This is a genomic window from Pseudomonas sp. PNPG3, assembly GCF_023093815.1.
Lineage (GTDB): Bacteria > Pseudomonadota > Gammaproteobacteria > Pseudomonadales > Pseudomonadaceae > Aquipseudomonas > Aquipseudomonas asiatica.
This window is the reverse complement of sequence record NZ_JALLKV010000053.1, coordinates 1-40,435: the sequence shown is the minus strand read 5'-3', so window position 1 is coordinate 40,435 and position 40,435 is coordinate 1. Positions and strand designations below refer to the sequence as shown.

The 40,435-nt window shown below is 63.8% G+C and carries 30 protein-coding genes and 1 pseudogene; 10 read left to right on the top strand and 21 right to left on the bottom strand.

What is annotated here, in order from left to right; translation table 11 throughout:
* Positions 1-34: 34 nt before the first annotated feature.
* Positions 35-872 (bottom strand): annotated as a pseudogene (gene icmH / locus MJ643_RS24785) (type IVB secretion system protein IcmH/DotU).
* 400 nt (positions 873-1,272) lie between these two features.
* On the opposite strand from icmH (MJ643_RS24785), the gene MJ643_RS24780 reads away from it, so the two are divergent.
* The 8 genes from MJ643_RS24780 to MJ643_RS24745 all read left to right on the top strand — a co-directional run bounded on the left by MJ643_RS24780 (position 1,273) and on the right by MJ643_RS24745 (position 10,473).
* Positions 1,273-2,013, top strand: a complete 741-nt coding sequence (locus tag MJ643_RS24780; RefSeq protein ID WP_024087189.1) for a gluconate 2-dehydrogenase subunit 3 family protein — start codon at positions 1,273-1,275, stop codon at positions 2,011-2,013.
* Positions 2,014-2,016: 3 nt separating this feature from the next.
* Positions 2,017-3,801, top strand: a complete 1,785-nt coding sequence (locus tag MJ643_RS24775) for a GMC family oxidoreductase (protein ID WP_015270510.1) — start codon at positions 2,017-2,019, stop codon at positions 3,799-3,801.
* Between the two features lie 12 nt (positions 3,802-3,813).
* Entirely contained in the window at positions 3,814-5,058 is a 1,245-nt protein-coding gene (locus MJ643_RS24770) for a cytochrome c (protein WP_208209560.1), read from the top strand.
* Positions 5,059-5,330: 272 nt separating this feature from the next.
* Positions 5,331-6,350, top strand: a complete 1,020-nt coding sequence (gene ptxS, locus MJ643_RS24765; protein ID WP_013972769.1) for a transcriptional regulator PtxS — start codon at positions 5,331-5,333, stop codon at positions 6,348-6,350.
* A 67-nt stretch (positions 6,351-6,417) separates the two neighbouring features.
* Entirely contained in the window at positions 6,418-7,206 is a 789-nt protein-coding gene (locus MJ643_RS24760; protein WP_208209559.1) for an AP endonuclease, read from the top strand.
* Positions 7,199-8,149 (top strand): sugar kinase, encoded by a 951-nt coding sequence (locus MJ643_RS24755; protein WP_123085299.1) that lies wholly within the window; start codon positions 7,199-7,201, stop codon positions 8,147-8,149. Before MJ643_RS24760 ends, MJ643_RS24755 begins: the two co-directional genes overlap by 8 nt.
* 57 nt (positions 8,150-8,206) lie before the next feature.
* Positions 8,207-9,499 carry an MFS transporter gene (locus tag MJ643_RS24750; RefSeq protein WP_208209558.1) on the top strand — a complete coding sequence of 431 codons (1,293 nt, stop codon included), beginning with the start codon at positions 8,207-8,209 and terminating at the stop codon, positions 9,497-9,499.
* Positions 9,500-9,510: 11 nt separating this feature from the next.
* A complete protein-coding gene (locus MJ643_RS24745; protein ID WP_013972765.1) occupies positions 9,511-10,473 on the top strand; it encodes a D-glycerate dehydrogenase in 963 nt (320 codons plus the stop codon).
* Between the two features lie 107 nt (positions 10,474-10,580).
* Here MJ643_RS24745 and MJ643_RS24740 read toward each other — a convergent pair whose 3' ends face one another.
* Positions 10,581-11,885, bottom strand: a complete 1,305-nt coding sequence (locus MJ643_RS24740) for an MFS transporter (protein ID WP_023663517.1) — start codon at positions 11,883-11,885, stop codon at positions 10,581-10,583.
* 324 nt (positions 11,886-12,209) lie between these two features.
* Here MJ643_RS24740 and MJ643_RS24735 point away from each other — a divergent pair, with 324 nt between their 5' ends.
* On the top strand, positions 12,210-13,085 hold the full coding sequence (locus MJ643_RS24735; protein ID WP_247727030.1) for an AEC family transporter: 876 nt from the start codon (positions 12,210-12,212) through the stop codon (positions 13,083-13,085).
* Between the two features lie 117 nt (positions 13,086-13,202).
* On the opposite strand, the gene MJ643_RS24730 is transcribed toward MJ643_RS24735, so the two are convergent.
* The 17 genes from MJ643_RS24730 to MJ643_RS24650 all read right to left on the bottom strand — a co-directional run bounded on the left by MJ643_RS24730 (position 13,203) and on the right by MJ643_RS24650 (position 37,348).
* Positions 13,203-13,796: a hypothetical protein gene (locus MJ643_RS24730; RefSeq protein ID WP_208209556.1), complete on the bottom strand. Its 594-nt coding sequence runs from the start codon at positions 13,794-13,796 to the stop codon at positions 13,203-13,205.
* Positions 13,797-13,963: 167 nt separating this feature from the next.
* Positions 13,964-16,480, bottom strand: a complete 2,517-nt coding sequence (uvrA, locus tag MJ643_RS24725) for an excinuclease ABC subunit UvrA (protein WP_208209555.1) — start codon at positions 16,478-16,480, stop codon at positions 13,964-13,966.
* A 154-nt stretch (positions 16,481-16,634) separates the two neighbouring features.
* Positions 16,635-17,732, bottom strand: a complete 1,098-nt coding sequence (gene tssA, locus MJ643_RS24720) for a type VI secretion system protein TssA (protein WP_013972760.1) — start codon at positions 17,730-17,732, stop codon at positions 16,635-16,637.
* Between the two features lie 95 nt (positions 17,733-17,827).
* Positions 17,828-18,346 carry a type VI secretion system tube protein Hcp gene (locus MJ643_RS24715; protein ID WP_013972759.1) on the bottom strand — a complete coding sequence of 173 codons (519 nt, stop codon included), beginning with the start codon at positions 18,344-18,346 and terminating at the stop codon, positions 17,828-17,830.
* Positions 18,347-18,489: 143 nt separating this feature from the next.
* Entirely contained in the window at positions 18,490-20,985 is a 2,496-nt protein-coding gene (gene tssM, locus MJ643_RS24710; protein ID WP_013972758.1) for a type VI secretion system membrane subunit TssM, read from the bottom strand.
* Positions 20,982-21,890, bottom strand: a complete 909-nt coding sequence (gene tagF, locus MJ643_RS24705) for a type VI secretion system-associated protein TagF (protein WP_208209554.1) — start codon at positions 21,888-21,890, stop codon at positions 20,982-20,984. Before tagF ends, tssM begins: the two co-directional genes overlap by 4 nt.
* Positions 21,887-25,690, bottom strand: a complete 3,804-nt coding sequence (locus tag MJ643_RS24700; RefSeq protein WP_208209553.1) for a type VI secretion protein IcmF/TssM N-terminal domain-containing protein — start codon at positions 25,688-25,690, stop codon at positions 21,887-21,889. Before MJ643_RS24700 ends, tagF begins: the two co-directional genes overlap by 4 nt.
* A 30-nt stretch (positions 25,691-25,720) precedes the next feature.
* Positions 25,721-26,437, bottom strand: a complete 717-nt coding sequence (gene icmH / locus MJ643_RS24695; protein ID WP_023661181.1) for a type IVB secretion system protein IcmH/DotU — start codon at positions 26,435-26,437, stop codon at positions 25,721-25,723.
* The gene (gene tssK / locus MJ643_RS24690) at positions 26,434-27,777 is read right to left on the bottom strand and encodes a type VI secretion system baseplate subunit TssK (RefSeq protein WP_013972754.1); all 1,344 of its coding nucleotides are present in this window, start codon (positions 27,775-27,777) and stop codon (positions 26,434-26,436) included. Before tssK ends, icmH (MJ643_RS24695) begins: the two co-directional genes overlap by 4 nt.
* Positions 27,774-28,496, bottom strand: a complete 723-nt coding sequence (tssJ, locus tag MJ643_RS24685; protein ID WP_013972753.1) for a type VI secretion system lipoprotein TssJ — start codon at positions 28,494-28,496, stop codon at positions 27,774-27,776. The genes tssK and tssJ overlap by 4 nt, the downstream gene beginning before the upstream one ends.
* A gap of 24 nt (positions 28,497-28,520) precedes the next feature.
* Positions 28,521-31,118, bottom strand: coding sequence for a type VI secretion system ATPase TssH (tssH, locus tag MJ643_RS24680; protein WP_015270494.1), 2,598 nt, complete (start codon positions 31,116-31,118; stop codon positions 28,521-28,523).
* Positions 31,115-32,185: a type VI secretion system baseplate subunit TssG gene (gene tssG / locus MJ643_RS24675; RefSeq protein ID WP_023661182.1), complete on the bottom strand. Its 1,071-nt coding sequence runs from the start codon at positions 32,183-32,185 to the stop codon at positions 31,115-31,117. The genes tssH and tssG overlap by 4 nt, the downstream gene beginning before the upstream one ends.
* Complete coding sequence (gene tssF / locus MJ643_RS24670; protein WP_208209552.1) at positions 32,149-33,969, bottom strand: type VI secretion system baseplate subunit TssF; 1,821 nt, start codon at positions 33,967-33,969, stop codon at positions 32,149-32,151. The genes tssG and tssF overlap by 37 nt, the downstream gene beginning before the upstream one ends.
* Positions 33,969-34,451 (bottom strand): type VI secretion system baseplate subunit TssE, encoded by a 483-nt coding sequence (gene tssE / locus MJ643_RS24665; RefSeq protein ID WP_013972749.1) that lies wholly within the window; start codon positions 34,449-34,451, stop codon positions 33,969-33,971. The genes tssF and tssE overlap by 1 nt, the downstream gene beginning before the upstream one ends.
* 26 nt (positions 34,452-34,477) lie before the next feature.
* Positions 34,478-35,980: a type VI secretion system contractile sheath large subunit gene (gene tssC / locus MJ643_RS24660; protein WP_013972748.1), complete on the bottom strand. Its 1,503-nt coding sequence runs from the start codon at positions 35,978-35,980 to the stop codon at positions 34,478-34,480.
* Between the two features lie 14 nt (positions 35,981-35,994).
* The gene (tssB, locus tag MJ643_RS24655; RefSeq protein ID WP_024087179.1) at positions 35,995-36,534 is read right to left on the bottom strand and encodes a type VI secretion system contractile sheath small subunit; all 540 of its coding nucleotides are present in this window, start codon (positions 36,532-36,534) and stop codon (positions 35,995-35,997) included.
* Between the two features lie 64 nt (positions 36,535-36,598).
* The gene (locus MJ643_RS24650; protein ID WP_024087178.1) at positions 36,599-37,348 is read right to left on the bottom strand and encodes a hypothetical protein; all 750 of its coding nucleotides are present in this window, start codon (positions 37,346-37,348) and stop codon (positions 36,599-36,601) included.
* Between the two features lie 789 nt (positions 37,349-38,137).
* On the opposite strand from MJ643_RS24650, the gene tri1 reads away from it, so the two are divergent.
* Complete coding sequence (tri1, locus tag MJ643_RS24645) at positions 38,138-39,253, top strand: ADP-ribosylarginine hydrolase Tri1 (protein ID WP_024087177.1); 1,116 nt, start codon at positions 38,138-38,140, stop codon at positions 39,251-39,253.
* A gap of 12 nt (positions 39,254-39,265) precedes the next feature.
* Here tri1 and MJ643_RS24640 read toward each other — a convergent pair whose 3' ends face one another.
* Positions 39,266-39,421: a hypothetical protein gene (locus tag MJ643_RS24640; RefSeq protein ID WP_158491230.1), complete on the bottom strand. Its 156-nt coding sequence runs from the start codon at positions 39,419-39,421 to the stop codon at positions 39,266-39,268.
* Between the two features lie 140 nt (positions 39,422-39,561).
* Positions 39,562-40,071, bottom strand: coding sequence for a hypothetical protein (locus tag MJ643_RS24635; RefSeq protein ID WP_013972745.1), 510 nt, complete (start codon positions 40,069-40,071; stop codon positions 39,562-39,564).
* Positions 40,072-40,435 lie beyond the last annotated feature (364 nt).

The window sequence follows — 40,435 nt, the reverse complement described above, 5'->3', positions numbered from 1 at the left end:
AAGTCGGATTGGCTAGGCATGCGGATCCCCTTTGCTACTGCTGCAAAATGCCGTTAAGCGACTCCAGCACCTCGGCGGTGATCAAGGCTGTAGTAGCAGTAGGCGCAGACCATGGCGATGGCGGAGATCACCAACGGGCTCCACCAGGGCCATTCCCGACGCCGCATACGGTGGGGGCGATGGACCACGTTGGTATAGGGATCGCCCGGGAATTCCGGCGTGGGGCCGCGCAGTTCACGAATGACCTTGTGCATCCGCGAAATCAGGGCGTTGATGATTTCATCGCACTTCGGGTCCAGGGCGTACTTGCCCTTCAGGCCCAGGCAAAAGCAGAAGTACAGGAACTCCAGCACATCCTGGAACTCCTCCGGAGACTGCATCAACCGCTCCAGCAACACGAAGATCTTCTCGCCACCCTGGGTTTCGCCATGGAAGATGCTGAGCAGCGGTTCGTGACTCCAGCACGAATTGTTCCCCCAGGGCCGACTCATCACGGCCTCGTCCAGGTAAAGGCACAAGGCATAGGAATAGGCTTCGAGGTGCACAGAGGAATAACCGTGCTGCTGTATTTCCTCGCGGATTGTGCTGACCTGAATCTGCAGGGTCTTGTGCACCTGTTCGATGTTGGGCAGGTCATCCAGCGTACGCAGGCGTATGACCAGGCCGAACAGCGGGTTGGCCGCGTCGAGCATCAGGTTGGCGAAGCCGCCGCGTAGCTGGAAGTCCGGGTCGGCTGAGTAGCCAGGAAGATCCATGGCTTGCCCGGATTCGGTGCTGGAGCGAGGTAGCGGGTTCCCTTGGATATCCTCCAGCAGGACCGGCTTTTTCTTCCTGTGTAGTGTTTTCACAGTGACATCGGGCTCATCGGACATCCTTAATCCTCGTTTGTCGGCGCGCCATCGCTGCATGGTGGCATGGAGTATCCACGCGGCTAGTCGCAGGCATTTGGCTGAAGCCCGAACGTAAACCAGGAATCAATCTATCGGGAATCCCGAAACGTCCGATGCGATCGTAGGAAGATTCTTCTTTTGTGCATTTCAGAATCTGAAGATGCAGCTCAAAGCGTCCTTAGTGTGAAAAATACCCTTGGCTGGATGCATAGGCTTAGGAGCATCTTTTATGGCAGGCAAGCACGGCATGAAACCGGTTTCAAAACATTTCTGAACGCGCTAGATTATCCGGCTGTTTTCTTGATGGCCTATCAAGACCACCCCCCATATTGAAAATCAGATGGCGCTTTTCAAGGCCGCACACAGCCGATGAGGATTCGCAATGCCTGAGCATGCCCCCGACAATCCGCGCAGGGACTTTCTGCGCAAGACCTTGACCTTGATCCCTGTGGTCACAGTGGCCAGCACGGGGCTTGGCGTGGGTGCCAGTCAGCTGCTTGCGGCCCCGCAACACGAGCCCAAAGTGCCGGCCACGCCGCCTGTGGGCAACTACCAGCCGACTTTCTTCACTGCCGAGGAGTGGGCCTTCGTGCAGGCTGCCGTCTCGCGCATCATCCCGGCCGACGAACTTGGCCCTGGCGCACTTGAAGCCGGCGCTGCCGAATTCATCGACCGGCAGATGAACACCCCCTACGCAACTGGCGCGCAGTGGTACATGCAAGGCCCTTTCAAGGCCGACGCCGCGCCCGAACTGGGGTACCAGCTGCAACTCAGCCCGCAACAGATCTACCGCCTGGGCATCGCCGCCGTGGATGGCTGGTGCAAGGCCAATTCCGGGCAAGTTTTTGCTGCGCAAGATAGCGCTACCCGAGACCGCATTCTCAGCAAGATCGAGGCTGGAGAGCTGGTTTTCGACGCCGTGCCAGCCAAGGTGTTCTTCAGCCTGCTGGTGCAGAACACCCGTGAAGGGTTCTTCTGCGACCCGATCCATGGCGGCAACAAAGGCATGGTCGGCTGGACCCAGATCGGCTTCCCCGGCGCCCGTGCCGATTTCATGGATTGGGTCGAGCGCAACGAGCCTTACCCGTTCCCCGCTGTTTCGATCCGTGGCGAGAGGGCCTGAGGCATGACGACCGTGATGAAGAAAGTGGACGCGGTGATCGTGGGCTTCGGCTGGGCCGGCGCGATCATGGCCAAGGAACTGACCGAGGCGGGGCTGCAAGTGCTGGCCCTGGAGCGGGGGCCGATGCAGGACACCTACCCGGAAGGCAGCTACCCGCAGGTGATCGACGAGCTGACCTACAGCGTGCGCAAGAAGCTGTTCGTCGATGTGTCCAAAGAGACCGTCACCATCCGCCACGGCATGAACGACGTGGCGCTGCCCAATCGCCAGCTCGGTGCCTTCCTGCCGGGCAAAGGTGTAGGTGGCGCAGGCCTGCACTGGTCGGGCGTGCACTTCCGGGTAGACCCGATGGAGCTGCGCATGCGCAGCCACTACGAAGAACGCTACGGGCGCAAGTTCATCCCCGAAGACATGACTATCCAGGACTTCGGGGTCAGCTACGAAGAACTGGAACCGCACTTCGACTTCGCCGAGAAGGTGTTCGGTACCTCTGGCCAGGCCTGGACCGTCAACGGCCAGGTCGTTGGCGAAGGGAAGGGCGGCAACCCCTATGCGCCAGACCGTTCCAGCCCGTTCCCGCTGCCTTCGCAGAAAAACGTGGTGTCGGCCAGGCTGTTCGAAAAGGCGGCGGCCAGCCTGGGCTACAAGCCCTACAACCTGCCCTCGGCCAACACCTCCGGCTCGTACACCAACCCGTACGGGGCGCAGATGGGGCCATGCAACTTCTGCGGTTTCTGCAGCGGCTACGTGTGCTACATGTACTCCAAGGCCTCGCCCAACGTGAACATCCTGCCGGCGCTGCGTCAGGTGCCGAACTTCGAATTGCGGCCCAACGCTCATGTGCTGCGGGTGAACCTGGACGACAGCAAGCGCAAGGCCACCGGCGTCACCTACATCGACGCCCAGGGGCGGGAAGTGGAGCAGCCGGCGGACCTGGTGATCCTGGCGGCGTTCCAGTTCAACAACGTACGCCTGATGCTGCTGTCCGGCATCGGCAAACCGTACGACCCCATCAGGAACGAAGGCGTGGTCGGGCGTAACTTCGCCTACCAGAACATGGGCACGGTCAAGGCGTTCTTCGACAAGGACACCTACACCAACAACTTCATCGGCGCCGGTGGCAACGGCATCGCCATCGATGACTTCAACGCCGACAACTTCGACCATGGCCCGCACGGCTTCGTCGGTGGCTCGCCGATGTGGGTGAACCAGGCCGGCACACGGCCGATTGCCGGCGGCGCCACCCCGCCTGGCACACCGGCCTGGGGCAGCGCCTGGAAGAAGGCCACCGCCGATTACTACACCCACCAGGTGTCGATGGACGCGCATGGTGCCCATCAGTCCTACCGTGGCAACTACCTGGACCTCGACCCGACCTACCGCGACGCCTATGGCCAGCCGCTGCTGCGCATGACCTTCGACTGGCAGGAAAACGACATCAGGATGAACCAGTTCATGGTCGACAAGCTGAGCAAGATCGCCCAGGCGATGAACCCCAAGACCATTGCCGTGCTGGGCAAGAAGGTCAAGGACCACTTCAACACCGCCAGCTACCAGACCACCCACCTGAACGGTGGCGCGATCATGGGCACCGACCCGAAGACCAGTGCGTTGAACCGCTATCTGCAAAGCTGGGACGTGCACAACGTGTTCGTTCCGGGGGCTTCGGCGTTCCCCCAAGGGCTGGGCTACAACCCGACCGGGCTGGTGGCTGCGCTGACCTACTGGTCGGCCCGCGCCATCCGCGAGCAGTACCTGAAAAACCCTGGCCCGCTGGTTCAGGCTTGAGGAGCGATGCGCATGAAGACAATGTTGATCGCAACCCTGCTGGGTGCCAGCGCGGCTGCTCAGGCTGCGCCGAATGACGATGCGCAGGTGCGCCAGGGCGAGTACCTGGCCCGCGCCGGCGACTGCGTCGCCTGCCATACCGCCAAGGGCGGCAAGCCGTTCGCCGGTGGGCTGCCGATGGAAACACCGATCGGCACGGTGTACTCCACCAACATCACCCCGGCGGCCAGTGGTATCGGCCAGTACAGCTTCGAAGACTTCGACCAGGCGGTGCGCAAGGGCATCGGCAAGGATGGCAGCACCCTGTATCCCGCCATGCCATACCCGTCCTATGCGCGCGTCAGCGAGCAGGACATGCAGGCGCTGTATGCCTACTTCATGAAGGGCGTGGAACCGGTCGAGCAGACGAACAAGGCCACCGATATCCCTTGGCCGCTGAGCATGCGCTGGCCGCTGGCGGTCTGGCGCGGGTTGTTCGCGCCAGAGGCCAAGCCCTGGCAGGCATCGGCGGCAGCCGACCCGGTGGTCAACCGCGGTGCCTACCTGGTCGAGGGCCTGGGGCACTGTGGCGCGTGCCATACGCCGCGGGCACTGACCATGCAGGAAAAGGCACTGAGCCCACAGGAGGGCGAGCAGTTCCTGGCTGGCAGTGCACCGCTGGAAGGCTGGATTGCCAAGAACCTGCGTGGCGACCACAAGGACGGCCTGGGTAGCTGGAGCGAAGAGCAGCTGGTGCAGTTTCTCAAGACTGGCCGTAGCGACCGCAGCGCCGTGTTCGGTGGCATGAGCGACGTGGTCGAGCACAGCATGCAACACATGAGCGACGCCGACCTGACCGCTATCGCCCGCTACCTGAAGACGTTGCCGCCAAGCAACCCTGACGACCAGCCGCACGTGTACGACAAACAGGTGGCGGATGCGCTATGGAAGGGTGACGACAGCAAGCCCGGGGCGGCGGTGTACATCGACAATTGCGCGGCCTGCCACCGTACCGATGGCCAGGGCTATACCCGCGTGTTCCCGGCCCTGGCCGGCAACCCGGTGGTGCAGACGGCGGATGCCACATCGCTGATCCACGTAGTATTGGCGGGGGGCACGGTGCCGGCGACGCACGCGGCACCGTCGAACTTCACCATGCCGGCGTTCGGCTGGCGCCTGAGTGACCAGGAGGTTGCCGAGGTGGTGAACTTCATTCGCACCAGTTGGGGTAACCAGGGCAGTGCCGTCACTGCCAGTGACGTGAAATCCCTCCGTTAACTGCATCCCTCTGTCTGCACCCCCAATCCACTGTAGGAGCGGGTTTACCCGCGAATGCGTCGGCACATTCAAAATCGCATTCGCGGGTGAACCCGCTCCCACAGGGTTTTGCATTTACTTTTCTTTATTTATCAGTTAGTTAAATAGAATTCTTATTGCATTTACTACGCATGGATATCGCACTCCCGACCAACGGCATGTTGACGAACGCGTGCGATTTTGCTGTATTGAAACCGGTTTCATCGCTATCACAACAATCATAAGGACAGCCCATGACCGACGCGCCTGCCCATGCCCGCGAACGGGTCACCATCAGCGAAGTAGCGCGTGTCGCTGGCGTTTCCAAGGCCACCGTCTCCCGTTACATCGGCGGTGACCGCCAGTTGCTCGCCGAAGCCACCGCCAAGCGCCTGGAAGAGGTCATCGAGCGCCTCGGTTACCGCCCCAACCAGATGGCCCGTGGCCTGAAGCGCGGCCAGACGCGCCTGATCGGCATGCTGGTGGCCGATATCCTCAACCCCTATTCAGTGGCCGTGATGCATGGCGTGGAAACAGCCTGCCGCCAGCATGGCTACAGCCTGGTGGTGTGCAACACCAACCGCGACGACGAGCAGGAGCGTCACCATCTGGTGGCCCTGCAGTCCTACAACGTCGAAGGGCTGATCGTGAACACGCTTGGCCATCACCCCGGCGAATTGCTCAACCTGCAGCGCGACATCCCCATGGTGCTGGTCGACCGCCAGTTGCCCGAACTGAATGTCGACCTGGTGGGCCTGGACAATGCCGATGCGGTCGAGCAGGCCCTCGACCACCTGCAAGCTCAAGGCTACCGCGACATCCTGGCGGTAACCGAACCCCTCGATGGCACCAGCTCGCGCCTGGAGCGAGTACAGGCGTTCGGATCCTCGGTCAGCCGTCGGCCCGGCATGCGCCAACAGGTGCTGGAGACCGGCACCGGGCTTGATGAGCAGTTGGCTGCGTTCCTCGCCGGCAACGGCCATGGCCCGCAGGCCATCTTTACCTTCAACGGTGTCGCCACCCTGGCCGTGACCCGGGCCCTGCACGAAGCAGGGCGCAATCTGTTCGTGGACGTCGGGCTGATCGCCCTCGACGACCTCGACTGGTACCCCTTGGTCGGCAGCGGCATCACTGCACTGGCCCAGCCCACCGAGCGAATCGGCGTGGCGGCATTCGAGAGCCTGCTTGGCCGCCTACGCGGCGACAGCGGGGCAGCCCGGCGCATCGACTTCAAGGCCGAGCTGATCATCCGAGGTTCAACCCAGCCACAGTAATCACAGGCAGGCACCTGCGCGCCTGCTGTCATCAAAAAATGAAACCGGTTTCATAAGGACAAAAACAATGCACTCGAACCCCGTTTCCATCAGCCTCTCCAGCTACGGTGCCGACTTTGTCCGGCAACGTGGCCAGGAGCAGTTCCTTGACCTGCTGGCTGCCGCCGGCGTTACCCGCGTGGAGCTGCGCGAAGAACTGTTCACTTGTGCGCCGGACACTGCAGCGCTGGCTGCAGCCATTGCCGCGCTGCGCCTGGAGTGCCTGTATTCCACGCCCCTGGAACTGTGGACAGCACAAGGCGTGCCTGACCCGCAATTGGCGCAGAAGCTTGAAACTGCCCGCGCCCTTGGCGCGGTCGCGCTCAAGGTTTCCCTGGGCCACTACCATGCGGGCTGTGACGTCGCGGCCTTGGCGACGCTGTTGCCGGCGCATGGGCCATTGCTGCTGGTGGAGAACGACCAGACCGCGCAAGGTGGACGGATCGAACCCCTGCAGCAGTTTTTCCAGCGCGCCGACGAGCTTGGGCTGACCCTGGGCATGACCTTCGACATCGGTAACTGGCAGTGGCAGGGCGAGCCTGCCCGGCATGCCGCACGCCAGCTGGGCCGCTGGGTGCGCTATGTGCACTGCAAGGCCGTGCAGTGCCGGGCCGATGGGCGCCTGGTTGCCGTACCGCCAGAGGCATCGGACCTGCAGGAGTGGGCCGAGCTGATGGCCGAGTTCACCCCTGGCGTGGTACGCGCTGTCGAGTACCCGCTGGTGAGCGACGATCTGCTGGCGCTGACCCGTGCCCAGGTGCGCGACCTGGCGGCGCTGGGGCAGGGCGTATCGAGTGAGGAGCTGAGCCATGCATGAGCATGACGTGTTGTGTTTCGGCGAGACCATGGCCATGTTCGTCGCCGAGCAGGCCGGCGACCTGGCCAGTGTCGGCCAGTTCGGCAAGCGCATTGCCGGCGCCGACAGCAACGTGGCCATCGGCCTGGCGCGGCTGGGCTTCAAGGTCCGCTGGCTGAGCCGGGTGGGCGACGATTCGCTGGGCCGTTTCGTGCTCGACAGCCTGCGCCGCGAAGGGCTGGACTGCTCCGGCGTCGAGGTGGATGCCAGCTACCCCACCGGCTTCCAGCTCAAGGCCCGCTGCGATGACGGCAGCGACCCGGCGGTGGAGTACTTCCGCCGTGGTTCGGCAGCCAGCCGGCTGTCACCGGCGCTGCTGCGCCCGGGTTCTCTGCAGGCCCGCCACTTGCACGCCACCGGCATCCCGCCGGCGCTGTCGGACGGCTGCCGGGCGCTGTCGCATGCGTTGATGGACGCCATGCGTGCCGCCGGGCGCAGCATCTCGTTCGACCCCAACCTGCGCCCCTCGCTGTGGCCTGACCAGAGCAGCATGGTGCGCGAAGTCAATGCCCTGGCGGCCAAGGCCGACTGGGTTCTGCCAGGCCTGGAAGAGGGCCGCCTGCTGACCGGGCAGCACACCCCGGCAGACATCGCCGCTTTCTACCTCGACCAAGGGGTGGAACTGGTGGTGATCAAGCTGGGCGACGCCGGTGCCTACTTCCGCAGCGCCAAGGGCGAAGGCCAAGTGGCGCCAGTGCCGGTCAGCCAGGTGGTAGACACTGTTGGCGCCGGCGATGCCTTTGCCGTCGGCGTGCTCAGTGCGCTGCTGGAGGGCCACCCGGTAGCCGAGGCAGTGGCGCGTGGCAACTGGTGCGGCAGCCGCGCCGTGCAGTCGCGTGGCGACATGGAAGGGCTGCCGCTGCGCCATGAGCTGCAAGCCCACGACTTGCGCAGAAGCGCCTGAACACTTGACCCGAAACACCTGTTGCAACAAAAACAACAAGCTCAGGAGAAACGAACCATGCAAAGCCAAAGCCTGGCACCTCGCCGCTGGTGGTACATCATCCCGATCGTGTTCTTCACCTATAGCCTGGCGTACCTGGACCGCGCCAACTACGGGTTCGCCGCCGCTTCCGGCATGGCTGAAGACCTGCATATCACCCCCGCACTGTCTTCGCTGCTGGGGGCACTGTTCTTCCTTGGTTACTTCTTCTTCCAGGTGCCCGGTGCCATCTATGCCGAAAAGCGCAGTGTGAAGAAGCTGATCTTTGTCTGCCTGATACTCTGGGGCGGCCTTGCCACGCTCACCGGTGTGGTCAGCAACGTCTACATGCTGATCGCCATCCGCTTCCTGCTCGGGGTGGTGGAGGCGGCGGTGATGCCGGCCATGCTGGTGTACCTGTGCCACTGGTTCACCCGCGCCGAGCGTTCGCGCGCCAATACCTTCCTGATCCTCGGCAACCCGGTGACCATCCTGTGGATGTCGGTGGTGTCGGGCTACCTGGTCAAGCATTACGACTGGCGCTGGATGTTCATCATCGAAGGCCTGCCCGCCGTCATCTGGGCGTTCTTCTGGTGGCGCCTGGTGGATGACCGCCCGGCCCAGGTGAACTGGCTGAGCGTGCAGGAAAAGGCCGCCCTTGAGCAGGCGCTGGCTGCCGAGCAGCAAGGTATCAAGCCGGTGAAGAACTACCGCGAGGCGTTCCGCTCGCCGCAGGTGATCATCCTTTCGCTGCAGTACTTCTGCTGGAGCATCGGTGTGTATGGCTTCGTGCTGTGGTTGCCGTCGATCCTCAAGCAGGCGGCCAACCTCGACATCGTGCAGGCCGGCTGGTTGTCGTCGGTACCTTACCTGGCGGCGGTGCTGGGCATGGTCGGTGTGTCGTGGGCGTCCGACCGCCTGCAGAAGCGCAAGCGTTTCGTCTGGCCGCCACTGCTGATCGCCGCCGTCGCGTTCTATGGCTCCTACGCCCTGGGCAGCGAGCACTTCTGGCTGTCGTACGCGTTGCTGGTGGTCGCCGGCGCCTGCATGTACGCACCCTATGGCCCGTTCTTCGCGATCGTGCCCGAGATCCTGCCGGCCAACGTCGCCGGTGGTGCCATGGCACTGATCAACAGCATGGGCGCGCTGGGCTCGTTCGGTGGCTCGTGGCTGGTGGGTTACCTCAATGGCGTCACCGGCGGGCCTGGTGCCTCCTACCTGTTCATGTGCGGTGCGCTGCTGGCCGCAGTGGCGCTTACCGCCGCACTCAATACTTCCCAGACATCCGGCCGGGCCAAGCGCGGCAACTCGCGTCTGGCCATGAACCATTAGGAACCTGTGCAATGAAGAAGCGAATCGTCCTGTACAAACGCCTGTCCGACGACTTGATGGCACGCCTGCAAGAGCGCGTCGAGGTGACCTGGGTGGATACCTCCCAGCCCGATGGCCTGGCCCGTCTGCGCGATGCCTTGCCGGGGGCGCACGGGCTGCTGGGGGCCAGCCTGCGCCTGGATGCCAGCCTGCTCGACCTGGCGCCACAGCTTGAAGTGGTGTCCAGCGTTTCGGTCGGTGTCGACAACTACGACATCGCCGAACTCAGCCGGCGTGGCGTGATGTTGACCAACACTCCCGACGTGCTGACCGAAACCACCGCCGACACGGGCTTCGCCTTGATCCTGGCCACCGCCAGGCGGGTGGTGGAGCTGGCGAACTGGGTGCGAGACGGGAGCTGGCAGGCCAACCTCGGCCCGGCGCATTTCGGCAGTGATGTGCACGGTAAGACGCTGGGCATCGTCGGCATGGGCCGCATCGGCGAGGCCCTGGCCCGGCGCGCCGCGGCCGGCTTTGGCATGCGTGTGCTGTATCACAGTCAGCGTGCAAAGCCAGAGGTGGAGGCGCGCCATGCTGCGCGTCAATGCAGCCTGGACGAGCTGTTGCAGCAGGCGGATTTCGTTTGCCTGACCGTGCCGCTGAGTGCCAGCACCGAAGGCCTGATCGGCGCGCGGGAGCTGGCGCTGATGAAGCCCCAGGCAATTCTGGTGAACATTTCCCGCGGGCGCGTGGTGGATGAGCCAGCGCTTATCGAAGCGTTGCGTGCCCGGCGCATACGCGGCGCCGGCCTGGATGTGTTCGTGCAGGAGCCGTTGCCGGCGCAGTCGCCGTTGTTGCAGCTGGACAACGTGGTGGCGACCCCGCATATCGGCTCGGCGACCGAGGAAACCCGCCAGGCCATGGCGCGCTGTGCGGTGGACAACCTGCTCAGTGCCCTGGCTGGTGAGCGCCCGGCCAACCTGGTGAATGGCTAAGTTCGCGGGCGCGCCCGCTCCCACAGGTATGGCGCATTCCTTCAGCGGGTGGGCATCCTGTGGGAGCGGCCTTGTGTCGCGAAAGGGCTGCAGGGCAGCCCCCGGAGTCAATGCGATTCTGAACGCTGCGCCTGCGCTGGCGCAGCACTCTCCACCGGCTCCAGCGGTGGGTGCTCCTGCGCCGCGTGCATCAGGTCTTCGGTCACCCGCAGCTCGGCACCGGTCGGCGAGAAGGTGGTCGAAGCGGTGAACGGAGCCGGGTGTTCTGCCGCCGGGCGCTTGCCTCGGCGCCACATGAAGAAGCACACCATGGCCAGGTTGACCACGGCAAAGGCCCAGAACAACCCGGCCTCGCCAAACTCGGTCATCATCGGCGAAATCGCCACCGGCGCCATGGCCGAACCCAGCGAGTTGATCAGCAGCAGGCCTTGGATCATCGGCACCAGTGCATCCGATGGCGCGCGGTCGGCCGCATGGCTGACCGCCACCGGGTAAAGGGTGAACACGCCACCGCCCAGCAAGAACAGCATGGCCGGAAGCAGGATCGAGTCAGACGGCAGGAACACCGTGACCAGCGACAGCAGCACGCACAGCCCGGCCAGGGCGATCAGCACATCCTGGCGGTCCTTGCGGTCAGACCAGCGCCCGACCGGGTATTGCAGCAGCATGGCACCCAGAATTACCCAGGCCATCATGTTGCCGACCTCGCCCACATCCAGGCCGATGCGCTGCAGGTACAGCGGCAGCAGGGCATAGATGCCGGCAATGGCCACACCCGAACCGAAGCAGCCGACCAGGCCCGACGGCGCAACGCCCAGCAACTGGCGCGGCTTGAGCGGTTCGACCTGGTCCAGCAGTGGCGACACCCGCGGCAGGATCACGATGGGCAGTACCGACAGGGCGGCGAGCACGCCGGCCAGCATGAACGGTGCGGTGTCACCCATCTGGGTGATTTCGCCAAGGCCGGCCTGGGCGATGACCCCGGCGCCGTAGAAGGCGATCATGTACAGCGCCAGCAAGCGGCCGCGGATCTTGGCGTCACCGGCCAGCAGCAGCCAGCTTTCGATCACCAGGAACACGCCCACTGCCGCCCAGCCGTTGATCAGGCGCAGCACCGACCACCAGGTGACGTCGTAGAACAGGCCTTGCAGCAGGATGGTCACGGCGATCAGCGAGGCAAAGCTGGTGTAGGCGCGGATATGGCCGATGCGCAGGATCAGCCGGTCGTTGAAGATGGCACCCAGGGTCAGGCCGATGAAGTAGGTCGAGGAGACCACACCGATGGTGGTGGCTGATTCGCCGGCAGCGCCCAGGCGCAGGGTGGTGAGGGAAGACATGAAGCCGTTGCCCAGGGCAATGATGAACAGCCCGAGCAGGGGCGCCAGCGCCATGGCCAGCAAACGCGGAGACATAGGTACCTCTAGTTGGATGAGCGGAATGAGCGCCTTTTCGGACGCGCACACCGGCTCGACCCGAACGGGGCCGAGTGGCTGCACGGATGTGCCTGGGCTGGATGCGACGTTGCCGGTTGCCACCGTTCAAGGCGACGGGCGAAAAGGAAGCGCGATTCTACGGGCTTGCGCGGTTTTGCCCAAGGGGCTTGGGTGTGCGACGAGACGCCGCAGTCTGTGGGCGACACGAATGCGTCTTGGGCGGACATCCCGGGGCCGCAAAGCAGCCCCGGCAATACCGAAGACTGCGGCATAATGCGGGGCCTACCCCCAAGGAAGGCCCCCATGTTCGCTTCGCTGTTCGCCGTCCTGGCCCCGGTTTTCATCGTCGCCGGCATCGGCTATGCCTGGGCCCGCAAGGGCCTGGACTACCCCACCGAATTCATCGCCCGGGTGGTGATGACCGTCGGCACCCCGTCGCTGGTGCTGTCCACGCTCAGCCGCACCGAGCTGGACCCGAACGCTTTCACCAGCATGGCCATGGCCTGCCTGCTGTGCACCTTGGGCATGGCCCTGGCCGGCTTGCTGGTGTGCCGCGCTTCGGGCATGCACTGGCGTGTGCTGTTGCCGGCGTTCATGTTCCCCAACACCGGCAACATGGGCCTGCCGATCAGCCTTTATGCCTTTGGCGAACACGGGCTGGCCCTGGCCGTGGCGTTCTTCCTGACACTGTCGATCGTCCAGTTCACCCTCGGCATGGCCATTTCCGGTACTGCGGCTTCGTTCAAGGCACTGCTGCGCAACCCTATCGTGATCAGCCTGTCCGGCGCCATGCCGATCATCTTTCTCGATTTCGAGTTGCCGCGCTGGCTGGCCAATACCGCGGACCTGCTGGGCGGCATGACCATCCCGCTGATGTTGCTGACACTGGGCGTGTCGCTGGCCAGCATTCGCCTGCACCATGTGGGCAGCGGCATGCTGCTGGGCGGCTTGCGCATTGGCCTGGGGGCTGCCGTAGGCTGGGCGGTAGGTGCGGCGCTGGGCATGGGCAACCTGGAGCGTGCGGTGCTGGTGGTGCAGTCGGCGATGCCGGTGGCGGTGTTCAATTACCTGATGGCGGTGCGCGCCAACCGCGAGCCGGAGCAGGTGGCGAACCTGGTGATGTGTTCCACGGTGTTGTCGTTTGCCTGGTTGCCGGTGGTGCTGGCCTGGTGGATGTAAGTCTGTACCGGCCCTTTCGCGGGTAAACCCGCTCCCACAGGTACTGCGCAGGTCTAAAGGCCTGTGATGGACCTGTGGGAGCGGGTTTCCCCGCGAAGAGGCCGGCACGGCAGACGGCTATTTCTCCTGCAACCGCCACCCCTGGCTGGTCAGCACCATCGCCCGGGTTTCCTTGAGCGGTGCGTCATTGCTGGCCACCGCCTTGCCCAGTTCGGCAATGCTGGCCTTGACCCCGTCATCCCGGGCCCAAGCCGGTAACCCGGTGATCTTGTAGGCATAGGTCACATTCGACATCTTCTGCCCGGTCACCTCGCTCGGCTCACTGAACTGCTCGATCGCGGTGACCTGAGCCTTGCCGAAGCACAGCCCGTTATTTGCCTTGTAATACTTGCGGCCTTCGTCGGTGAGGTCATAGGCGTAGTAGATGTCCGTGCGTGCCGCTTGCCACAGGCGGGCGGGCACCTCGGTGCGCGAGATCTCCTTTTCGCTGACCACACCTACCTGGGCCAGGGCATGCAACGCCTTGTTGGTGCCATGGACGTCGAAGTCCTGGGTTCTGGTGGGGAATGAACTGATGACGAAACAGTGTGGGTACTGGGTATCGAGGTAGGCCTGGGCGGCCTTCTGGAAACTGGCCTCGCTGGTTTCCTCGCTGTTCGAGCAACCGGCCAGGGTTGCCAACAGCGCCAGCGGCACGATCTTCCTGTACATGGTGACACTTCCTTGGGTGACAAAGGCAAACGGGTCGTGCGCGATTAGAACCTACGGGCTAGAGCGGCGCAATCATGGCAAGACGGCATCTCTGTTCACCACAGATCTTGCAAGCTGTGTAAGTACCTGTAGGAGCGGGTTTACCCGCGAAGAGGCCGGTGCAGGCGCTACAAGGCCTTGGCCAGAAACGCCGCAGTGCGGCTTTCAGCACACCCGGCCACCACCTGTGGCGTGCCGCTGACCACCACCTGGCCCCCGGCATCCCCGGCCCCAGGGCCGATGTCGATCACCCAGTCGCTCTGCGCGACCACCCGCATGTCATGCTCGACAACCACCACGCTGTGCCCGCCATCGACCAGGCGGTTGAGCTGCACCAGCAGCCGGTCGATGTCTTGCGGATGCAAGCCGTTGGTAGGTTCGTCCAGTACATACAGCGTCGCCCCGCGGGCCATGCGCTGCAGCTCGGTGGCCAGCTTGATGCGCTGCGCCTCGCCGCCGGACAGTTCGGTGGCCGGCTGCCCCAGGCGCAAATAGCCCAGGCCGATGTCCTGCAGCACCTGCAGGCAGCGGCGCGCCGCTGGCTGCTCGGCGAACACTTGCAGGGCCTGGTCGACGGTCAATTGCAGCACCTGCGCGATGTTCATGCCTTGCCAGCTCACCGCCAGGGTTTCCGGGTTGTAGCGAGCGCCATGGCAGGTCGGGCAGGGCGCATAGACGCTGGGCATGAACAGCAACTCGACACTGACGAAGCCTTCGCCCTCGCAGTTCTCGCAGCGCCCCTTGGCAACGTTGAAGGAGAAACGCCCGGCATCGAAGCCTTGTGCCTTGGCCTGTTCGGTGGCAGCGAACAGCTTGCGTACATGGTCGAACAGGCCGGTGTAGGTGGCCAGGTTGGAACGAGGCGTGCGGCCGATCGGTTTCTGGTCGACCTGCACCAGGCGCTTGATGCTGCCAAGGCCGGCGCTGACAAACCCGCCGCTGGCCTGTTCGGGTTCATCTTCCAGGCTCTGCTCCTCAGGCTCGCTGCGCAGGTCTGCATGGCCCAGGTGCGCCCCCACCAGCTCGAGCAGAGCCTGGCTGATCAGGCTCGACTTGCCCGAGCCGGAAATACCGGTGACGGCGGTAAAGCAACCCAGCGGGAATGCGGCACTGAGGTCGTGCAGATTGTTGCGGCTGATGCCTTCGAGCTTCAGCCAGTCGCGGGCCTGGCGTGGTGTGCGCGTGGCCTGGGCCAATGTACTGAACAGGTAGGCCCGGGTGCATGACTCCTCGACCCGGGCCAGGCCGGCGGGCGGCCCGCTGTAGAGAATGGTGCCGCCATGCTCGCCAGCGGCAGGCCCTACATCCACCAGCCAGTCGGCGCGACGCATGGTATCCAGGTCGTGCTCCACCACATACACCGAATTGCCTGCCTGCTTCAGGCGCTGCAGCGCTTCGAACAGGGCTTCGCTGTCGGCCGGGTGCAAGCCGGCCGACGGCTCGTCCAGCACGTAGATCACGCCGAACAATTGCGAGTTCAGCTGGGTGGCCAGGCGCAGGCGTTGCAGCTCCCCAGAGGACAGGGTAGGGGTGCTGCGCTCCAGGGCCAGGTAGCCCAGGCCCAGGTCGAGCAGGGGACCGATGCGTTCGAGCAGTTCGTTGGCGATGCGTTGCGCGGCGAGGCGTTTTTCCAGGGTCAGGTTGCCGTCGTGCTGCTCCAGATAGCCTGGCGCAGCAACCTGACGGAACACCTCGGCCAGCGCCTGTAACGACAACCGCGACAGCTCGCCTATGTCGCAGCCGGCGAAGGTTACGTCCAGCGCCTCACGTTTGAGGCGCTTGCCCTGGCACTGCGGGCATGGGCTGGGGCGCATGTACTGCGACACACGCTTGCGCATCTGCGCGCTCTGCGAGTGCATGAAGGTGTGCAGCACGTAGCGCCGGGCACCGCTGAAGGTGCCCTGGTAACTCGGCTCGAGCTTGCGCTTGAGCGCAGCGCGGGTCTGCGCCGGGGTCAGGCCGGCATACACCGGCACCGTGGGTGTTTCTTCGGTGTAGAGAATCCAGTCGCGTTGCTGCTGGGGCAGGTCGCGCCAGGGGGTATCGACGTCATAGCCCAGGGTCACCAGAATGTCCCGCAGGTTCTGCCCCTGCCAGGCCATCGGCCAGGCCGCTACGGCCCGTTCGCGGATGGTCAGCGACGGGTCGGGGACCATGGTCGCTTCACTCACTTCATAGACCCGCCCCAGCCCATGGCACTCCGGGCAGGCACCTTGCGGGGTGTTGGGCGAGAAGTCCTCGGCATGCAACATCGGTTGCCCGGCCGGGTAGCTGCCGGCGCGGGAGTAGAGCATGCGGATCGAACTGGACAGGGTAGTCACGCTGCCCACCGAGGAACGTGCACTCGGCGTGCCGCGTTGCTGCTGCAGGGCCACGGCCGGCGGCAGGCCTTCGATGGCGTCGACGTCCGGCACGCCGACCTGATCGATCAGGCGCCGGGCATAGGGCGCCACCGATTCGAAGTAGCGGCGCTGGGCTTCGGCGTAGAGGGTGGAGAAGGCCAGCGAGGACTTGCCCGAGCCGGACACCCCCGTGAATACCACCAGCGCGTCGCGAGGGATATCCACATCGATGTTCTTCAGGTTGTGCTCGCGGGCGCCACGAACGCGAATGAAGCCGGTGGGGGCGGGTGAACGTGGCGGCATCTGAGCGGTCCTTGGCGGTTGAGAGCACTCACGTTAGCAGTATTTGTGGTGCCTGTACCGGCCTCTTCGCGGGTAAACCCGCTCCCACAGGGACCGCGTACAACCTGGGCGGAGCGGGTTTACCCGTGAACAGGCCGGTGTAGCCGATACAGCATCAGGATCTTGGCTCGCGGGTGCCCAGCACGTCGCGAATGTTGTCCACCACGTTGCTGTCCTTGATCACATCGCTCAGCCAGCCTTCCAGCGGCATGTTGCCCCACTTGATGGCGCGTTCGATCAGGTAAGGCACCGGGCTTTGCGGTTCGCTCTGCTTGAAGAACTGGGCGATACCCGCAAGCATGGTGAAGGCTTCGTCGCGGGTCAGTGGCGTCGTGCGCATCGGCGCAGGCGTGGTGGCCTGGACGGGTGTGTTCATCGGTTCACCTGCTTCGCTGGTGGGGGCAACAGTGGCTTCGGGCTCTGCCGCTGCCGCAGTGGCGGGGTGCAGTTCGACGCCGCGGTCCTTGAGCAGTTTTTCAGCCAGCTGGCTGGCGCGCGACAGCATGTCGGCAAGGCTGGCAAAGCTGGGCGCCTCATGGCCGAACAGGCGGTCGGCACTGGCTTGCAGGGCTTTGCAGGCCTCCAGGCTGGCGGCGATCTGCAGGGCCTTGGTGCGCAGGTGTTCGGTGTCGCTGAGCGCCACCGAGCGCTGGAAGATTTCGGCGTTGATCTTGCCTTCGTTCAGCGCGGTCTGCATTGCCTTGGGGTTCTGCAAGGCAAGGTTTTCTACGTAGCGTGATTCGTCATAGCGCAACACGCCAAAATTCTGCCCTTGGGTAATGGGCAAGCCACCGGCAATGTCGGTGAGCGTGGTCTTCAGCCAGGACAGCCGCGCAGCGCGTTCGTCCAGGCCATCTTCGAGTGTTGGGTACAGCGTGTCCCAGAATGCTTCCAGTACCTGTTCGGTCAGCCGAAGGCCAAAGGTGATGCCTTCGAAATGTTCACGCTGGGCCAACCCTTCGCTGAGCCAGGCTACCAGCATCAGGTCCTTGCTTTGCTGCGCCAGCCCTTGGGCCGACAGGTTGACCACCTGCTCCCAGTCGGCGGTCTTCAGGTCGGTTTGCCAGTCGCCCTGGGTCAGGTAGTCAGGGTCTGCCCGGCGTGCCTCCTTGATCTGGTCGAACAAGGCAGAGAAGCTCAAGTCTTCGCCACTGCCACCCTCGATGGGTGCGGTCAGCGTTGCCAGCGAAAGGTCATTGAGGATTTCAGGCATAAAACACTCTGGTCATGGCAGATGAACAGCGTGCCAGGTCACCTGGCACGCTGTGGGATGTGGGCCGCCGTAGCGGCCCCCGGGTACGCAGGTTATCAGGCAAACACTTTGTTCGCGGTGCGGTCCCAGCCGCCGACGATGTTGCCGCCAGCCTGGCCGTCGGTGCGGTTCTGCTGGGTGTAGGTGGTCTTGATGCGGGCGAAGTTGAAGCTGATTTCTTCGACCGGCAGGTCGCTCACAGCCTTGTCTTCACCGTTCTGGTTGCCACCGGCGATGAAGCGCACCGAGGACACCACGACTTCTTCCATGTCGATGGTCAGGTAGGTGACCTTGTCACCACCGGCGCGGTTCACGTTCAGCTTCAGCTTGGCGATGTGCTTGCCGGTGCAGCAGTGTTCGAACAGCTTGGCCGAAGCCTTGTCGACCGCCTTGCGGATCTTGAAGTCGCTCAGGGCAACACGCTCGGACGACGCACCGCCCGAGGAGCTGGCGGTAGCCGAGGTGGCCTGGGTGGCGCCGTACTCGTAGCCCAGCACTTCGATCCAGTCCTTGTGCTTTGCATCCAGTACTTCGCCCGGGATGCCGTCGATTTGGATATACGCGTCAAATGCCATTGTGAAACTCTCCATTAACAACATTTAAAGGGTTGCTCATGCGCCCCTTGGTTTTGACCTCGCCGAACCTGTCGGCAGAGGTAGCTTTCCGCCACCCGGGCCTCCTCCTGTGAGGCCCGGGTAGCCGGTTCTTGCAGCGGGCTTCAGTTGAGCCCGCGTACTTCGATTTCCACCCGGCGGTTGGGCTCCAGGCACTTGATCAGTTGCGCTCGCGGTTGCTGCAGGTCGCAGTTGACCAGCGGCTTGCGGCTGCCTTCGCCCTGGGCGACCACCAGTTCGGCAGGTACGCCCTTGCCGACCAGGTAGGTGCGAATGGTCTGCGCCCGCTGTTTCGAAACCTGCAGGTTGCCTTGGCTGTCGCCGAGCTGGTCGGCGTGGCCGGAAATGATGATCTTGCCGATGTCGGGCGTGTTCAGCAGTTTGCTGGCGATCGCGCTCAGCTGGCGCTGGCCCTCGCTCTTCAGGCTCTGGAAGTCGGCCCGGCCGAAAGCGAACAGGGTGTCGGACTCCAGCGTGATGGTCTCGATCGAACGCAGCGACTGGGCGCGCAGGCTGTCGATGTAATTGCGCGAACTGGACATCAGGAAGGCGTTGTCGAGGATACGCGGCACATCCGGCTCACGAATCTGGTCGCTGTAGAAGGTGATCTGGCGGCTGGCGTACAGATAGTTCTGGTTGCCGCCAGCCTCGCTGGCGGCCGCGGCCATGCTCTTGCCGGTATGGCGAGCGATGGCCGGGTACCAGTAGTCGGGCAGGTGCGCCTTGAGAAACGCCGGGTCGGCGTTTTCGCGTCGGGCCGGCGAGAGCATCACGTAGGTATCCAGCGCCGCCTTGCCGAAGTCGGCGATCGACTGCGCGCGGTTGTCATGTGGCAGCGCCTCGGCCTCGACGCTGTCCACGCCGCTCACAGGCTGCAGTTCGCGGGTGTTGCGCTGGTACACCTTGATCGTGGTCAGCAGGTACAGGGTGCGGGTCAGGTTGTCTGCCGTGGGCTTGAGCATCACGTTCTGCAGCGTGGCGAAGTAACGGCTGCGCAGCAGCGGCTCGACCTCATGGCCCTGGTACAGGCCCAGGCGCATGCCCAGCGGCACGCCCTGTTCGCGGTGCTGCCGATAGTAGTGCTCGGCCCAGAAGCGCAAGCGATCAAGGCTATGCCAGGCGGCGTACTGGCCGCGGGCAGCCTGGTCGTCGGCCTTGGCCTGGGCCAGTTCGCCGGCGATGTTGGCCAGGATGGCGCGGTTGTTCAGGTACGACCAGCCCCACAGGCTGCACAGCACCAGGGCTGCCAGGCCGGTGGCGGCAACCCAGCCCGCCTTGCGCCGGCGCTCCCGCGTGTTGCTGGTGTACAGCGCCACCAGGTGCTGGTCGGGGATGATCACCTTGCGGAACAGGCTGTTGATGAACAGCGGCGCCGGCTGGCTGACGGCAGTGGCGGTGCCTTCAGCATGTTCGAGGGCGAAGCGTTCGGCCACATGCTGGCCGTGGCTGCCCCACAGGGCTTCGTCTGCCTGCAGTGCGGCAGTGAAATAGAAACCGCGCAGCATTTCGGCGTTCTGGTACGGGTTGGCGCGCAGCAGGCTGTCGACGAATTGTTGCAGGCGCGGCTTGAGTGCGGCCAGCTCCAGCGGGAAGCGATAGGCCGCATTGTTCTGCCGGGTTACCTGAATATCTTGCTGCACCAGTTGCTGGTTCGCCACCTGCTGCCAGTAACCGGTCAGCTCGTCCATCGCCTTGCCGAAACGCTGGCCCCAGTCGGCCTGTTCGTAACCCTTGTGCGAGAAGGTCTTGCCCATCACCTCGCCACGCGCGGCGTCGTCAAGCTGGCGATAGAACGGGGTGAAGCCGGGAATCAGGTCGCACTTGGTGAACACCAGGTAGATCGGCAGGCGCACTTCCAGCAGCGCGCAGCTTTCCTGGATCCGTTCACGCAGGCGCTTGGCCACGCGGTCCTGGTCCTCGGCCGAGCCATGCAGGATGTCGGCGATGCTGACGCTGACGATCAAGCCGTTGAGAGGGCGGCGTTGGCGATGCTGGCGCAACAGCTGCAGGAAGCCGCGCCACTTGCCGGCTTCTTCGGGGCTGTTCATGTAGCGCCCGGCGGTATCCAGCAGCACGGCTTCGGAGCTGAAGAACCAGTCGCAGTTGCGCGTGCCGCCAAGCCCCGCAACCCGTGCGCCTTCGCGTTCGGCATAGGGGAAGTTCAGGCCCGACTGCAGGATCATCGTGCTCTTGCCGGCGGCCGGCTGACCGATCACCAGGTACCAGGGCAGGGCGTACAGCGCGTCCTTGGCCGAGGTGCCGCGAGGTGTGTTGCTGCGCAGGCGCTCGATGCTCTGCAGCAGGCGTTCGCGCAGCAGGCTTACTTCTTCGCGGTCGGCGGGGGTGGCGTTGAGTACCGCCTGGTCGGCATCGTCGCGCAGTAACCCTTCGAGGTTGTGGTGCTGGCCGGCGCCGCGATAAAGCAGCAGTACATAGCCTGCCGACAGCAGCAGAAACACGCCGATACCGGCCAGCAGGCTATGCAGCGAGGCGAAGCCCAGGGCGCAGCCGATGGCCCAGACCAGGAAGATCGCCAGGAAGAACGCCACTCCCAGCAGGTAGGGTTGGTAGCGCAGGCAGTAGTACTTGATCTTGTTCATACAGGCGTCGCATCCAGCGCATCGACGAATTGGCCGATGACATGTTCAAGAGATCGGTCGTAATCGTGCAGCCGTGGCGCTACCGTCAGCAGGTCGAGCGGCTCCAGATGCTGACCTGCTTCGGCGCAACCACTGAGCAGGCGGTAGGCACAGTTGGCGTGGCGCGACGGCAGGCAGTACAGCCGTGGCTTCATGAAATCGTCGGCCAGCAGGCTCACCGCCGGCACGCCGGGCTGCCGGCTCATGCGGGTCAGCCAGGTCAGCCAGAGGTCGGCGGTAGGGTTTTTCAGGCCGCGTTCGGCCGGCAAGGGCAGCTCGATGCCACCGGCGAAATCGTTGTGCAGCACGGCTCGGCTTGCCTGCAGCAGCGCAAGCGCCTTGTCACTTTTGAAGTCCGGCCAGGAGCGCAGCAGGGCGCGGGCGACATCGGCCAAGCTGAAATCCTTGAGGAATTTGGCGTGCACCTGGCGGAACAGGTCGAGGTCCTGGGCCTGCAGCGGCCGCAGGGCCTTGATGCGTTCGAACAGGCTGGCGCAGTCAGCGCCCTGCACCGCCTGGTGCAGCATCGGCTTGATCTGCGCGCTGAACAGCTCGCCGAGGGTGAACGGGTTCACCAGCATCGTGGCTCCCTCGCCCTTGAGCAACTGGAAGATGAAGAACGGGTAGCGTCGCTGGCTGGCATCCCGCGAGCTGAGCAGGCCACCCAGCAGCCAGTTGCCGTTGCTCGCGCGGTAATTGAAGAAGCACATCGGCAGTGCGTCGAACAATGCCTGCCAGTCTTCGCGGTGGCGCATGGCCGCCAGCGCAGACTGCAGCCAGGCGTCGAACTCGCAGACTTCTTCCGCCGCGCCATGCAGGCTGACGAAGTCTGCGCTCGACGGCAGCTTGCCGAAGCAACCGATCATTGGGCGCCCCTGTCGTTGAGGGCGCTCAGCGCCTTGACATCACCCAGGTCGGTCAGTTTCACCCCACCGAAGTTACGCACTACAAGGCTCACGCGGCCGCTGGCGGTGTTCCAGCTGAAGCGTTGCTGAATGCCGTCCAGGTCCTCGACCCGGGCGCTTTCGTTCATGCGCAGCAGGCCCCAGCGCCCGGGGAAGTCGAACACGGTGACCCGCGCGCCACTGAGGGTGACCACATCCAGGCGGGCACCCGGAGCGTTGCTGGTGCCCGGCCAGGCGAAGCGGTTCCAGCTACTGCGGCCGTTGCGGTAGTGCTGTTCCTGGCCATCGAGGGTGAACACGATGTCGGTGAAGTTGGCAGAAGGTTCCAGCATGATTTCGAAGCCGTTGTCACGGTCCGACAGGCTGGCGATCACCTGGCCCACGGAGCTGGCCTTGTCGATGCTGTTGAGCATGCCTGGGTTGACCAGCGCCGGTGCCTTGCCGTCGCCCACACCCAGGCCTTCACCCCCGGCCAGGTTGCCGATTTCGTTGCGCTTGAAGGCCGGCAGCAGGCCGCTGTCGGGGTCGACGAAGCGCTGCAGGTCCTTTACCGACGCCTCGTTGCGGCTGCTGCCGGCAATCGGGTAGCGGTGCGCCATGACCTGTTCCCAAGGCTTGGCGATCTGCTGCGCCCAGGCCTTGGCGATCTGCTGGCCGGCCGGGTCGCGCAGGGTCGCCCAGGCATACTGGATAGGCAGGCTGAACAGCCCCTGCAGCGAGCGCGACAGGCCGTCCTGGCTGGTGTCGACGCTGCTTTCCACATAGTTGCGTACGGTGGTGACTTCGCTCGGCTGGCCTTCCAGGGTCTCGCTGATCAGCTGCTTGCTGCTCTTGCCCACATCCTGCGAACGCTGGATGTTGTTCATGCGCACCTTGAGCTTGCGCAAGGCGGCCAGGTAGCGGTCCATGATGGTGCTGTCGGCGCCTTCGGCGTTGTTTTCGGCAAATACTCGCGCCACCGGTTCGAAGCGCTTGGCCAGGCTGCCGTCGTCCACCGCCGGCAGGGCCGGGGCGACGTTGGCGGGCAGGGCGTCCTTGTCGTCGAACAGGCCGGAGACCTTGCTCCAGAAGCCGTCTTCGCGGGTACTACCGAGGGCCGGGATAGCGTGCTTGGCCGGCAGGTCCCATTGGGTGTTGTCATTGACCGCAGCCAGCAGGTTCTTTACCGGCGAGTTCTGCACATCGCTGAGCAGCCCCAGCTGCTGGGTGGCCGAGGCCAGGTCGGCGAAGTGGCGTACCCCCACGCTGCTGACCATCTTGTACCAGGCCTGGGTGTAGTCGCGTTTGTAGCGGGTCATGAACTCGCGCACGAAGTTGGCCTTTTGCACGATGGCATCGCCACCTTCACCGTCCAGCACCCAGTCCGACTCGTTGCGCAGGTTGCCCGACACCAGCTTGATCAGTTCCGGCTTGACGAAGGTATCCCAGCCCTGGCGGGTATAGATTGCCGGTACGCCAGCAGAGCCATACAGCAACGCGCGGCCCGGTTGCGGCACCAGGTCGTTCAGGCTCAGGGCCGGGAACTGGCGGCTCGACTCGAGTTGCAGGCGCAGGTACTCGCGATCGACCAGCGAGCTGGAGATCATGAACGACTTGAGGTTTTGCCGGGTTTCGTTGATCAGCTGTTCGTTACGCGGCAACGACGGCGCCTGGCCTTGTTCCAGCAACTGTACGTACAGCGGGGCATTTTCTGCGATCACGGCTGCGTCGGCCGGAGTGCCTTCGGTGGCGGCGTTGGTCCAGGCCTGGGGCAGGTTGGCAGCGACGAAGGCCGGGTCCGGATGGCCTTGGGGCTCGGTCAGCAACAGGTACAGCTTGAGGGTGTTGTAGGCATCGATGATCGAGGCCACCTGCTGTTCGTCGAGGCGCCCGAGCATTTCTTCGGACAGTGACAGGCCACCGGTGGTGGCAGACAGCTCGGCGGCATCGCTGGCGGTGGCCAGGTTGACCTTGGCGGCATAGGCACCGGCGCGGCTGTTGCCCAGCGCAGCCTGGGCCTTGGCTGCAATGGCCGGGGCCAGCGGCTTGCCATTGCGTTTTTTCGGTGTCGGGGCCGGGGTGAATTCCAGCTCCTGGTTGATACCGTTGGCGAAGGTGTTGAAGGCCCGCATCTGCACTTGCAGGCTGCGTGCGATCGGCTCCAGCGCCTGGCTGCGCAGTTGCGCCAGGTAGGCGGTGCGAGTCACCTGGTGGATGGCTTCGCCATGGTACAGGCCACCCCCCAACTGCAGTGGTACACCCTGCAGGCGATGGTTTTCGACGCGGGCCATCTGTTCGCGCAGCACTTCCAGGCCCTTGCCAGCGGCCAGCTGCTGCTCGCGGTCTTCTGCCTGCTCGATCTGCGCCAGCTGCCCGCGCAGGCTGTCCAGCCATTGGCGGTTATTGGTGAACGACAGTGCCTGCCAACCGATGAACAGCAACCCGGTCGCGGCGGCCAGGCCCAGCAGCAGCGGGCTGAACGCAGCCTGGCGGCCCAGGCGCGACTGGTACAGGGTCAGGTCGCGATCGGGGAAGATCACCTGGCGGAAGGTGTCGGTGATGAAGTAGCTGCGGTTGCCCGCGGCCTTGCCGACGTTCTCGGCGTGCTCATCGTAGGCGGCTTGCAGGGCGAATTCGTCGGCGATGACGTCTTCGTATACCTGGCCCAGCTGCTGCCCGGTCTGCAGGGCGCTGGTGAAGTACAGGCCGCGCAGCAGCAGCGGGGCACCGCCGCGATGGCCGCGGGTGAAGTGCTCCAGGAACTGCTCGAGGACACCGCTGAGTGCGGCGAAGTATTGCGGGAAGTTCAGCAGGGTGCTGTCGGCTTCGGCACCGAGGGCGATCACCTGCGCATCGACATGCTGGCGAATGTGATTCTGCAGGTTGCCCAGGCGCGTCTGCAGCACGGCGTGCAGGCCGTTGTTGCGGATTTCCGACAGGCCGAAGGTCATGCCCAGCGGTTGCTGGCGTTCATGCAGGTCGAGGCCGTCGAACGCCTGGCTGAAGCCCGGCAACTGGTCGGTCTTGCTCAGCATCAGGTAGATCGGCGGGTTGGCGTCAAGGCACTCGGCGTACTCTTCCACCCGCGCCACCAGCTGGGCCGCCAGGGCATTGCGTTCGTCGCTGTTGGCCGCCAGCAGCTCGGGCAGGCTGACCACCATGACCAGGCCATTGATCGCCGCCTTGCCGCGCTGCTTGCGCAGCATGCGCAGGAAGGCCGAGAACTCGCTGGCCGACTGGTCATCACGCAAATAGCGGCCGGCGGTGTCGATCATTACCGCGTCGGGGCTGAAGTACCAGTCGCAGTGCTGGGTGCCGCTTTCGCTGTCGTTGGCCGTGGCAATGCTGGCCGACAGGCCGGAATGGGTCAGCAGCGAGGTCTTGCCGGCTGCCGACATGCCAACCACCAGGTACCAGGGCAAATCGGACAGTGCCGCCTTGCCACCGCCTCCAGCGGAGCGGTCGGTGCGCAACATGGCAATGGCATGCTTGAGGCGTTCGCGCAGCACCTGCTGGTCACGGAACTCGCCAGTGGCATTCCACGAGCGATCAACCTCGATCTGCAGCAGGTTCTCCAGGTTGTGCTCGGCGCGAATGCGCTGGTATTGGCGCAGCACGATCACCAGCAGGAAGCAGGCGCTGATGATTGCCAGTGCTTCGGGCAGGTGCTGTTGCAGCCATGGCAGCAACGGGGCGACCAACCAGCAGGTCAACAGGCTCGCCAGCCACAGCAGCAGCAGGAGAAACCAGAAATTCTTCAAAAGGCGCAATAATGTTTTCATGTCTTCCTGACTCGGCTACCTGACGTTTGCTCAGGCACTGAACAGCTGGCGGATTTGTTCGGAAAGGGCGGCGACGTCCTTGTCCAGCAACCAGTCCAGCGTCAGGTACACGGCGACGCAGACCAGCGCGATCAGCGCCAGGTAAACCCACAGCGGCACCTCGTGGCGCAGCATCTGCGACACCTGGTCGGGCAGTGCCCAGTCCGGTGACAGTGCTTTGGGCGCCTTGCGGTAGCGGGCAATATCCTGGCCCAGGGTATTGGCCAGGTAGCGCAGCTGGTCTTTCTGGCCGAGGCTGAACTTGCCCTCGAAGCCCAAGGCCAGGCACAGGTGGTAGACCTCGAGTACATCGATGTTCTGCTTGACGTCGGCACGCAGCGCATCGACCTTCTCGAAGAAGCCTTCACCCGCCAGGTGCACGCCGAAGTAGCGGAACTGCAGCGGCTGCAGCTCGAAGTGCTGGCGCAGCTGGTTGTCGCTCGCGCGCAGCACGCTCTCGTCGAGGAAGGCACACAGCGCGTACTGGGTGTCCTTGACCTGTTCGGCGCTGTAGTTGGCTGCGCGGGCGTCGCGTTCCAGGTTGGCGAAGAAGCGTTCCACGCTGGCTTCGAAGGCCGGCACCGAGGTGACCTGACGACCACGTCGCACGATCAGGGCCATGCTGATGAAGTCCTGGACCAGGTCCTTGAGCGTCGGTTTGTCGTTGGCGGCCGCGACGGCGCCCTGTTGCAATACGGCTTCGGTCATTTGAGCACCGCCATCAGTTCAAGCTTGAGGTTGGTAAAGGCGCTGGGCGCGTAGAAGCAGATGGTCTGGGCATTCATCATTCGCTCGTAGACATGGCCATGCGGCTCGATGGCGAAGTACTGGTTGTCCAGGCGCACCGGAATTGCGTTGGGCAGCCGTGCGGCATGGTTGAGCGTGACGCCGGGCATCGCGCTGTTGACCACCACCTCGATGTCTTCCGGCGAGCCGACCTTGAATGCCCGCGGTACCAGCTCCAGCAGGCTGGCACCAGGCATGTCGGCATGGACCGAGATATAGAAGTCGGCCTCGGTCAGGCGTGGATCGTGCAACTGGCCCTGCCAGTACGACGGCTTGGTCTGGTTGAGGTTGATGACGATGCACTGGTTGGGCACCACGTTGTCGAGCATCACCCGGATCATCTCGTCGAGCTTGACCAGCGACGCGGCCGGGTCGTGATGGTCGTATTCGGGGATGTCGCTGAGCTGGGTGTCCAGGGTGAACGTCAGCAGGCCACCCGCCAGGTCGGCAAGGAACAGGTACAGGCGCTCGGGGTGCAGGCGCGGGTGCGCCAGCAGATGGGCCAGCTGCGGGTGGGCGCGGTTGACGGTGTTCAGCAGCCAGAACAGGGTTACGTCGCTGGAGCCGAACTCGGCGATCTGGTCGGCGCGTTCGCGGCGTCGGCCGGACAGGGCCTTGCTCTTGGCCTGCAGGGCGCCGAGCAGGCGCTTGCCGATGCCGGCCAGGGTCTCGTGGCTGCCCAGATGCAGAGTGGGGTGGACGAAATGCGGGTCGAGATTGAAACCGCCCATGCTGTTGCGGGTCAGCCTGGCCAGCGGGCAGTGGCTGTAGCCGTCCAGGCTGTCACCGTCCACCAGCAGCACCACGTTCAGGCGCAGGCTGGTGATTTCGTTTTCCAGCTCGCCTTCATTGAGGTCGGGCAGGGTATCGAACTGCTTGCGGAAACGCCGCGCGGCCTTGTGTTCCTGGCCATCCTCGACATAGTTCAGGCCGAATGGCTCGGGCAGCTTCAAGGCAGCATGAACCTTGAGGTCGTTGGCCTTGAGCAGGTCCTTGAGGTCGCGGGCAGCCGGCAACGGGTCGTGCTGCGGTGCGTCGTAAAGGCTGCCGTCAGGGAACACCAGCTTGAGTCGCTTGAGCTGCAGCGAACCGTTGGCCAGGGCGTCCTCATCCACCTGCAGTACCTGCACACCCCAATGGAATGGGGTGGTGCGCAAGGTCGCCTCGGCCAGCTGGTGCTGGTGGAACTCATCCTGGTACTGGAAGTGCTGGGGCAGCAGGAACATGCCTTCCGACCACATCACCCGGCTCTGCTTGCTCATTTGACGCTATCCACTAAAGAGTTGAAGGTTGAATCCATGGTGTTCTGTGCCGATTTGCCGGCGGCATCGCTGGCCTTGTCGAGCACGGCGTCCTGCACCTTGTCGGTGAGCGTCGGTGCGTTGTCCCGGGCCTTCTGCGCGGCTGCCAGCTGGTCGGCGGTCGGCGGTTTGTTCAGTACGTCGACGCCACGCATGGCGCTGATTTCGGTGTTGTCCACCAGCACCCGCAGGCCGTCGGAAGAGAACCAGATACCGTCCTTGCGCAGCGAGTTGGCGTCGAAGGCGACCTTCCAGCGCGCGTCCTGTTCGTTGCGGAAGAACGCTGCCACGCCGACGTAGCGAGCGCTCTTGGCCAGTGGCCACTGGTCGATCTGGCCGATGCCCGGCAGCAGGGTGATCTCGCGGGCTTCCACCAGGGTGTTGCCCAAGGCCTTTTCCGGGGTGTCCCACAGGGTCTCGGCATCGGTCGCGGCGAAGCGTTCGAGGTCGGTCAGCTGGTACACGCGCATCACCACCGACAGCGGCTTGCCCTCGGCATCGGGGTTGAGCTGGTTGCCGCCGTCGGAGGTCAGGATGACCTTTTCGCTGTCGGCCAGCATGTCGGCCGCCCAGCTGTCTTCCATGCGCTTGCCGATACGGTCGGTGACCCCGCAGCCGGCCAGCGCCACTAGCAAGGCCGCTGTGGTCAGGCGTTTGAGGGCGGTGTGCTTGTGTTGCATGACGGCAAAACCTCCGTGTACTCGTCAGGCCACGCGATAGGCGAAATCGCCATCGCTGCCCAGCTCGATCGCAAGACGCTGGATCGGCGTGTCCTGGGCCATGCGCTCGAGCACGCGCTGGGCGAGCTCGGGCATCAGGGTCTGGGACAGGATGTTGTCGATGTTGCGCGCACCGCTGTCGACCTCGGTGCAGCGCGCGGCGATGGCCTTGACCAACGCCTGGTCGTAGCTGAGCTCGGCCTGGTGGTTGCGGGCGAAGCGCTTGGCGATGCGTTCGAGCTTGAGGGCGACGATGCGCTCGAGGATCTGGTCCTGCACCGGGTAGAACGGCACGATGCTCAGGCGGCCGAGGAAGGCCGGCTTGAACACATGGTTGAGCTGGTCACGCAGGTCTTCGACGATCGCTGCGGGCGTCGGTAGCTCGGTGGCGTTCAGGCAGGTCTGCATGATGCGCTCGGTACCGGTATTGGAAGTGAGGATGATCACCGTGTTGCGGAAATTGATCTCGCGGCCTTCGCCATCGTCCAGCACGCCCTTGTCGAATACCTGGAAGAACAGTTCGAGCACGTCGGGGTGGGCTTTTTCCACCTCGTCGAGCAACACCACGCTGTACGGCTTGCGACGCACCGCCTCGGTCAGCACGCCGCCTTCGCCATAGCCGACATAGCCGGGAGGCGAGCCCTTGAGGCTCGAAACGGTGTGGGCTTCCTGGTACTCGGACATGTTGATGGTGATGAGGTTGCGTTCACCGCCGTACAGGGTATCGGCCAGGGCCAGCGCGGTTTCGGTCTTGCCGACGCCGCTGGGGCCGAGCAGCAGGAACACACCGATCGGTTTGTTCGGGTCTTCCATGCGCGCGCGGGAAATCTTGATGCGCTTGCCGATCTCGTGCAGGGCGTGGTCCTGGCCCAGCACGCGCTCACCAAGCAGGGCCGGCAGGCGCTGCACGGTGTCGATCTCGTCACGCAGCATTTTGCCCAGCGGGATACCGGTCCAGCCGCTGATGACCTGGGCGATGGCGCCGCTGTCGACCAGGGCATGGACCAGGGGCTGGTCGCCTTGCACGCGGGCCAGTTCGGCACGCAGGGCGTTGAGCTGCTTGGCATCGGCCTCGCTGGCGGCGTCCAGCGCCTTGAGCTGTTCGACCAGTTCCAGCTCCTGTTGCCACTGCGTGTTCAACTGCTGCTCCCGCTGCTGCTCGGCCTGCAGGGCAGCCTGCAGCTCGCCCAGGCGGCGAGTGTGGTCGTGGCCTTTGCCGGCTTCGTGGCCGAGCACGGCGATCTCGGCCTGCAGGTTGTCGATCTGGCGGCGGCAGTCCTCCAGGGCGCCAGGTTGCGACGATTGCGCCAGGGCAATGCGCGCGCAGGCGGTGTCGAGCACGCTGACCGCCTTGTCCGGCAGCTGGCGGCCGGTGATGTAGCGGTTGGACAGGCGCACGGCCTGCACCAGCGCTTCGTCCATCACTGCTACCTTGTGGTGTTCGCGCATCTTGCCGAGCAGGCCGCGCAGCATGTGGATGGCCTTGTCCTCGTCGGGTTCTTCCACCTTGACCACCTGGAAGCGGCGGGCGAGGGCCGCGTCCTTCTCGAAGTACTTCTTGTATTCGGCCCAGGTAGTGGCGGCGATGGTGCGCAGCTCGCCACGGGCAAGGGCCGGCTTGAGCAGGTTGGCGGCATCGTTCTGCCCGGCCTGGCCACCGGAACCGATCAGGGTGTGGGCTTCGTCGATGAACAGGATGATCGGGTGCAGGCTGCGTTTGACCTCTTCGATCACTGCCTTGAGGCGGTTCTCGAACTCGCCCTTGACCCCGGCGCCGGCCTGCAGCAGGCCCAGGTCGAGGGTGTGCAGGGCCACATCCTTGAGCACCGCCGGCACGTCACCTTGGGCGATGCGCAGGGCCAGGCCTTCGACCACGGCGGTTTTGCCGACCCCGGCTTCGCCGGTGAGGATCGGGTTGTTCTGCCGACGGCGGGTAAGGATATCGACCATCTGCCTTACTTCGAACTCGCGGCCCAGCACCGGGTCGATGCGGCCTTCGCGGGCGCTCTGGGTGAGGTTGACCGTGTACTGGTCCAGCGCCGGAGTCTTGCCGCCGGCCTTGCTCGCACTGTTCACTGGCGCTGCCGGGCTGGCCAGCGGGCTGGCCTGCCTGGACTCGGCGCTGCCTTCTACAAGCGCGGCAAGGTTCAGGCGCAGGTCATCGGCGTTGATTTTCTCCAGCTCCGGCGCCGAGGCGATCACCACGCGACGCAGTTCGGCATCGTCGAGCAGGGCCTGCAGCAGGTGAGCGCTGCGCACCTGGCCGACGCCGTATTCGATCGACGCCAGCAGCCAGGCCTGCTCGATCATGCGGGTGATGTGCGGCGACAGCGCCGGGGTGCGGGTATTACCTTTCTTGAAGGTGCCCAGGGCCGTGACCAGCTGCGCCTGCAAGCGCTCGGCGACTACTTCGTAGTGGCGCAGGATCGGCGCCAGGTCGCTGTCGCTGTTGTCGAGCAACTGCAGCAGCAGGTGTTCCACCTCCACGTCGTAATGGTGCTCCGACAGGCACAGGGCCGCCGCGCTTTCCGTGGCCGTGCGGCTGGTTTCGTTGAGCTTGGCGAACAGAGACTTCAGGTTCACAAGGCGACCCCATCGTAAGGAATGTGGAAGACGGCGCAACGCGAAGGCTCCGCGTCACGACCAGGGCGTTTGAGCCAGCCCAGCCAGCCCAGGGCGACATTGCCACTGCGGCCCAGCTGGGCGCGTGGCACCGCCTCGCGCTTGAGGCGCGGGGCAATTTCGAAATCCAGTTCGGCGCCTATATAGAAGCGCACCAGCTCCACCAGCTTGCGGTAGCACGCGGTGCCCGGCTGGAAGCGCTGGTAATCGGCCAGGCTTAGCGGGCCCAGCTCGATGCGGATGCACGACTGGTAGTCCCAGACCCGGTTGCCGGCTACGGCGCTGTGGCCGAGCTGGACATTGCGGCGGCCGAGCTGGGTGCATTGTTCGGGCTGCAGGTGCAGCCAGCGCCCGGCGAACTGGCGGACCTTGATCGGCAGCGAGAAATAGAAGCCGAGCATGCGTTCGAGGTTCAGCGCGTTGCGCGGCTTCTGGCTGAGCAGGCCGGCAAAGTAGCTGAACAGCTCGCGGCGCAGCGCGGTTGGTTGCTGCTCGAACTTGAGTTGCTGCGCGCGCGGGCCGAGGCCGACCAGGTTGAGCAGGTAGCCATCGAAGCCCGAAGTGCCATTGCGTTCGTGCTCGATATGAAATTTGTACTTCTGCCAGGCCTCGTAGAACAGCGTGGTCATGCGGTGCGAGAAGATGTCGAGAAACGCGTGGGCGGCATCGTCGCGATACTGCACGTGGCGCTCCAGCAGCAGCTCGGTATACGGGCGCGGCAGTACGCCTGACGGCCCGACCAGGCCCATGAAGGTGACCTGCACTTCCGACAGCGGCAAGCCGGCCGGCGACACCTTGCCTTCGCGCTCGAAGTGCAGGTCGCTGACCTCGCTGGCCGGGAACGCCAGCGACAGCTGGGTACGAAAACGCAGCGGGTCTTCGTGCGGCCGGGTTGCCAGGTCCATGCGCCCGGTACGGCTGTAGTGCAGGCGGAGCAGGCGCACCAATTGAAAGAATTCGAATCGGTGCGGCTCGGCTCGGGCCTGATCGATCAGACCAGGGGCTGATCGCCGGTGCGTGCTGGCCATTGGACGACTCTCTTTTCTCGTTGTTGGGTGCGCAGGGTCAGTTGGGTGAAGCTGTTCATCGAGCAGTACTGGCCGAAGAAGTGGTCCAGCACCATGCCGAACAGGTACACGCCACTGCCGATGAACTGGCTTTCATCCAGGGTCAGCGTGATGCCGACGCCACGTACGAAGTTCGGCCGCGGGTGGCCGATGCGTGCGACCACCGGCTCGCTGCTGATCGCCTTGATGCCGTTGATCTGTTTGCGAATGGCGGAAACATTGCGGTAGTTGTACAGCGACAACAGCTCCAGCAGCACTTCACGGCCCTGGCTGACCAGCGACATATGGTTCAGCGACAGGTGGGCGATCAACCGCCAGATCAGGCCCTTGCCCAGGGGCACACGCACCGTGGCGGTGGGCTTGCGCAGGCAGCGGATATCCTTGATCACCGAGTTGGCGGGAATGTTGAAGTCACCACGTTCGCCCCCGAACGGCAGCATCAGCGGTACATCGCGGTTGCTGCAGGTAAGGCCGATGCTGAGGGTGTCGCTGCTGGCGTCGATCAGCTCCAGGTCGCGGTCGACCACGCGGATGCTCATGGCGGTGGCGTCACCCTGGATGCGCCGGCGCGCCACCCAGAAGCTGCTGTGCGGGTCCTGCTCGCCACGGGGTTCGAAAAACGGGTGGCAGGTGGCGACCTGGTCGATGCCGCCGAGTTTGCGCACCCGCCGTACGCGGTCGATCGAGACGACTTCGGCAGCGTTGTGCAGCCGTGTATCGGGAGTGACCGGGTATTCGTGCTGGGTGTGGGTCAGCTTGATCGGCTCGGCTTGCTGGCGGAACAGGTTGATGATCGGTGTGCAGTTGAGCTTGAAGTTGTTGCGCCCGATGTTCTGTGTCAGCCGCGCCAGGCGCTCGCTGAGGTCGTAGTCGGAGAAATAGAAGTGGATCTCGACCTGCTCGATGGCCTTGCCCTGCAGAATGCGGGCAAAGCCGTTCAGGTCGAAGAACATGAACTTGTCGGGGAAGGTGAAGTACTCGTGCAGCAGGCGGTAGCCCAGGAACGAGCGCTCGGAGTAGTCCACCAGGCCTTCGTCACGGGCGTAGCCCACGGCTTTCAGGGCATCGGCCGGCAAGGCCACTTCGCGGCTGCGGCCCTGGTCCTGGAAGCTCAGGGTGGCCTTTGCCAGGTTGTTGAACAGCAGTTCGTACAACTGCAGCATCAGGGTCGCCTCGCCGTCGAGGAAGAACCGCAGGCGGTCCAGTTCCATCTGCCCGAACAGGGCATCGCCGGTGGCTGCCAGGCGGATGCGCAGGCGTGCGACCAGGTCGGCGCTGTGGCCGTTGAAGGCCGAACGCTCCAGTTCGGCGAACGAGGCCTGCTGCACGGCAATCGGCCACAGCTCTACCGGGTAGCAGGTGCGGAACTTGCACACCACACCTTCCACGGCATTGGCATGCATCTCGGTATGACGCGCCACCCGGTAGGCTTCGGTGACTTTCTCGTGCTTGCCCAGGCTCAGCTCGGCAATCGACATCGATGGGGTAGGGCGCAGGTAGTGTGGGTACAGCACCTCGAGGAAGGATTCGACGATTTCCGGAAACTCGTCATCGAGCTTCTTGTGCACCCGCGCAGACAGGAACGAGAACGCCTCGATCAGGCGCTCGGTGTGCGGGTCTTCGCAGTTGTCGCCCTCGATCAACAGCCGCGAAGCGATTTTCGGGTACTGCGCGGCAAACTCCTGGCCGAGGAAGCGCAGGTGCGACAGTTCCTTTTCGTAGTAGGGCAGCAGTTCGTCGAGCATCAGTTGAGGTTCTGCACTTTGTATTCCTGGGTGTTGACCTGCAGCACGGCGTCGAATGACACCTGGCGGCTGATGTCCTGCAGACGCAACACGGCGTCCACGCGGAAGGTCAACATACGGTGGCCGTTCTGCTGGGCCAGCAGCTGCACGCGGACACGGCGAAAACGTCGGTCCCCTGTGCTGATCGCCCGTTCCAGTTGCTGCTGGATCAGGCGCCGATCATGCGGGTCGAGCACGCTGCGGCTGATGAAGTCGGGCATGCCGTATTCGAGGATGGAACCACCGAGCTGGCTGTAGCCCTCCAGCTCTTCGGCGACCAGGCTCTGGCGAGTGTTCACCAGTACCTCCAGGTCACGGACGATGCTGGCCTTGTACTCGCTCAACGAGCAGGTGCGTTGCACGGCTGGCTCGGCCGACTGGTACGGACGGTCGTCCAGCAGTCGGTCGAGCAGCGAGGGCAGCAGGCGGGCCTGGTTACTCATGTGTCATCCCTGTACACACCGGCCTGTCAGCCGCGCGCGCCCTGTGGCAGCTCGGCAACCAGGCGCAGCGAAGCGGTCAGCTCATCCAGTTGGTAGTGCGGGCGCAGGTAGGTCACGGCCTTGTACACACCTGGCTTGCCCGGCACTTCGAACACCTCGGCGCGGGCTTCGCGCAGCGGGAACTTGGCCTTGGCTTCCTGGCTGGCGGTGTCGTCGAGCAGCACGTAGCTGGCCAGCCACTGGTTGAGGAAGCGCTCGACATCCATGCGCGAGGCGAAGCTGCCGATCTTGTCGCGCATGATGGCCTTCATGTAGTGGGCGATGCGCGAAGTGGCGAAGATGTACTGCAGCTGGGCCGACAGGCGCGCGTTGGCGTTGGCAATGTCAGTGTTGTACTGCTTCTGCTTCTGCGCCGACTGGGTGCCGAAGAACGCGGCATAGTCGGTGCCCTTGCAGTGCACCAGAGGGATGAAGCCCAGGTCCGACAGCTCTTTTTCGCGGCGGTCGGTGATGGCGATTTCGGTCGGGCACTTGAGGGCGATTTCACCGTCGTCGGTCTTGAAGGTATGGGTTGGCAAACCTTCGACCAGGCCGCCACCTTCCACGCCGCGGATGGCCACGCACCAGCCGTAGCGGGCGAAGGCATCGGTAACGCGGGTGCCGAGGGCGTAGGCAGCGTTCATCCACAGGTACTTGTTGTGGTCGCGGCCATCGACGCTTTCGACGAAGTTGAATTCCTCCACCGGGGTGGTATCGGGGCCATACGGCAGGCGACCGAGCACGTGCGGCAGGGTGAGACCGACGTAGCGCGAGTCTTCCGAGGCGCGGAACGACTTCCACTTGGCGTATTCGACGGTGTCGAAGATCTTTGCCAGGTCACGCGGGCCGGACATTTCGGTGAACGAGTCCCAGCCGAACAGCTCGGGGGAGGCGGCCGAAATGAACGGGGCATGGGCGGCCGCGGCGACGTGCGAGATCTCCTCCAGCAGGTACATGTCTTCGGGGTTGCGGTTGAACTCGTAGTCACCGATCAGCATGCCGAAAGGCGCGCCACCGAAGGTGCCGTACTCTTCTTCGTAGACCTTCTTGAACAGTGCGCTCTGGTCGAATTCGCTGGCGGCCTTCAGGTCGCGTACCAGGTCTTTCTTCGAGGCATTGAGCAGGTGGATCTTCAGCGTGGTGCTGGTCTCGGTCTGGTCTACCTGGTATTTCAGGCCGCGCCAGGAGGCTTCCAGCTGCTGGAACTCACGGGCGTGCATGATTTCGTTCATCTGCTCGGAAAGCATCGCGTCGATTTCGGCGATACGCGAATCGAGCACGGCGATCAGGTCCTTGCTCGGGGTCATCTCGCCCTCGAGCACCTGGTTCACCAGTTCGCCAATCAGGTCGCGGGTGCGGTTGCGCTCGGTGTCGGAGCGGGCCACGCGGCTTTGCGAAATGATGCTGTCGAGCAACGATGCCTGTGGCGCGAAGTTTTCCACTTCGACCAGGTCGCCGGCCTGTTGCGGTGCGGTTTGCTTGTCGGTCATGTTCGGGCTCCTGCTCAGGCGCGATCGCTGCTGGATGGGTCTTTCACTTCGGCTTCACGGCCGAATTCCTTGCCCAGGGTCTTGAGCTTCTCGGTGTTCTGCAGCACGTCCATCAGCAGCTCTTCGAGCTTGTCGTTGCCGCCCATCTTGTTACGCAGGTCGGCCAGCTTGTTGCGCACTTCCAGCAGTTTGCGCAGCGGTTCGACCTGCTTGACCACGTTCTGTGGCTCGAAGTCTTCGAGGCTGTTGAAGTTCAGTTCCACGCCCAGCTGGGTGCCGTTCTTGGCCAGGGTGTTGTCGACGCGGTAGGTCAGGCGCGGCTTGATGCCCTTGAGCACGCCGTTGAAGTTGTCGCGGTCGATGTAGACGAACTTGCGGTCCTTGAGTTTGGGCAGCGGCTCCAGCGGGTTGCCGGAAAAGTCGCCCAGTACGCCGACGACGAAGGGCAGCTCCTTTTTCTCGATGGCATCGCCGATGTCCACGTCGTAGGTGATATGGACCCGAGGCGCGCGAACGCGGTCGAGTTTGTGCTGAGTGCTTTCCTTCTTCGCCATCGTGTTCTCCAGTGCGAGCAATTCGCTGCGAAACAATGCGCGGCCCGTGACCGGGCGCAGCGCGTTACAGTCCTTCGATCGTCAGCAGCAGGCGCTGACGGATTTCGTCGTTCATTTCCAGGATGTTGTCGCGGCCCACCAGCTCTTCGAAGCTGGTGTTGCCGGCAATCTGCGTGCTGCTGCGGATGACCGAGTCGTCGGGCAGTTCAGAGCGCACCGGCGAGCTGATGACGCAGAACGGCAGGTCGCCAAAGCCCTTGAGGCGCTCGAAGCTCAGGCTGTAGCGCAGGCCCTCGAACAGCCGGCCAAGGCCAGGCGACTTGCTCAGGCAGTAGAACAGCACCAGGTAGTGCACCACGAAGCGGTACAGCTCGGCGCTGCTGCGGTTGGGGTCTTTGATGACGTTGCGAAACCGCGCCAGGTCGAAGGCGTGGAAGCCCACCACCCAGCGGGTCGGGCTGGTGATGCGGATGACCTGGCCGCTGTGTTCCAGGGCCTTGTCGTATTCCAGCGGGAACAGTTCGGGGGTGGTGCTGATCAGGTTCAGCGGTACTTCCAGCTCGGTGACCAGCTGGAACGGCGCGGCCGAGCCGATACGTTCGTAGAGTTCGACCAGGGCCTGGAAGTGGCCCTGGGTTTCGCGCCCGCTGCTGCGCTGAGCGCCTTGCAGGTATTCGCCAAACAGGGTTTGCGGACGGATCAGCGGTGCCACGGTGGCGAGGTAATCCGCCGCCTGCGCCTTCAGCGCATCGGAGATCGCCCGCGTCTGGCTACGCAGCTTGATCAGTGCTTCGACATCGAATGTCTGTGTCATCGGTGCATCGTCCATGTGCCTGCTTGATCGTCCTGAAACGCCAATGGCGTGGACCTTAAATTGCGCCTCTCGACGGCGGCAAACCTGAGTGCTGGCACATGAATATCGTGTTGCCAGCAATGCCGAGTAGGGCACCTCGCTGCGGAAGAAGTTCCCGCGAGGGGGGCGATTTTTTCCCTGTTTTGTGATGTGACGCAATGATGGCGTCGTGATGTTGACTAGGGGTTTCGGGCACGGGAAATCGGGGTTCAGGCCCGAAAACGTGGGTGTGCGAGGGGCGGGAATGCGATAAAAATCCTTGGCAAAAGTTTTTTGCAAAAAGTGAATCCGGTCTCATTTTTTGCGCTGACCGCTTTCTCGCGGAGGTATTGGCGAGGCGCCTCAGGATGATGGCAATGCGACGGAATGTGCCGCGCGGAAAGGGTGTTATCAAGCGCGATCCATCCGTTTGGATAGTGACTTTTGAAAGCTCGCGCGCTCCCTCGGAAATAGCGTCGGCCCCGGGCCTATGCCGCACCTGCAGAGGCAACGGTCTCGCTAAAAACCTTGAAAACGTGCGCGATCACTGTGGGAGCGCCGGCCCCAGGGTTTGTGCCCTGCCTGCAGCAACAATTGCCTCAGCCAAAACCGTGAAGCCTGCACGGCCCCTGTGGGAGCGGGTTCACCCGCGAACACCGGCGTAGCCGGTGCCATCCTCATGGTCGGCGACTTGCTCGGGTCGTTGCCGGGGTAGTGCAGGTCAAGCAAAATGAGCGCATGGACGAGAGCAACCTACTGCAAGGAATCAGCATGATCGACCTGAGAAGCCCGGATGCAATCCTGAGCGACTATGCAAAGCGTTACGCCGATCTGCTCCCCGAACTATCACCGCAGTTGCAACAGCGCATGGCCTACATGCCGGAGCCCGACGCACCAAGGCTGCCGCGGACAAAGCCCGCCTGGCTGAACGACCGATCCTGTACCTTGACACCAGGCCAGGCGCTAGACCGCGCTCAGGGTGCACTGTTGGGACTGGCGATCGGCGATGCGGTAGGCACCACTCTGGAGTTCCAGCGCCGCGATCAGGGGCAGGTCAGCGACATGGTCGGCGGTGGGCCGTTCCGCCTCGCGCCGGGTGAGTGGACCGACGATACCAGCATGGCCCTGTGCCTGGCAGACACCTACGCAAGCCAAGGCAAGTTCGATTTCGCGACCTTTGCCGATGCCATGGTGCGCTGGTACCGGCAGGGTGAAAACAGCGCCAATGGCCGCTGCTTCGACATCGGCAATGTCACCCGCCGAGCCCTGGAAGGGTGGGAGGCCCAAGGGCTTGCGTGGATGGGCAATCTCGAAGCCTCGACAGCGGGCAATGGTTCGTTGATACGGCTCGCGCCTACGGCCATTTTCAGACGCCACTCGCTGTTGGCAACCTGGTGGGAGAGTGTGACGCAGAGCAGCGTCACCCATCGCGCGATCGAGGTCTCGGAGTGCTGCAAGTTGTTCGGGGCACAGCTGCATCTGGCGCTCAATGGCGCGGACAAGGAAGAGGCGTTGTCGCCGAAGGTGCGCCCCCTGCAGCCCCGGGCCTTGATCATCAATGCCGGGGAGTACAAGCACAAAACCCGTGAGCAGATTCGCTCGTCAGGGTATGTAGTCGATACTTTGGAAGCGGCGCTCTGGGCTGTGTGGAATACGGACAACTTCAGGGATGCGATTCTGTTGGCTGCCAACCTTGCCGATGATGCCGACAGCGTGGCGGCGACGGCGGGGCAGATCGCCGGCGCCTTGTATGGGGTGTCGGGCATGCCGCCGGAGTGGGTGGCCAAGGTTGCCTGGTCGCGGCACATTTGTGAACTGGCAAGCCGGTTGTTTGAACTCGCGCCTCAGGGGGATGAAATGGACGAGCTGCTATTTGGCAGTGAGTGATAGCACCTTTGATCAGGTAATGGCGCTTAACGCGTCAACTGCAGCCCGGCAAAATAGCAGGTCGCGAAGTAGGTTGAGCATGGTCATGGCGTCAGGATTTTGGTCCTTGATAATTTCAAGCTTTTCGCGAAGCGCTCTGGCTGTAATTTTCAGTGTGTGCTTGTCCATTTAATGCCCGAGTATGCATAGCCCAGAGGTGCGCCGCTGTACGTCCACGTCACCCCGTCTCCAGGTTTCTGCGGCTTATCAACTGTCACCTTGTCGGTTTTCTCCGCCGTACTCGCTTTGAGCCTGGCAAGGTAGGCAACTCACCGCCCATCGACCTGGACGCAAACGTCCTTGCCGTCGATGACCTTGCATGGCCAGTTGTCGTTGATGTAGTGATCCGGCTTGAAGCACACCCGATCATCATTGACCCAGTACAACTGCCAGGCAGAACCCGAAATCAGCAGCTTCGAGCAGGGCGTATAACCCCTGGCCAGCAAAGCCCCCGTAGTCAGAATCATCACCGCTGGGACGACATGGATCAGCGTTTTAATCGATATCCCGAACATCAACGCCTGGAAGCGGTGCAGCCGGGATGCAGGGGGTGGGTCGAACTTCTTGCCGGTCCAGGCGCAGATCGCGCTGCCAACGAGCAGGATGGCGAGTGCCGGTGGGGCCATGAGCAGGCCGAACGCGAGGTACGGTGTTTCCACGACCGGAGCGCCACGAAGCAGCCTGCCGTACAGCGGGAACAGGTAGTTGGTATAGGCATAAAGCGAGATGGCCCCTACCAGGAGCAATGCGATGAACATGCCGACGGCCAGCAGCCTCATCTTGAGAGGCGTAAGCCCGGGTGACATTTGTGAGGAGCGTGTATTCATTCGCAGAGCTTGGGCAGGTTGAACGTGGGGGCGATAGCAGTGAGGGCATCGGCAATTTTACCCGCGATGTTTTTGGATGCCATAGCTTGGCGCATTGAGAGTCTGCGCGCTCGACCTCGATTGGCGCTTGCGGGTAGATCAACTCATGGTCCATCTGGCGTTTCCGGCCCTTGCTGACCATCGCAGGGGCGGTGCTCGGCCGCTGCAGCTAGGCATCGAACGGTGCCTGTTCGGTCCAATAGTACTCTTCGTAATCAACCAAGGGAAATCCTGAAAAAGACTTCCTGATTTGGCAAAATCCCCGGACACCAATCGC

Coding starts and splice junctions, on each gene's coding strand:
- MJ643_RS24780 (WP_024087189.1), top strand. CDS start 1,273: ATGCCTGAGCATGCCCCCGACAATCCGCGCAGGGACTTTCTGCGCAAG.
- MJ643_RS24775 (WP_015270510.1), top strand. CDS start 2,017: ATGACGACCGTGATGAAGAAAGTGGACGCGGTGATCGTGGGCTTCGGC.
- MJ643_RS24770 (WP_208209560.1), top strand. CDS start 3,814: ATGAAGACAATGTTGATCGCAACCCTGCTGGGTGCCAGCGCGGCTGCT.
- ptxS (WP_013972769.1), top strand. CDS start 5,331: ATGACCGACGCGCCTGCCCATGCCCGCGAACGGGTCACCATCAGCGAA.
- MJ643_RS24760 (WP_208209559.1), top strand. CDS start 6,418: ATGCACTCGAACCCCGTTTCCATCAGCCTCTCCAGCTACGGTGCCGAC.
- MJ643_RS24755 (WP_123085299.1), top strand. CDS start 7,199: ATGCATGAGCATGACGTGTTGTGTTTCGGCGAGACCATGGCCATGTTC.
- MJ643_RS24750 (WP_208209558.1), top strand. CDS start 8,207: ATGCAAAGCCAAAGCCTGGCACCTCGCCGCTGGTGGTACATCATCCCG.
- MJ643_RS24745 (WP_013972765.1), top strand. CDS start 9,511: ATGAAGAAGCGAATCGTCCTGTACAAACGCCTGTCCGACGACTTGATG.
- MJ643_RS24740 (WP_023663517.1), bottom strand. CDS start 11,885: ATGTCTCCGCGTTTGCTGGCCATGGCGCTGGCGCCCCTGCTCGGGCTG.
- MJ643_RS24735 (WP_247727030.1), top strand. CDS start 12,210: ATGTTCGCTTCGCTGTTCGCCGTCCTGGCCCCGGTTTTCATCGTCGCC.
- MJ643_RS24730 (WP_208209556.1), bottom strand. CDS start 13,796: ATGTACAGGAAGATCGTGCCGCTGGCGCTGTTGGCAACCCTGGCCGGT.
- uvrA (WP_208209555.1), bottom strand. CDS start 16,480: ATGCCGCCACGTTCACCCGCCCCCACCGGCTTCATTCGCGTTCGTGGC.
- tssA (WP_013972760.1), bottom strand. CDS start 17,732: ATGCCTGAAATCCTCAATGACCTTTCGCTGGCAACGCTGACCGCACCC.
- MJ643_RS24715 (WP_013972759.1), bottom strand. CDS start 18,346: ATGGCATTTGACGCGTATATCCAAATCGACGGCATCCCGGGCGAAGTA.
- tssM (WP_013972758.1), bottom strand. CDS start 20,985: ATGAACAAGATCAAGTACTACTGCCTGCGCTACCAACCCTACCTGCTG.
- tagF (WP_208209554.1), bottom strand. CDS start 21,890: ATGATCGGTTGCTTCGGCAAGCTGCCGTCGAGCGCAGACTTCGTCAGC.
- MJ643_RS24700 (WP_208209553.1), bottom strand. CDS start 25,690: ATGAAAACATTATTGCGCCTTTTGAAGAATTTCTGGTTTCTCCTGCTG.
- icmH (WP_023661181.1), bottom strand. CDS start 26,437: ATGACCGAAGCCGTATTGCAACAGGGCGCCGTCGCGGCCGCCAACGAC.
- tssK (WP_013972754.1), bottom strand. CDS start 27,777: ATGAGCAAGCAGAGCCGGGTGATGTGGTCGGAAGGCATGTTCCTGCTG.
- tssJ (WP_013972753.1), bottom strand. CDS start 28,496: ATGCAACACAAGCACACCGCCCTCAAACGCCTGACCACAGCGGCCTTG.
- tssG (WP_023661182.1), bottom strand. CDS start 32,185: ATGGCCAGCACGCACCGGCGATCAGCCCCTGGTCTGATCGATCAGGCC.
- tssF (WP_208209552.1), bottom strand. CDS start 33,969: ATGCTCGACGAACTGCTGCCCTACTACGAAAAGGAACTGTCGCACCTG.
- tssE (WP_013972749.1), bottom strand. CDS start 34,451: ATGAGTAACCAGGCCCGCCTGCTGCCCTCGCTGCTCGACCGACTGCTG.
- tssC (WP_013972748.1), bottom strand. CDS start 35,980: ATGACCGACAAGCAAACCGCACCGCAACAGGCCGGCGACCTGGTCGAA.
- tssB (WP_024087179.1), bottom strand. CDS start 36,534: ATGGCGAAGAAGGAAAGCACTCAGCACAAACTCGACCGCGTTCGCGCG.
- MJ643_RS24650 (WP_024087178.1), bottom strand. CDS start 37,348: ATGACACAGACATTCGATGTCGAAGCACTGATCAAGCTGCGTAGCCAG.
- tri1 (WP_024087177.1), top strand. CDS start 38,138: ATGATCGACCTGAGAAGCCCGGATGCAATCCTGAGCGACTATGCAAAG.
- MJ643_RS24640 (WP_158491230.1), bottom strand. CDS start 39,421: ATGGACAAGCACACACTGAAAATTACAGCCAGAGCGCTTCGCGAAAAG.
- MJ643_RS24635 (WP_013972745.1), bottom strand. CDS start 40,071: ATGAGGCTGCTGGCCGTCGGCATGTTCATCGCATTGCTCCTGGTAGGG.